Raw genomic sequence first — 56,103 nt, 5'->3', positions numbered from 1 at the left:
CGCGTTTGGCTACCAGGAGTTGATAAAGCGCGCACAATACCGGCGATTATTTCCTGATTAACCTGATTTTTTTGTGGAAAGAACGGCGCGATGGATACCCTCGTCAGCATGAAAGTGTTCCGGTACGTGGTGGAGGCGGGGAGCTTCGTCGCGGCGGCCGAGCGCATGGACATGTCCGCGGCCATGGCGAGCAAGCACGTGATGCATCTCGAGCAGCAACTCGGCGCGCGTCTCTTGAACCGCACGACGCGCCGCGTCGCCCCCACCGAGGCGGGCCGCGAATACTACGAGCGCGTGGCCCAGGCGCTCACCGAACTCGACGAGGCCGGCCAGGCGGTAGGCGCCGCGAGCGTGGTGCCGCAGGGGCGCTTGCGCGTGTCGTCGCTCACGGCGTTCGGCCTGCGCCACGTGATGGGCGCGGTGGCCGACTACGCGGCCGGCTTCCCGCAGGTCACCGTCGACATCACCCTCTCGGACCGCGTGGTCGAATTGATCGACGAAGGCTTCGATGTGGCGATCCGCGCGTCGCCTTCGGGGCTGAAGTCGTCGTCGCTGATCGCGCGGCCGCTCGCGACCGCGCATATCGTGCTGTGCGCCGCGCCCGAGTATCTGCGCCGTCACGGCGTGCCGCGCAGCGTGGCCGATCTCGCGCAGCACCGGTTCGTGCATTACGCGGGCGCCTCAGCGGCGGAGCTTGCGCCGTTCGCGGAGACCGGCGCGAGGCCGAAGCCGGGCGGCAATCTGATCGTCAACCACCTGGAGGCGCTGCGCGTGGTGCTGCTCCAGGGCGGCGGGCTTTCGATGCTCGGCACCGAAGTGATCGGCGACGACATCGCGGAAGGCCGCCTCGTGCCACTGCTCGTCGATGCGCTGCCGCCGCGCGAGCTGCCCATCTATGCCGTCTACGCGAGCCGGCGCCATCTTTCGGCAAAGGTGCGTTCGTTCGTCGATTTCCTCGCGGCGCGCTTTGGTGAGCGCGCGCTCTGGCCGGGCGTCGAGGCGATTCGCGAGGCGGCGGCGCGGGCCATACCCGACAAGAAGGCCTGAGCCGAACTCGCGTGCAGCGCCGGCAAGCGAAGCTGCCGCCGGCGCGCAAGCGATGAACGGAGTGTGTGTACAGGCAGGCGCCTGGCCGCGTGCCGAGCCGCGCCTGAGCCGTTAGCGCGGGATCTTCAGCGCGGGATCTTCAGCGCGCGATCCCCAGCCGCGCGCGGGTCTGGTCGTATTCGCTCTTCAGGCGCGCGACCAGCTCCGCCACCGACGGCACGTCGTCCATGAGCCCCACGCCCTGGCCCGCGCCCCAGATGTCCTTCCACGCTTTGGCCTTGTCGCCGCCGAAGTTCATCTTCGACTTGTCCGACTCGGGCAGCGCGTCCGGGTCGAGGCCCGCATTAACGATGCTTTCGCGGATGTAGTTGCCGTGCACGCCCGTAAACAGGTTCGTGTAGACGATGTCGGCGGCCTTGGCTTCGAGGATGGCGTGCTTGTAGCCCTCCACGGCATGCGCTTCGCGCGTGGCGATAAAGCGCGTGCCCATGTAAGCGAGATCGGCGCCCATGGCCTGGGCGGCGAGGATGGAGCCGCCGTTGGCGATCGCGCCCGAGAGCACGATGGGGCCGTCGAACAGGCGCCGCACTTCGCCCACGAGCGCGAACGGCGAAGTCGTGCCCGCGTGCCCGCCCGCGCCCGCCGCAACGAGAATGAGGCCGTCCACGCCAGCTTCGAGCGCCTTGCCGGCATGACGCAGGTTGATGACGTCGTGCAGCACGATGCCGCCATAGCTGTGCACGGCGTCGAGCAATTCTCTTGGCGGCGCGCGCAGGCTCGTGATGAAGATCGGCACCTTGTGCTCGACGCATACGCGCACGTCTTGCTCGAGCCGCGTATTGGACTGATGCACGATCTGGTTCACGGCGATCGGCCCGATCACGGCGTCCGGGTTCGCGGCCTTGTGCTCGGCGAGCTGTTGCTGGATCTGCGTGAGCCACGCGTCGAGCTGCTCGGCGGGGCGCGCGTTGAGCGCCGGAAACGAGCCGACGATGCCGGCCTTGCATTGCGCGAGCACGAGCTCGGGGTAGCTCACGATGAACATCGGCGAGCCGACGACAGGCAACGACAGGTTCTGCAGGACGGCGGGCAATGCCATGACGAGGTCTCCTTGCTGCGGAAGGACGGGTTCAGGCCGGGCTTAGACTAAAAATCGCCCTTCGGGTATCCACCAAAACGGTCGTTCGATTATAGGCGCGCGGCTTGCGCCTCATGGCTCCCACGCCGTTCGGGCGAATCGAGGGAGTGTTCGGTTTCTAGCTTTTCGCTCCCGAATTTGCGACGGCGCATCGCGCACCCCTCCTACAATATCCCGCAGACCAACAAAGATATGCGGGAGACGCGACTATGCCGTTCGAGGGATATACGCCTTTCACCGTTCGCACCGCGGATGGCGTCGAGATTCAGGGGCTCCGTGGCGGCGAAGGGCCACCGCTGTTGCTGCTGCATGGCCATCCGCAAACGCACATGATCTGGCATCGCTGCGCGGCAGATCTCGCGAAGCACTTCACCGTGATCGCCACCGACCTGCGCGGCTACGGCGCCTCCTCCAGGCCCGCGAGCGATGCGAGCCACGCCGCTTACTCGAAACGCGCGATGGCCGCCGATCAGGTCGAGGTCATGCGCCACTTCGGCTTCGAGCGTTTTCTCGTGTGCGCGCACGACCGCGGCGCGCGCGTCGCGCATCGCATGGCGCTCGACCATCCCGACGCCGTGGAGCGGCTGATGCTGCTCGACATCGCACCCACGCTCGCCATGTACGAGCAGACCAACCGCGAGTTCGCCACGCTGTATTTCCACTGGTTCTTTCTGATCCAGCCCGAGCCGCTGCCCGAGGATCTGATCGGCGCGAATCCCGACGCTTATATCGAGCGCGTGATGGGCAGCCGCCACGCGGGCCTCGCGCCCTTCGCGCCCAAGGCGCTCGGCGCGTACCGCGCGGCGCTGCGTCAGCCCGGCGCGGTGCACGCGATGTGCGAGGACTATCGCGCTTCCGCGACCATCGACCTCGAGCACGACCGCGCCGACATCGAGCGCGGCCACAAGGTGGGCTGCCCGCTGCGCGTGCTGTGGGGCGAGCACGGCGTGATCGAGCGCTGCTTCGATCCGCTCGCAGAGTGGCGCAAGGTGGCGCGCGACGTGAGCGGCCGGGCATTGCCGTGCGGCCACTACATTCCCGAGGAGGCGAGCGAGGCGCTCGTCGGCGAGATTCTTTCGTTCTTCGAGGCGATTGAGCGCCAGGAGTGATTGCGCGGCGGACTGCGCGGCGGACTGCGCGGCGGCCGGCCGGTGGTATCGCGACACCGCGCCGTCCGCACGCTGGCCGCATAATGTCGCGGTTCCCCAACCACGACAGTGCACGGCAGTGCACGAGCCGCGCATGACCCCAGCAGACGCCAGCCACGACGAAGCCGAACTCAAGCGGGCCAAGCGCCGCGCGCTCCTGCTGCTGGTGGGCGCGGCGCTGGTGTTCGTCGCCACGGCGCTTTCGCCGCCGGGCGCGCTGATCGACGGCATCAAGGCCGTGAGCGAAGCGGCCATGGTGGGCGCGCTCGCCGACTGGTTCGCTGTCGTCGCGCTGTTCCGGCGCGTGCCGATTCCGTTCATTGCGGCGCACACGGGCATCATCCCGCGCAACAAGGATCGCATCGCCGACGAGCTCGCCGTCTTCGTGCACGACAAGTTTCTCAACGTCGACTCGCTGGTCGCATTGATCCGCCGTCACGATCCGGTCGAGCGGTTCTCGTCCTGGCTCACGGCCCCGCACAACGCGCAGCATCTGGGCGACTACGCAGTGCGGCTGATGTCGGGCCTGCTCGGCCTCACCGACGACGCGCGCATCCAGGCCTTCATCCGCGACGGCCTGCACGCCGCGCTCGACAAGATCGATCTCTCGAAGTCGGCGGGCGCGCTGCTCGACACGCTCACGAAAGACGGCCGTCATCAGGAACTGCTCGACCAGATGCTCGACCAGCTCGGCCTCCTGCTCGCCGAGGAGAGCACGCGCGCGTTCGTGGCGGCGCGCATCGTCGAAGGCCTGAAGGGCGAGTTTCCGCTGACCGAAAAGATCCTGCCCACGGAATGGATCGGCGACAGCGGCGCGCGCGTGCTGGAAACCGCGGTGAACCGTCTGCTGCTGCAAGTGAGCGAAGACCGCGAGCACCACCTGCGCAAGAAGTTCGACGAGGTGGTGCAAAAGCTCGTGGTGCAGTTGAAGAGCGATCCCGCGTTCCTGCGCAAGGGCGAGGAGCTGAAAGCGGGCCTGCGCGAAGGCAGCGCGCTCAACGAGTACACGGGCGCGCTATGGAGCAGCCTGCGCGCGTGGCTGCGCGACGATCTGGAGCGCCCCGACTCGACGCTGCACGCGAAGGTGGCGGCAACCGGGCGCTGGCTCGGCGAGTCGCTTGCCGCCGATGCGGACCTGCGCGCGTCGCTCAACCGCCATCTCGAAGACGCCGCGCGCGCGATGGCTCCCGATTTCGCGTGCTACCTCACGCATCACATCCGCGATACGGTGCGCAACTGGGACACGCGCGAGACCGCGCGCCTGATCGAGCTGAAGATCGGCAAGGACTTGCAGGCGATACGCGTGAACGGCACCGTGATTGGCGGGACGATCGGGCTCGGGCTCTACCTGTGCTCGCACGTGTTCGAATGGTTGCGCCTGCAACTCGGCGGATGATGCGTTCCGTATGACATGTTCGTGAACCTGCGTTGTCTATCACCTGTCATCGATTCGGATTTCGAATCAATTGCTCCCGGTTTTAGGGAAATCACCGATGCGATGCGAATTCGCGCGCGAGTATGATCGGCTCGACAGTTTGATCACGTCAGAGCACGATACTCACGCTCGTCCTGGAAAGGGACGAGCGTTTTTTTTACCGTACCGCTTGTGCTTCTTGCGCCGTGCTGCCCCATGACACTCGGGCACGGGCGTCAGGCCATGCCGGCGGGCGCTTCGATGCCGTTTTCGCCCATCACGAGCGCGCCGCTTTTCGCCAGTTCCCCGGCAAGTTCGCGCAGCAGCGCGGGCCATGCGCTCTCGGGCGCGAGCTGTCTCGCCGCCGCACGCATGGCTACCGCCTGGGCGAGCATGACCTCCAGCGTCGCGAATGTCATCGTGCGCACTTCCAGCAGCTTGAACACGATCAGTACCTTGAGCGCGTTTTTGGCGTTGCGCGCGGGGTCGGCGCTGAGCCACGCGAGGCGCGCATACGCGCGTTCGAGCGCGGCTTCCACGTTCGCGAACGGCGCGCCGTGGCCCGGAATCACCACGGCCACGTCGAGTTGCGCAATGGCGTCTAGCACCGCGCGCTGCTCCGCGAAACCGCTTTCGCCTTCGAGTTCCGGAAAGATCACGCCGAAGCCGTGCTCCCAGAGCGCGTCGGCGCTGATCAGCACGCGCGGCTCGGCGGCGTAGAGCATCAGCGAGTCGGGGTCGTGACCGGGCGCGCCGATGACGTCCCACTCGAAGCCGCCGAGCGTCACGCGCGCGCCGGGCGCGAGCGTGCCCGTGAAGCCGAAGCGCTCGCAGGTCTGGCCGGTGGCGAGAAAGGAGAGCCGCGCTTCGTCCCAGGCGCCCACGGCGCTCGCGCTGGCGGCGGGAATGAGCGTCTCGCAGGGCCATTGCGCCTGGAGGCGCGCGTTGCCGCCGCAATGGTCCGAATGCAGATGCGTGTTGATGATCGTGTCGAGCGCGCGCCCCGCGAGTGCGTGCTGCACGAGCGAGACGGTTTGCGCGGCATGCGTGGCGTAGCCCGTGTCGACGAGCGCCGCGCGTGCCTCGTCGACGAGCAGCACGTTATTCGACGAGAGCCAGCCGCGCTCGAACACGCGGATCGACGGTGGCAACATGGCGGGCAACGTCGCGGGCAACGTGGCTGGCGGATTCGCTCCGGCCGGCGTGGCGTCGCTCATCGCGTGGCTTCTCCGCTCGTTTGCGCCTGCGGCTTCGGCATCACGAGAATCGTCGAGCGGCCCACCACGAGCGTCTCGCCGTTCTGGTTGACGGCCGTGCCTTCGAGCTTCACGAGGTCGCCGTTCAGGCTCGCTTTCCAGTGCGCATCCACGACGCGCCATTCGAAGGTGAGCACGTCATGCGCATGCGCGGCGCGCTTGAGCTTCATGTCGAATTCGAGGCCGAGCGGCTGCGCGTACTGCGAAAAATGCGTGGCGAGCAGCGCCATGAAATACGCGGTGGGCTGCGTGCCCGAGGCGATCAGACCGCCGAAGCGGCTCTGCGCGGCATAGGCGTCGTCGTGGTGCAGCGGGTTCAGGTCGTTTACGAGCGTGGCGAATGATTTCACCGTTTCGGGCGAGAGCGCGAGCGTCGAGCGAAACGTCTCGCCGATCTTCACCACACGGGCGGGCGTGTTCATCGGGCACCTCTCTCGGTGGGGGCATCGAAGCGCTGTGTCAGCCACTGCGCGTGGCGTGTCTCGATCGCGTCCCAGACGGCGCGCTTTGCGGCGTCGTCGAGCGTGGACCACGCGGCGATCTCGTCGATCGTGCGCAGACACCCTTCGCACAGGCCGCTCGCCTCGTGCATGCGGCATACGTTGATGCAGGGCGAGGGCGTTTGAACGGGCGCGCTCATCGGACTCGGGCTGGGACTCGGACTGTGACTCGGATTGGGACTTTGGCTGGGACCCGGATTGCGGCTCACGCTCACGCGTCGCGCAATGCGACGTCCACCACGGGCGCGCCGGTGAGCTCCTCCAGTTCCTGCGGCGAAAGATTGAAGACCGCATGCGGATGGCCTGCCGCGGCCCACAGGCTATCGAGCTCGAACAGGTCGGCGTCGATCAGCGTGACGGGCCGCGTGGCGTGGCCGATCGGGCACACGCCGCCAATCGCATAACCGGTCATCTCGCGCACGAACTTCGCGTCGGCACGGCCGACTTCGCCCACATGCGCCTCGACTTTCTTTTCGTCGACGCGATTGGCGCCGCTCGCGATCACGAGCACGGGCGCATCGTCCTTGCGGCGGCGAAACAGGATCGACTTGGCGATTTGCGCGACTTCGCAACCGAGTCCGGCTGCGGCTTCCGCCGAGGTCTTGCCGGTTTCGGGCAGGAGCACGACCGGCTTTGCGTGGCCGCGCTCGCGCAGGAGCAGCGCGACGCGGCGCGCGGAATCGGGCAGGGCTTCGAGACCGTCCTTGTCGGAGTTGATGAGCGTTTCCGTCATGTCGTTGTTTCCTTCGTACTGCAATGGTTGCAACTCAAGCGTTTCAGATCACGAGCAGGCCGACGCGTTCTGCTTCTTCGCGAGCAGCGCCTTGCCGGCGCGCGAGACATTGGCCCGGCCGATGGCCTTCGAAATGAAGTCGCCGGCTTCCACGACCTGATCGAGGTCGATGCCGGTATGAATGCCGAGGCCGTTCATCAGATACAGCACGTCTTCGGTCGCGACGTTGCCGGTCGCGCCCTTCGCGTAGGGGCAGCCGCCGAGCCCCGCCACGGAGGCGTGAAAGATCGCGATGCCTTCTTCGAGCGCGGCATAGATATTGGCGAGCGCCTGGCCGTAGGTGTCGTGGAAATGGCCCGAGAGGCGCTCGCGCGGGAACGCCTTCGTGACCGCGTCGAACACTTCGTGCACGCGCTTCGCGGTGCCCACGCCGATGGTGTCGGCGATGTCGATCTCGTCGCAGCCGAGCGCCGCGAAGCGCTGCACCACGTCGACGACCGACGCCACCGGCACCTCGCCCTGGTACGGACAGCCGAACGAGCACGAGACGCTGCCGCGAATGCACACGCCGGCGGCCTTGGCCGCTTCGGCCACGGGGGCGAAGCGATCGATGCTTTCCGCAATCGAGCAGTTGATGTTTTTCTGCGAGAACGCCTCGCTCGCGGCGCCGAAGATCACGATTTCATCGGCGTGCGCGGCGAGCGCGCCTTCGAAGCCGCGCATATTGGGCGTGAGCACCGAATAGATCGCGCCTTCGCGGCGTGCGACGCTGGCCATGACCTCGGCGCCGTCGGCCATCTGCGGGACCCATTTCGGCGAAACGAACGAAGCTGCTTCGATGTTCGGAAAGCCCGCCTTCGAGAGCCGGTCGATCAGCTCGATCTTCACGGCGGTGGGCACGAATTCCTTTTCGTTTTGCAGACCGTCGCGCGGTCCGACTTCAACGATCTTGACTGCGGTGGGGAGTGTTGCCATGTCTGTCTCCTGCTTGATTTCCGATATTCAGCTTGAGTTCCTGCGTGTCACCCGCGCGCCTCAATAGCCGCGCGTCGTATGCACGATCCCGCTCACGGACTCGCCGCGCGCGAGCGCCTCGATCTTGTCCGCGACCTGCGAGATTGCTTCGTCGCGCAGCGTGAGCGCGGCGCTATGCGGCGTGATCGTGATGCGCGGCTCGCGCCAGAACGGGTGCTCGGGCGCGAGCGGCTCGCGGCGGAACACGTCGAGCGTGGCGGCCGCGAGCGCGCCGCTCGCCAGTGCCTCGACGAGGTCCTCTTCCACCAGATGCGCGCCGCGCGCGACGTTCACGAGATACGCGCCGCGCGGGAGCTTGCCGAAGGTGCGCGCGTCGAGCACGTTCTCGGTGTCGGGCGTGGCGGGCAGCAGGTTCACGAGCACTTTCACGTCGCTCAGAAACGCGTCGAACTGCGGGCCGTGCAGCTCGCCCGAGAAGGTCTCGATGCCGTCGAGGGTCTTCGCGCTGCGCGAGAAGCCGCGCACCGGCACGCCCAGCGACGCCACCGCGCGCGCGACATGTGCGCCCAGCACGCCAAGGCCGAGCACGCCCACCGTGAAGGTTTCGAGCGGATGCGGCGCGAGCACGTGCCATTCGCGGCGCGCCTGCTGGAGCGCGTATTCGTCGAAGCGGCGCAGGTAGCGCAGCACCGCGTGCCGCACGTATTCGGCCATTTGCGGCGCCATGCCCGAGTCTTCGAGGCGCACGAGCAGCGCGTCCTTGGGCAAGGTGCCCGGATGATCGCGCTCGAGCGCGAGGATCGCATCGACGCCCGCGCCCAGATTGAAGACCGCGCGCAGGCCCTTGCGCGCGGCGAAAAGCTCGCGCGGCGGATGCCAGACGATCGCGTAATCGGCGGGGGCCGTGTCGCCGGGCTGCCATTCGCGCAGCTCGGCGCCGGGCAGGGCGCGCGAGAGACCGTGGAGCCAGGCGGAGGCGTCGGCTTGCGGGAGCCAGAACAGAATTTTCATCGTGGTTCTTTCCCTGCGGATGGTGGAGATCGTGAGATGAGCGGGGGAGTCGCCACATTCTACTTTTTCATGCCGCAGGCCGCCGGCTTTCTCCGCGCGGCCCGCGCCATGACGGCGTCTCATCGTGATCCGGCGCGGCCGGGGCGGGGGCGAGAAAAAGCTAAGCAAAAAAATTGGTTCGGCGCGCATGGGTGGCGGATCACAATCCGTTCACGATCCGTCGAAGCGAGGAAAAAATCATGCTTTCGTGCGCCGCTTCTTCAGGCACCGCTTCTTCGTGCACCTCGCGCTGGCCGCCCAGACTCGTCACCGTGCCGGGCCTGCACGGCAGCGAGGGCGCGCACTGGCAAAGCTGGCTCGAGCGCCAGTTCGCACGCTCGCTGCGTGTGGAGCAGGACGACTGGGACGCGCCTGATCTGTCGCTATGGAGCCGTGCGCTCGCACGGCTGCTGGCGCGCGAGCGCGGGCCGTTCGTGCTAGCGGCGCACAGCTTTGGCTGTCTGGTGACGGCGCATGCGCTGCAGCAAGGGTTCGTTGCCGCCGACGTGGCGGGCGTGCTGCTGGTCGCGCCCGCAAGCCCGGAAAAATTCCGCTTCGCGGGTGCGTTCGAGGCGCGCCGTCTTTCTGTGCCCTCGATCCTGATCGGCAGCGAGACCGATCCGTGGATGCCGCTCGATGGCGCTCAACGCCTCGCGCAGCAACTGGGCAGCGCGTTCGTGAATCTCGGCGACGCGGGACATGTCAACACGGCGGCGGGCTTCGGGCCGTGGCCGCGCGCGAAGTATTTCATCGATACGCTCGTGCATTGCGACGCGCCACGGCGTCTGCGCGACGGTGCGCAGCATGAGGTCCACGCGAAGAGCGAGGCGGCGGATGGCGCGCCGTTTAATGTGAGCGACCGGTTGAAGTTCGCCTGAAGCGCACCTGAAACTGCGGGCTCTGGTGCGCGCCAGAGCCGCCGCAAGGTCGATGCGGCGGCGCCGTATCGACTCATCAGAACGCATCAGAAACATCAGAACGCATCAGCGCGCCAACGCCCCGCGCAGCAGCCGCGCCGTATGCAGCGCGATCATCCCTTCTTCGTCGGTGCGGATGGCGAAGACCGGCACGCGGCTCTCGCGCGAGCTCACGCGCTCCTTGCCGGCGTCATTGGCCGCCGCGTCGAGCGCGATGCCGAACAGCGGCGCGAGCCGCTCGCACACCTGCGCGCGAATCGGCGCGGCGTGCTCGCCGATCCCGCCTGTCAGCACCAGCGCGTCGAGCCCGCCCAGCCCGACGGCGAGCTTGCCCACTTCCTGCGCGATGCGATACGTGTAGAAGTCGACGGCGAGCTTCGCCCGCTCGCTCTCGCTCGCGAGCAGCTCGCGCATGTCGCTGCTCACGCCCGAGAGGCCCTTGAGGCCGGACTCGTGGTACAGCAGCTTCTCGATCTCGTCGTGGCCCATGCCCTGCGCCATCATCCACAGCGCCGCGCCCGCGTCGAGCGCGCCGCAGCGCGTGCCCATGGGCAGGCCGTCGAGCGCGGTGAGGCCCATCGTCGTCTCCACGCTCTTGCCGTCTTTCATCGCGCACAGGCTCGCGCCGTTGCCCAGATGCGCGACCACCACGCGGCCGCGCGCGACGTCGGGTGCGGCGCTGTGCAGGTGCTGCGCGATGTACTCGTAGGAGAGGCCGTGAAAGCCGTAGCGGCGGATGCCTTCCTCGTAGTAGTGGTACGGCAGCGCGAAGAGCTGCGCCATGATGTCGTTGCCCGCATGAAAGGCCGTGTCGAAGCAGGCCACCTGCGGCAGATCGGGCGCGGCCGTGCGCACCGCGCGGATCGCCGCGAGATTGTGCGGCTGATGCAGCGGCGCGAGCGGCGTGAGCGCGTCGAGCGCCTCGATCACCTTGTCGTCGATGAGCACCGCGTCCTTGAATTGCGCGCCGCCGTGCACCACGCGGTGGCCGATCGCGGCGGGCGGCGTGTCGCGCAGGCCCACCGCGAGCACGAGGCGCAACAGGCGGAACGCGGCGTCGTGGTCGGCGACCTGCGCGAGCGGAAACTTCTCGTCGACGATGAGCCGGCCGTCGGCCATGCGCGCGACCACGCGCGGCGCCACGCCAATGCCTTCGATCTGGCCGCCCGCGCCGAAAATCGCGCGCTCGCCGCCTTCCACATGCGGATCGTCGACCACGCGATACACCGAGCACTTGATGCTCGACGAGCCCGCGTTCACGACGAGCACGATATGGCCTTCGTCCTTATGGCCTTCGTCTTGTGCATGAGCCGGGGAGGAGTGGAGCGTCGAAGCCATGGTCACAGGGCCTCCGCGGTCATGCGCGCGCGCCGCGCGTGGGCGAGGAGCACCGCGATCGCGCAACTGCCGATGCGTGCGCGCACGGTGTCGGCGCGGCTCGTGAGGACGACGGGCACGCGCGCGCCGAGCACGATGCCGGCCGATTCCGCGCCGGCGAGAAAGGTGAGCTGCTTGGCGAGCATGTTGCCCGCTTCGAGGTCGGGCACCAGCAGAATGTCCGGGTCGCCCGCGACCTGCGAGGTGATGCCCTTGATGCGCGCGGCCTCGGCGCTGATCGCGTTGTCGAAGGCGAGCGGGCCATCGAGCAAACCGCCCACGATCTGGCCGCGTTCGGCCATTTTGCACAGCGCGGCGGCTTCGATGGTCGAGGGCATTTTCTCGGAGACCGTCTCGACCGCCGCGAGGATCGCGACCTTCGGCGTGGAGATGCCGAGCGCCTGCACGAGATCGATGGCGTTGCGCACGATGTCGGCTTTATCCGCGAGCTTCGGGAAGATGTTGACGGCGGCGTCGGTGATGAAGAGCGGCTTGTGATACGCGGGCACGTCCATCGCGAACACGTGCGAGAGGCGGCGCTCCGTGCGCAGGCCGTTCGCGCCGCGCGCCACCTCATGCAGCAGCTCGTCGCTATGCAGGCTGCCCTTCATGAGCAGCTCGGCTTCGCCCTCGCGTACCGCTTGCACCGCGCGCTCGGCGGCGGCGTGGCTGTGCGGCGCATCCACGATCGTGATGTTTTCGAGCGAGAGCCTGGCTTCTATCGCCACCGAGCGGATTTTTGCCTCGGGGCCGACCAGGATCGGTTCGATGAGGCCGAGGTTGGCGGCGTCGAGCGCGCCCGTGAGCGACGATACATCGCAAGGGTGCGCAACCGCGGTGGGCACGGGCGCGAGGCCCGCGCAGCGGGCCAGCAGGGCGGAATACTTGTCGGGCGTTACAGTCATGTCGGTCTCTCATCCGATGCGAGAGCCTGTTACTGGCTCGAATGAGCGCGAACAGGCGCTGGGCAAGCTGAACCACGGTTGTGCGACGATGTGCGGCGACGCGCCTCGACGCTTTCATGCCTTCATGCTGCGGCGCGCAAAGCGCTAACAGTGTAGTCCAGCGCCTTTGGCGCCGGCCGCAAGGTGTGCAGCCGCTGTTGGCGGCCTGGCATCCTCGTTCGAAATGCATCGCCCATGCAGCTGCAGCGGCCTTGCAGCGGCCCGGGCGGGCGCACCGGCGTTCTCTGTCACGCCGTCTTCACGCCATCGCGCGATCATGGCGCGGCAATCCGGTCCGATCCGACCCGCCTTGACTTTGCGCGCAACCCTGCATAGATTGAAATATTGCGGTGCAGCATGACTGCCGTGTGCATTCGCCCATTCAACTGCGGGCGATGCGTGCCGTGGCTTCGTGCAGTGCTTTCGCCAATTTCATGTCGACTCCCGCCGTGGCTCATGACGGCGGGTATCGCAGCCGCGCGCCCCGTTAAAGGAGATTCGTCACGTGGCAGTACCCGTCTTCCCGCCTGCGCTCTCATCCGATTCTTCGCCTGCTTCCTCCGCCTCCCCACTCGGGTTCGTCTGGCCCCTTAGCTCCTTCGGCTCGGTGCCAGGGTCCGCGTTCAATTCCGCGTTGAGCGCGGCGTTCTCGTCGGCGGTGTCGCCATTCGCCGCGCTCAACGTGACGCGCGGGCCCTCGGTGGCGGCGTCCATGCCCGCCATGCCCACGCTGCCGGCAGTGGCGCCCGCCGCGATCCAGCCGCTGTTCGACTATCTGTTCGACGCCTGGCAGCGCAGTGTCCTGTTCCTCGACGTGCTGCGCGAGCGCGGCAACCAGACCTACCTGCACGAGAAGGCTGGCATGCCGCCGGTGCTCGCGTTCGACTACGAGGTGATCGTCGATGGCCGCGAGCTGAAGGATCCGTGCAACTACGCGCTGGTGCGCATCAAGCCCGAGGCGGGCGTGCAGACCGACGCGCGCATGCGCCCGTTCGTCGTGATCGATCCGCGCGCGGGGCACGGCCCCGGCATCGCGGGCTTCAAGATGGACAGCGAAGTGGGCATCGCGCTGCGCAAGGGGCATCCGTGCTACTTCGTGACCTTCTTCCCGGTGCCGACCGAAACGCAGACGATCCAGTCGGTGGGCGAGGCGGAAGCCGTGTTCCTGCACAAGGTGCGCGAGCTGCACCCGGACGCCGACGGCAAGCCCTTCGTGATCGGCAACTGCCAGGGCGGCTGGGCTGCGGCGCTGGTGGCGGCGTCCGCGCCCTCGCTGGTCGGGCCGCTCATGCTCGCGGGCTCGCCGCTCTCGTACTGGGCCGGCGTGCGCGGCAAGAACCCCATGCGCTACGCGGGCGGCATGCTGGGCGGCTCGTGGCTGTCGTCGCTCGCCGCCGATCTCGGCGATGGCCACTTCGACGGCGCGCATCTCGTGCAGAACTTCGAGAACCTCAATCCGGCGAACACGTTTTGGGGCAAGCTCTACAACCTCTACGCGAAGGTCGATACGGAGCGCGAGCGCTTTCTGGAATTCGAGCGCTGGTGGGGCGGCCACTACCAGTTGAACCGTGCCGAGATCGACTGGATCGTGCAGAACCTGTTCGTCGGCAATCACCTCACGCGCAACGAGGTCTACGCGAAGCACGCGCGCGCGCCCGTGGATCTGCGCAACATCCGCACGCCGATCATCGTGCTCGCTTCGTGGGGCGACAACATCACACCGCCACAGCAGGCGCTCAACTGGATTCCCGATCTCTACGCGAGCGTGGACGAGATCGTCGCGAACGAGCAGGTGATTGTCTATTGCCTGCACGGCAAGGTGGGGCACCTCGGCATCTTCGTTTCGGCGAGCGTGGCGAATAAGGAGCACACCGAACTATTTTCGGCGCTCGATCTGATCGACGTGCTGCCACCTGGTCTCTACGAAGCGAAGATCACCGACTCGACGCCGGAAGCCGGGCGGCTCGAAGCGCTCGAAGGGCGCTATCAGATCCGCTTCGAGCGTCGCGACATCGACGACATTCTCGCGCTCGACGACGGCCGCGACGACGAGCAGCCGTTCGAAGTGGTGCGCCGTTTCGCGGAGAACAATCAGCGGCTTTACGACCTGTATGTCTCGCCGTTCGTGCGCGCGTCGAGCAACGCGCTTTCGGCGCATCTGCTGCGCGAGGCGCATCCGTCGCGCGTGGAGCGCAGTTTGTTCAGCGATGCGAACCCGGCGCTCGGCGTGCTGCCTGCCATGGCCGAGGCGGTGCGTACACACCGCAAGCCCGCCGCGCCCGACAACCCGTTCACGCTGATCGAAAAGCAGGTCTCGGCGAGCATCGAAGCCGCATGGGACGCCTGGCGCGACGCGCGGGACGCGTGGATCGAAAACGCGTTCTACAGCGTCTACACGGCGCCCTGGGTGCAAGCGTGGGTGGGCATCGCGCCCAACACGCCGCTCGACCCGATCGCGCCGCCGCTCACGGCGCTGCGCAAGGAGCTCGCGCAGCAGCGTCTGCGCGCTGCGCACGAGCACGTGAACCAGGGCACGCTGGTCGACGCGTTCATGCGCATCATGGCCTATCTCGCCGACGAGATGCGCGTGGTGCAATACCGCCCGTTCCAACGCATGCGCGAACTCGCGCGCGAATACATGGGCGATCGCCAGCCGAGCATCGCCGAGCTCAAGGAGTCGGCGCGCCGCCAGGGCGCGATCGTGCAGCTCGACGCGAACGCCGCCATCGAGGCGCTGCCCGAGCTGGTGCCGGACATGCGCACGCGCCGCTTGCTGCTTGGAGGGGTGTATCAGGTAGCGACGGCCGACGCGCCGCTCGAAGGCGAGCGCGCGGAACGTTTTGCCGAGGTCCAGCGCGTGCTGGGCGTGGAGCCGGGCAGCGAGAAGGAGCCGTTGCCGCCGCCGGGCGGCAGGGGTAACGCGGGTGGCAAGGGCAATGCAGGTGGTGAGCCGGAAGCGGGCCCGGTTGCGGGTGGAGCAAGTGCAGCGGGCGAGGTGGCCGGTGGTGTGCGTAGCGCGGTTACGGCGAGCACAGCGGATGGGGCGGCCGCGTCCGATCCTGTGGCTTCACCTGTGCAGCAGCCGGCGGTTGAAGCCGCGCCGGCGCGCAGCCGCATGAAGGCAACTAAGCCGACGAAGACAACGGAAACGAAAACAACGTCGGCGAAGCCAACGGCGGCGAAGGCAACGGCGGCGAAAACAACGTCGGCCAAGGCAACGGCGGCCAAGGCAACGGAAACGAAGCCAACGGTGGCGAAGGTAGCACCGGCAACCAAGCCGACTGCGGCAAAGAAAGCTGCGAAGACAACGAAGCCTGCCGCGACGCGCAGCGAGAGCCCGACGGCGGCCCGCCGCCGCTCATCGTCAGCGAAGGCCAAGTAACGTCGGGATTCAAGCCGCTGTCCGCGTGCTTGTTTCGCACGGAGGCAGCGGTCTAGCGCACATCAGCAAAAGAACCTGAGAGAAGGCGCCGCGCGTGCGCGAAGCCGAAAACGCCTCGCCGCTTGTTGCTTGCCGTGTTGCTTGCCGGCGAGGCGTTTTCATATTCCGCGCATTTCACGCGTCCAGTACGCGCGGTCCGTCCGCTTACCAGCGGCGGTAGCCGTAGTCGCCGTCACGGTCACCCCAGCGGCGGTCGTGGCCCCAGTGATACTCGTTCCAGCGGTGTTCTTGCCAACGGCGGTAGCCCCAGCGGCGATCGTCCCAACGGTGGTCGTCGTCGCGCCAGCCCACGTAGGCCGGCGCCACGTAGGCCGGCGCGGGTGCGACATAAACCGGCTCGGGTGCCGCATAGACCGGCGCCGGTGCGCCCACGGCGAATCCCACGGAAACACCGGCCATCGCGGTCTGCGAGACGGCAAGAATCGTTGCGCCTGCGCCCAGTGCGGCAATGAGTTTCGCGTTCATTCGAGTCTCCTTTTGGCTCGTTGAATGGACGCTTCCAATCTAGTGCGAACCGACGCGCGGCGAATTACAAAACTGCAACAATCGTCTCGGTATCGCGAGGCCGCGCGTGTTCGCGAAGTGCTTGAAAACGAGGGCGCATGAGCGAAAAGCCCGTAAAACAGGGCTAACCGGAGCATCATGCCACTTCGTGAAAAGAATGAAAGGCCCGGAACGGAAGCAAGATGTTGCGCATTTTCGGGACGCGTAACGCCCCGAGCGCGCTGAAGGCCTGCTTGAAACGCAAAAAACCGGGGACATGCCCCCGGCTGTTTCGTACACGGCGCAACGCTCGCGTGCTACTGCACCGCAACGCCGCCGAAGTTCTGCCGTCCGAACGGGCTCACCTGATAGCCGCTCACGTTCGTGCGCGTGATGGCCGCGGCCGTGGGATAGCCGAGCGGAATCCACAGCGCCTGGTCGTGGATGATCTTCTGCGCGGCCTCGTAGTCCTTCGTGCGTTTTGCCTGATCGGCGGTCTCCTTGCCGTCGGCGATCAGCTTGTCGAGCTGCGGGTCGCAAAAGCGCGCGAAGTTGATGCCCGACTTCACCGCATTGCAGCTAAAGAGCGGCGAGAGGTAATTGTCGGGATCGCCGTTGTCGCCGGCCCAGCCCATGAACAGCGTGTCGTGCTGCCCCTGCTTCGCTTCCTTGATGAGCTCGCCCCACTCGATCACCTTGATCTCCGCCTTCACGCCGATCTTCGCGAAATCGGCCTGCAGCATCTCGGCGCCCGCGCGCGGGTTCGGGTTCAGAACGCTGCCGTTCGGGCGCACCCAGATCGTCGTCGCAAAGCCGTTGGGCACACCCGCTTCGGCCAGCAATTGCTTCGCCTTCGCGATGTCGTGCGGATACGCCTGGACCGATTTGTCGTAGCCCCAGGTGATGGGTGGCCACGGGTTCGTCGCGGGCGTGGCCGTGTTGTCGAAGATCGCCTTGAGATACGTCGTGCGGTCGAACGCCATGTTCAGCGCCTGGCGCACCTTCGGGTTATCGAGCGGCTTCTTCTGCGTGTTGAGCGCGAGGAAGGCGGTCATGAACGCGGGCGTCTGCACCACCTTGAGCGCCTTGTCGGTCTTCGCGTCGGCCACGTCCTGGGGCTTGGGCGAGAGCGCGATCTGGCATTCGCCGGCCTTCACCTTTTGCGCGCGCACGGCGGCGTCGGGCGTGATCGCGTAGATCAGGCGCTCCACCTTCGGCTTGGGCCCCCAGTACGTGGGGTTCGCGTCGTAGCGGATCACAGCGTCCTTCGTGTAGCTCTTGAGCACGAACGGGCCGGTGCCCACGGGCTTCGCGTTCAGGTCGAGCTGCTTGCCGGCCTTGAGCAACTGGTCGGCGTACTCGGACGAGTAGATCGACGCGAAGCCCATCGTGAGGATCGGCAGAAAGGTGGCGTTCGGCTCGTTGAGCTCGAACTTCACCGTGTTCGCGTCGACCTTCGTGATCGACTTGATGAGCTTCGGCAGCCCCATCGATTGCGCGTGCGGGAAGCCGCTCGCGCCCGCCACCTTGTGCCACGGGTTGTTGGGGTCGAGCATGCGCTCGAAGGTGAAGACCACATCGTCGGCGCTCAGCGTGCGCGTGGGCTTGAACCATTCGGTGGTCTGGAACGGCACGTTCGGACGCAGATGGAACGTGTAGGTGAGGCCATCGGCGCTCACGTCCCACGACTGCGCGAGCGCGGGCACGACCTTCTTCTGCGCTTCGTCGTAGGCGACGAGCGAGTTGAAGATCACGTCGGCGGACGCGTTGGTGGTCACGAGCGAGTTGAACTGCACGACATCGAAGCCGTCCGGGCTCGATTCCGTGCAGACCGTGAGCGGTTTCGCGAGCGCGGGCAGGGCCGCGCAGGCGAGCGCGGCGGCGAGCACGGAAGCGGGCGAGAGGAAGCGCATGGGGTCTCCTGGGGTCTCCGTTGGGCCGGGTTGGAACCTGGTTCGGACCTGGTTCGGACCTGGTTGGGGCTTATAGCCTATAGCCGGCCAAGCTTATCGAAGGGAGATTGCGCAGACAACAACATAATCGGCATACCCATATGGGGTGCGATCAAGAGAGCCAACCGCGGCCGATCAATGCTGGGCAGCGCGCGGCTTGCGCGGGGCGCGCTCGAACGCGAGGTCGTAGAGCCAGCGCGGCAGGGCGCCGAGCAACGTGGCGACCACGCGCATCGGCCAGGGGAACACCGCGAAGGCCGTGCCGCGTGCAATCGCATCGGCGGCTTTGGCGGCGAAGCGGTCGGCGTCCATGAGGAACGGCATGCGGTACGGGTTCTTCGCCGTCATGGGCGTGCGGATGTAGCCGGGCGCGATCGTCACCACCGGCACCTTGAACGGCCGCATTTCCACGCGCAGCGACTCCAGATACGCGAGCGCCGCCGCCTTCGAGGCGCTGTAGGCGCCCGAGCCCGGCAACCCGCGCACGCCGGCCACGCTCGCGATGCCCACGAGCGTGCCGCGCCGCGCTTGCGCCATCGCCTCGGCGAACGGCTCGAAAGTGGCGACCATGCCGAAGTAGTTGGTGTCCATCACGTCGCGGAACGTGGCGAGGTCGCCTTGACCGGTGAGCGCGCCACGGCTCACGCCCGCGTTGGCGATCACCACGTCGGGCAGGCCGTGCTCGGCGATGAAGGCGCGCGCGGCGGCCGCGAGCGCATCGGCGTCGCGCACGTCGGCGCAATAGAGGGAAACGGGGTGTTGCGGGTGGGATTGGTGAAGGGCACCAACCAAAGTTTCGAGGACCTCGGCGCGGCGCGCGACGAGCCCGAGGATGGCGCCGCGCCGCGCGTACTCGGCGGCGAGTGCGGCGCCGATGCCGCTCGATGCGCCGGTAATGAAGACCTTCAACGGCTGTGTCATACCGGCGCGCGGGCTCACATCTTCTTGGCGCGGATTTGCGAGACGATGAAGTCCATCACCTGGAGCGTGCCTTGCAGGCTGTTGGTCGCGGCCGGGCCCGTCTCGTACTTGCCCTGGATGGCGATGGTCGGCACGCCGTCGATCTTGTACGCGCTCTCCATGGCCTTGCCGCGCTGGAGCGAGCTTTGCGTCGAGAACGAGTTGTACGCTTCCATGTACTTCTTCGAATCGACGCCTTGCGTGGCGAGGAACTTCGCCTGGTCTTCCGGCGTGAGCAGGTAGTTCTTGTTCACGTGGATCTCATGGAAGATGACCGGTGTGAGCTTCTGCGTGAGGCCGAGCGCGTCGAGCGCGTAGAGCATCTTCGAATGCGGGATGTATTCGTCGCGGAACGCCACCGGCACGCGCTTGAACACGACGTCCGGGCCTTGCTTCTTGATCCAGTCTTCGAGGTACGGGTCGAACTCGTTGCAGTGCGGGCAGCCATACCACATGAACTCGATGACCTCGATCTTGCCCGCGGGCACGTCGAGCGGCTGGACGGCCTTGAGGACCGTGTAGTCCTTGCCGGCGACGGGCGCGGCGTGAGCCGCGCCGGCCAGCATCGAGAGCGAGACCAAAAGCGTTCCGAGAAGTCGTTTCATAGCGTGTTATTCCAATGAACAAGGCCGGCGGCGTGCGGCCTGGCGGTGCGCGAGCGCGTCAGGTGCGCTCGCGCGGGTGTTGCGTCCTGGTGCTTCTTCTGGTGTTGCGTGTGCGCTCGCGGCGCGAACGACGGTTACTGCTTCGTGAAACGGATGACAGCGGTGTCGATCCCTGCGTCAGACAGACGCTGACGGGTCGAGTTCATGTCGTCGAATTTCGAGAACGGCCCGATGCGCACGCGGTAGTACGTGATGCCGCCTGCGTCGCGCTGCGTCACCTTCGACTCGAACCCCTGGAACGCGAGACGTGCGCGCTGCTGCTCGGCGTCCGCCGTGGTCTTGTACGCGCCCACTTGCAGGAAATAGCCGGTGTTGGCTTCGGAGGCCGTTGGGGCGCCTGGCTGCGCGGGCTTGATGTTGCTCGCGTTGGGTGCCGGGACGGCGTTGGGGGCCTTCTGCGGCTGATTGTTGGCGAGTTGCTGCGCAGGTGCGCTCGACGTTTGCGGCTTTTGCGGCTTTTGTGCGACGGCTGCGCCGCTGTTGCCTGCCGAGGGCTTCGGCGCGACCGCGATGCCGTTGTCGGCCGTGTTGCCGTTATTGGCCGCGCTGCCGAGGTTGCCATTGTTTTCGCCAGCGGAGCCCGAAGGCGGCACTTCGACGATCTGCGGCTCTTCGAGCATGCCCGAGGACTGCGACTGGTTGGTGGTCTGGCCCGGCGCGGTGTTCGGCGGCGTGCTTTGCGCGGCCTGCGGCGGCACGGGCTGGCCCGGCGTCTTGCCCTGCAATACGCGGTTCGGATCGTATTGTCCGCTCTGGGCGGCGTCGGAGGCGGCGGGCGGTGCGACCTTCGAGACGAACGGCGTGGGCGAGCGCGTGATATAGAGCGCCACGACCACCGCGATCGCGAGGCCGACAATCAGGCCCAGCACGACGCCGAGAAAGGTGCCCCCGGACTGTTTCGACTGCTGCTTTGTAGTGCGGCGCGGTTTTGCCATCGTCTGAATCACCTGCAAACAAGAGAATTCTGGAACGGCGCGTGTCCGCGTGCGGACGCGCGCCCAACATGTCGCTTCGCGCGTTGCTTCATGCGCTCCCGAGTCGTGTTACATGCGCTCGGGCGCCGAGACGCCGATCACGGCAAGACCGTTCGCGAGCACCTGGCGCGTGGCCGCGAGCAGCGCGACGCGCGCGTCGCGCACGGCGGCATCGTCGACGAGAACGCGTTCGGCATTGTAGAACGAGTGAAACTCAGCCGCGAGTTCGCGCAGATAGAACGCCACCGCGTGCGGTGCGAGCTCCGTGGCGGCATGCGTGAGCATGTCGGGGAACTCGCCGAGTTTCGCGATGAGCGCGAGCGCGCGCTCGCTGTCGAGCGGTTTGAGGTCCACCTTGGGCAGCGCGGCCAGCTTGCCGCCGTGCTTGCCCTGCCAGTCGCCGAGAATCGACGAGATGCGCGCATGCGCGTACTGCACGTAATAGACCGGGTTTTCGTCGTTTTCCTTCAGCGCGAGGTCGATGTCGAACACGAACTCGGTGTCGGCCTTGCGCGAGATGAGGAAGAAGCGCACGGCGTCGCGCCCGCGCCGGATGGTGGCTTCGTCGAGCAGGTCGGGTGCGACTTCGCTGCCCGGGTTCGCGCCGCCCGACCATTCGATCAGGTCGCGCACAGTCACGTAGCTGCCCGCACGCTTGGAGATCTTCACTTCCTGGCCGTCGCGCATCACGGTGACCATCTTGTGCAGCACGTAGTCGGGGTAGCCCTTCGGAATGCCCACGCCGAGCGCCTGCAAGCCCGCGCGCACGCGCGCGATGGTGCCGTGGTGGTCCGAGCCCTGGATGTTGATGACCTTGGTGAAGCCGCGCTCCCACTTGGTCACGTGATAGGCGACGTCGGGCAGGAAGTACGTGTACGTGCCGTCGGACTTGCGCATCACGCGGTCCTTGTCGTCGCCGTAGTCGGTGGTCTTGAGCCACAGCGCGCCGTCCTGCTCGTAGGTCTGGCCCGAGGCGACGAGCGCCTCGACGGTCTTCTCGACGCGGCCTTCCGTGTACAGCGACGACTCGAGGTAGTAGCGGTCGAACTTCACGCCGAACGCCTGGAGGTCGAGATCCTGCTCGTGGCGCAGGTATGCCACGGCGAAGCGGCGGATCGCTTCGAGGTTCTCGGGGTCTTGCGCGCCATTCACGGGCTCGCCGTCCTTCGCGGCGACGGTCTCGCCCGCGAGGTAGTCGCGCGCGATGTCGGCGATGTATTCGCCGTTATAGGCGGCTTCGGGCCAGCCCGCGTCGCCGGGCTTCAGGCCGCGTGCGCGCGCCTGGGTGGAGACGGCGAGGTTGCCGATCTGCACGCCCGCGTCGTTGTAGTAGAACTCGCGATGCACGTCGTAGCCCTGCGAGGCGAGCACGTTCGAGATGGCATCGCCGAGCGCGGCCTGGCGGCCGTGGCCGACGTGCAGCGGGCCGGTGGGGTTGGCCGAGACGAACTCGACCAGCACGTGCTTGCCGGCTTCGCGCTGCGAGCAGCCGAACGTGGCGCCTTCGGCGAACACGGCGCCAAGCACGGCGCGCTTGGCGTCGGCGGTGAGGCGCAGGTTGATGAAGCCGGGGCCGGCTACTTCGGCGTCGGCAACGAGGCCCGCTGCGTCGGGCAGCGCTTTCACGGCTTCGACGATCTGCTGGGCGAGCGCGCGCGGATTGGTGCGCAGCGGCTTGGCGAGCTGCATCGCCACGTTGCAGGCGACGTCGCCGTGCGCGGCAACCTTCGGGCGCTCGAGCGCGATGGCGGGAACGACGAATGCGGCTTCGGCGGCGCCTTCGGTGGCTTTGGCGACCTCGGCGACGGCGTCGGCGAGCAAGGTCTCCAGGGTCAGTTTCTGTGCGGGCAGCATGCTTGTTGCAGGTCCTGTGCGGGTAGTGGGGTGCAGGGCTGGCAGCCGTGGCGGTATGGCCGGCGTGCGCGCCATCGAGCGTTGCGCCGTTTTGGCGGCGGAGCAGGCGAGAGCGTTGCCGGGCAGCTCGGCGCGCAAGGCGGACAAAGGCCGGTGGCGAGGTTTCGGCATCGCGCCTCGCGCCGCTTCTGGCAGACCTTGCGCACGGTCGCGCCCTGCGGGTAATTCCGTCCAGACGGATTTTAGCAGGTGCTAATATGTGTTTTGAGAAGCCCGGCAAGGGGTCGCCACGGTGTGCCGCCAGCGCGGCGCCCGACGCCTTGCCGGGTTGGGCTTCTCCGGCCGCGCTTTGCCGCTCGCGCCTGGTCAATTGCAGTCAACGCTGCAATGGCGCGCAGCGGGTTCGGAGAGTCAAAGCGGACCTCGAAAAACATAAAGGGAAACAGACATGCTGGTTACATTCAAATGTCATGCGTCGCCCGACGTGACGATGCTGGAAAACCTGGCTCAGTACCTTCTCGGCATCATCGGCAAGCGGCTCGGTCCGCGCGGCGTCATTACGCACGATGAGCTCGATACGGCCATCAGCAAGCTCGAAGCGGCCATCGCCACCGACAAAAAGGAACGTGCCGAGCACGAGGGGCATTTCCACGAAGGCGAGGAAGGCTACGAGCATCACGAACTGCCCCCGGGCCTCGCGCAACGCGCGTTTCCGTTTCTCGACATGCTGCGCCTCGCGAAGCAGGAAGATAACGACGTTCTCTGGGGCGTCTGAGTCGCCCCAGAGCCGCGGCGGCCAGGCCCACCGGGATCCGCATCGCGAAAGCAAAGAGCCCGCACAGCGAACTGTGCGGGCTCTTTGCTTTGGTACTGACCAGTACCGGCGGCACGCACGCCTCGCGGCGCGCAGGGTCGCGCAACTTACTGGCTGGCGGCTGCCGGCTCGGCTGCCGATGCCGCGGCTTCACCCTTCTTCGCCTTCTTTTTCTTCGGCTTCTTCACGTGCTTCTGGGTGGGAGCCGAATACGACGATACGTCGCTTGCCTCCTGATGCACGGCCGCCGGTTGCTGGGCGAACGACGGCTGCGCGAGCGCCGCGACGCCGAAGGCGGTCAACATCAACATCAGCTTCTTCATACGATTTTTCTCCGGGATTATTAAGGACTTGCTGATGATCGAGCCGGCGCGGCGCCGGATGATGCGTGCCGCGTTGGGCCTTGGGTGCTGCGCGGTCATCTTACAAAGCCGAAAAAAAGCCGAGAATTCGCGTGCCCGAAATACTCGGGCTATCGGTTTCCGTATGTTCCGTATTTAGAGCAGCGGCGCGAGCGCGCGGCGCGCGTCCTGATCGGAGAGGGCCATGCGGCGCGCAAAGTCGGCGACCTGATCCTGGCCGATCTTGCCCACCGAGAAGTAGCGGCTGTCCGGATGCGCGAGATAGAAGCCCGAGACGCTTGCCGCCGGCAGCATCGCGAGCGATTCGGTCACGGTCATGCCAACCTCGTCGGCCTGCAGGAAGTCGAACATGTCGCGCTTCACGAGATGGTCCGGGCACGCCGGGTAGCCCGGCGCCGGGCGAATGCCCGCGTACTTCTCCGCGATCAGCGCGTCGTTGTCGAGCGTCTCGTTGGCTGCATAGCCCCACAGGTCGCGGCGCACGCGCGCGTGCATCGCCTCGGCGAACGCCTCCGCGAAGCGGTCAGCGAGCGCCTTGAGCGTGATCGCGCTGTAGTCGTCGAGATCCTTCTGGAACTGCGCTTCTTTCTCGCTGACGCCGATGCCCGCCGTCACCGCGAACATGCCGATGTAGTCGGCCATGCCCGAATCCTTCGGCGCGATGAAGTCGGCGAGCGAGCGGTTCGGGCGCATCACGCCGTCCACCACCGGGCGCACCGACTGCTGGCGCAGATTGCGCCACGTGAGCGCGACTTCGCTGCGCGACTCGTCGGTGTAGATCTCGATGTCGTCGTCGTTGACGGTGTTCGCGGGCAAGAGCGCGATCACGCCGTTCGCTTGCAGCCAGCGGCCTTGAATCAAACGCGCAAGCATCGACTTGGCGTCGGAGAACACCTTGCGCGCCGACTCGCCCACGATCTCGTCGTTGAGAATCTGCGGATACGGACCCGCGAGATCCCAGGTCTGGAAGAACGGACCCCAGTCGATGTAGTTCACGAGTTCGTTCAGGTCGAAGTTCTTGAACACGCGGCGGCCGAGGAACTTCGGCTTCACGGGCTTGAAGTTCGCCCAGTCGATCTTCGTCTTGTTCGCGCGCGCTTCTTCGAGCGTCACGAGCGGCGTGGCCTTCTTGTTGGCGTGCTGGTGGCGAATGCGGTCGTAGTCGCTCTTGAGCTCGTCGAGATACTTCGCCGCGCCTTCGTCGGAGAGCAGGCTCGAGGCCACCGAGACCGAGCGCGACGCATCGGGCACGTACACCACCGGGCCTTCGTAGTTCGGCGCGATCTTCACGGCCGTGTGCACGCGCGAGGTGGTCGCGCCGCCGATCAACAGCGGAATTTTCTTCACGCGGAAATAGTCGTCGCGCTGCATCTCGCTCGCGACGTAGGCCATCTCTTCGAGCGACGGCGTAATGAGGCCCGAGAGGCCGATGATGTCCGCGCCTTCGACCTTCGCCTTCGCGAGGATCTCGTTGCACGGGACCATCACGCCCATGTTGACCACTTCGAAGTTGTTGCACTGGAGCACGACCGACACGATGTTCTTGCCGATGTCGTGCACGTCGCCCTTGACCGTGGCGATCACGATCTTGCCCTTCGCGCGCACGTCGCCGCCCGCTTCGGCGAGCAGGCGCTTTTCTTCCTCGATGAATGGAATCAGGTGCGCCACGGCCTGCTTCATCACGCGCGCCGACTTCACCACTTGCGGCAGGAACATCTTGCCCTGACCGAACAGGTCGCCGACGATGTTCATGCCGTCCATGAGCGGACCTTCGATCACGTTGATCGGCCGGCCGCCGCCGCCCATGATTTTCTGGCGCGCTTCTTCGGTGTCCTCGACAATGAAGTTCGTGATGCCGTGCACGAGCGCATGCGCGAGACGCTTCTCGACTGCCTGGTTGCGCCACTCGAGGTTCTCTTCCTTCTTCGCCGCACCCGTCTTGAACTTGTCGGCGATTTCGAGCAGACGGTCGGTGGCGTCGGAACGGCGGTTGAGCACCACGTCTTCCACGCGATCGCGCAGCTCGGCGTCGAGATCGGCATAAACGCCCAACTGGCCCGCGTTCACGATGCCCATGTCCATACCCGCCTGAATGGCGTAGTAGAGGAACACCGTGTGGATGGCTTCGCGTACCGGGTCGTTGCCGCGGAACGAGAACGATACGTTCGAGACGCCGCCGCTCACTTTCGCGTGCGGGAGGTTCTGCTTGATCCAGCGCGTGGCTTCGATGAAGTCCACCGCGTAGTTGTTGTGCTCCTCGATGCCCGTGGCCACCGCGAAGATGTTCGGATCGAAGATGATGTCCTCGGGCGCGAAGCCCGCTTCGTTCACGAGCACTTCGTAGGAGCGCTTGCAGATCTGCGTCTTGCGCTCGAAGGTGTCGGCCTGGCCCTGCTCGTCGAAGGCCATCACGACCGCCGCCGCGCCGTAGCGGCGGATCAGCTTCGCGTGATGAACGAACGGCTCCTTGCCTTCCTTCAGCGAGATCGAGTTGACGATCGCCTTGCCTTGCACGCACTGCAGGCCCGCCTCGATCACTTCCCACTTCGACGAGTCGATCATGATCGGCACGCGCGCGATGTCGGGCTCGGAGGCGATCAGGTTCATGAAGCGCACCATCGCCGCCTTCGAGTCGAGCATGGCCTCGTCCATGTTGACGTCGATGATCTGCGCGCCGTTCTCGACCTGCTGGCGCGCGACCGCGAGCGCCTCGTCGAACTGGCCGTTGAGGATCATGCGCGCGAAGGCCTTCGAGCCGGTCACGTTGGTGCGCTCGCCCACGTTGATGAAGAGCGCGCCTTCGTTCACGTTGAAGGGCTCGAGGCCGGAGAGTCGCAGGGTATGGTCAGTCATGGCGTGGGACCGGATCGTCAGGGTGTCTTGGAGAGCGGGCGCTGGGGCGTTGCGTTATGCGGCGTCGTTATGCAGCGTCGCGATACTGGCCGGGCCAGCGGCGCGGCTTGATCTCGGCGAGCGCCTTCGCGATCGCGGCGATGTGCTCGGGCGTCGTGCCGCAGCAGCCGCCCGCGACGTTCACGAGGCCGGCCGAGGCGAATTCCTTCAGGAGCGCCGAGGTATCCGCCGGCGTCTCGTCGAAGCCTGTGTCGCTCATCGGATTGGGCAGGCCCGCGTTCGGATAGCACGAGACGTAGGTGTCGCACAGCTTCGAGAGCTCGGCGATGTACGGGCGCATGAGCGCGGCGCCGAGCGCACAGTTCAGGCCGAACGTGAGCGGCTTCGCGTGACGCAGCGAATTCCAGAACGCCTCGACGGTTTGCCCCGAGAGAATGCGGCCCGAAGCGTCGGTCACGGTGCCCGAGATCATGATGGGCAGATTCTCGCCCGTGTCTTCGAACAACTGGTCGAGCGCGAAGAGCGCGGCCTTGGCGTTGAGCGTATCGAAGATCGTCTCGACGAGGAACAGGTCGCAGCCGCCGTCCATGAGCGCCTTGGCCTGCTCGTAGTACGCGGCGCGCAGTGCTTCGAAGGTGATGTTGCGCGCGCCCGGGTCGTTGACGTCGGGCGAGATGCTCGCGGTCTTCGGCGTCGGTCCGACGGCGCCCGCGACGAAGCGCGGCTTTTCCGGCGTCGAATACTTGTCGCACGCGGCGCGCGCGAGCTTCGCCGATTCGAGATTCATCTCCACGGCGAGCTCGCCCATGCCGTAGTCGTCCTGCGCCACCGTGGTCGCGCCGAACGTGTTGGTCTCGATGATGTCCGCGCCCGCAGCGAGATACTGCTCGTGAATTTCGCTGATGACCTGCGGCTGCGTGATCGAGAGCAGTTCGTTATTGCCCTTGATGTCGCGCGGATAGTCCCTGAAGCGCTCGCCCCGGTAAGCGGCTTCGTCGAGCTTGTAGCGCTGGATCATCGTGCCCATCGCGCCATCGAGGATCAGGATGCGCGAAGCGAGCAGCGCGGGCAGCGCGGCGCCGCGCGTGTACGGGGTAGCACCCGGGGCGGCCCCGGTGGGGCGCGAAGCGTGTTCGGCAGGCTGGTTCATGGATGGCGGGCGGGCAAAAGCGCCGAGTGGACTGGGAAACCTGTCATTGTAACGGTAGCCGGGGGGCTTCGCTGGCGCGCCGCTTCGGTGTCGCTTCGGTGTCGCCTGGCTGTTGCCTGGCTGTTATTGGGGCGTCGCTTGGGTCGCAATGACCGGGTGCGCCAAGGTGGCTGGCCCCCGGAAAAAGAAAACCCCGCGCGGCTTGCGGCCGGACGGGGTTCCCTGAGTGGGGTGCTGCCTGTATTGCGGTGAGGGCGCCAGGTGTTGCCTGGGTGTTACCTGGATGTTGCGTGATATTGCGTGATATTGCGTGAGCGTGGGCGCCGCCTGTTTGACTGCTTGCGTGACCACTTCAACTGCAACGTGAGCCGGGCAGCGTCAGTGGAGCACGACAGGTTGCTGCATGAGGCTGTCGAACTGTCCGAGGAATTCGTCCACCTCGTCGAGCGACTGCTCCTCGTCCATCAGCTTTTGCACGTCTTCGCGAAAACGTGCTGCCATCGCGCCGTCAATGAAGATTTCGCGCCGCGCATTTTTGTCGACGATTTCATAGCCTCCCGAGCACATGGCAACGTGGCCATCCTGCGGGGGAAACTCGACGACACAATAGTTGGGACTGTTGTAGATCATTTGCATGGCGACACTCCTTTTTCCTGTGCTCCCTCACTGCGTGATCGATACATGGAGCGTTCGTTCTGGAATTCAAGGGGTGGGTCCCACATCACCTCTTTATCCGATTGCCTTCCCTATCTCCGCTTTTCTCCTTTTTTCAGGGTGCAACAAACCGGGCGCATCAATTAGACATGCTGCCCAAGAAACGTTTCAAGCAGGGCTGCGAAACTGTGACATTCCTCTACAGGGGCCAGATGTGCGGCATCGAGCAATTCGAAGCGTGCGCCAGGAATTGCTTGCGCCAGTGCTTCTGTGAGCGCAGGCGGCGTGCCGGTGTCGTGGCGTCCAGCCACGACAAGCGCAGGCACGCGCAACTGCGCGAGTCGTTCGTGAACATCGAAATCGCGCAGCGCTTCGCACACGCGCGCATAACCTTCCGAAGGCGTCCGTAATAAAACGTCACATATTTGCGCTGCTGTATCACGATGCGTAAGACGGAAGCCGGCGGTCAACCAGCGCGCCATGGTCGTATCGGCGGACGCGGCCAGACCTTCGCGGCGCACCAGTTCGGCGCGTTCGTTCCATGCCGCGCGTGCTTCGGGCGCGGTGTGGCTCGCGGTATCGCACAGCGTGAGCGTGCGCGCGCGCGAATTCACGCCCATCATTGCGGTGGACTCCGTGCCGGACGCTGCGTTGGACGTTGAGCCGGATTTTGCGTCGGGTGCCGTATGGTCGAGCGCGAACTGTTGCGCGATCATGCCGCCCATCGACATGCCGACGAGATGCGTCGTCTCGATACCCTGTGCGTCGAGCAGCGCCGCGAGGTCGGCGGCGAGTTCGCGAAAGCCGAACGCCTCGCGCGAGACGGCGCTCGCACCATGGCCGCGCACGTCGTAGCGCAGCACGCTATAGCGATGCCGGAAATGGCCCGCGAGTGTGTCCCACACGGTGAGGTCGCCACCGAGCTGATGAATAAACGTCAACACAGGGCCGCCGCTGCGGTCTTCGAAGACGTAGCGCGTATCGATGCCGTTGACAGTCGCTTGCATGCGTTCCTCCTTGACCTTGGGGTCGGGAGTCCTGGCGATTGCGAGTCCCTGCGTGAACGTCGTTCCTGCACCGCAAACGGCGCGCCCGAAAAGCGCATACGGGCGTGACGACGTTCATGGCGCTATCCGTGTTGCATCGTCATGTGCTGCTGTCCGGCTGTCCGGCTGTGCGCGGTGCCTCGTGTTGGGCGCGTCAGCGGATGGGTTCGAAGCTTTTCCTCAGTGGATTCGTATAGTTGTTTTTTGCTGTCCGCGGCGAGTCGCCGTGGGCGATGCGTCACGCTTCGAAGCGTGACGCATCGCCGCCTTCGTGTGCTTCGTGTGTATTCGATGCGGGCGCCGGTGCGGAGCGCTTCGATGATTTTCAGTATGCGCCATTTCGCGCAAACGTGTAGGCAGAAGGGCCGGCATCGTCGCGCGCGAGCGACTTTGTTGCGTGCTTGTGTGTGTCAGGGCGCTCAGGGGTGCATGGGCGCGTCGGCGGCGCGCGCGGGCGGCGTGAGGCCGTTCGCATCGGCTGGCGCCGCGTTCGGGGGGGCCGGTGCCGTTTCATTCGGCGCCGGCGAGGAAGTCGTGGCGCTGGCCGGCGTGCCATGCGCTGCGTCGCTCGTTGCATCGCTCGCACCGTTCGCTGCGCCGTTCGTCGGACCATTCGCCGATTCATTCGTTGCGCTGCCTCCCGCACCATTCGCGGGGGGAGCCGCATCGCTCATATCGTTCGATCCCGCGGGCGGCACGCTGAGCGCGCCGCGCCACAGCAGTTCGATCTGGGTGCCGTTCGGTTCGGTCTGCACGAGCCGTACCGGCAGCCAGCCGAGCGACGGCGCGAGCCACACGTCGATACGGCGCTTATCGCCTTCGTGGCGCGGCAGTCGCATGAAGTGGCGCGCCGTGACATAGCCGTGATCCGTATTCACCGTTTCGTCGCCGATGGTGGCGATGGGCCAGGTTTCGCCGCTGTCGTTGTCGGCGACATAGAACTCGCGCGTGACGCCCGGCTTGTAGGCATCGGAGTCGCCGCGCACAAGACTCGCGAGTTGCATCACCATGCTGAAGCGGTCCTGGGCGCCATCGGGCAGCGCGAGTGAGTTTGGCGTGCGTGTAAAAACGATCTGCTTTTCCTGACGATTGAAGATCGTGAAGTTCTCGGGGCGGCGGCCGCGCTTTTCGATGTACTGCTCGGGCGCGAGGCCGAAGGCATCCACATGGCCGCGGCTCGTCCAGCTAAATGTGCCGACGAAGGGCAGCGGCACCGACACCACCATCTCGTAGCGCTTGCCGTCGCTCTTCCAATGGATCGTGCCCGGCTGATTGCGTGCGCCGTTAAAAAACGTGTCGTACTGAAGCTCGCCCGACGGCGGGACCGAGAACTTCACACCGTGCGAGGCCTGCTCCGCCTGCGCGGACGGGTTGCTGCCGTTGCCGGGCGCGGCGGCGGCCGTGCCGCTTGCGCCGTTCGCGCCGCTCGCGGTGCTCGCAGATGCGCTTTCCGTGGAGGGACTCGATGCGGCCTGCGGTGCTTCAGGCGCGGCGGGGGCCTTCGGATGCGGCGCGGGCGGCGCGATGGCCTGCAGCGTGTGCGGCGCGGGCGTCGTGTGCTTCGGTCGCGCGGGTGCCGCGGGCTTCGGTTTTGCCGGTGCAGGCGCGGCGGGCCGCGCCTGCTGCTCGATGCGCTCGGGCTTGAGCAGCGCCACCTGCACGGGCACGCGTGCCGGAGCGAGCGGCGGCGGCGCGCCGTGATGGCGCTCGAACCATTGCGCCGCGAACCAGTGCACCACGGTCACCGCGACGAACACGGCCGCCCAGCGCGACGCGCGCCCCCGGCGCGGCGACGCGGGGCGGTCGGCTTGGCGGTTGGCGGTGGAAGTGGGCATCGGGATCAAATCGGACGAAAGGCGCTAGCGCGCAGAGAAGGGTTACTGCGGAGTGATGCTGCGGGCTTGCGAGTCGTGGCATCGAGACCGTTACTGTGACACGGCACGCGCGTGGGCTGCAGAAAGCCTCGACCGCTTCAGACCATCAGCGTTCAACGGGGCTGTACCCCAATTCGTATGAGAGCTTCTGCGCGCACGTGCGCAGCGCGGTATCGATGCTTCCATTCCATGCAATATCGAACGCACCTTCGTGGCCGAGCGCGATGAGTCCGAGCGCGAGGTCGCCCGTCGCGTCGAAGACGGGCGTGCAGAACGCGTGAATGGTCGGCAGCAGCATGCCTTCCACGCGCGCCGCGCCGTGTTCGCGTACCTCGGCTAGCGCGCGCTCGAGCTCCTCGGCCGAGCGCGGCGTCGAGCCCGAGGCGTAGTGCTGCGCGTTGCCGAGTTCGCGCTCGATCATCGGCCCGGTCTTGCTGCGCGGCAAGTAGGCGGCAAACAGCAGGCCCGTGGCGGAGCTGAGCATGGGCATGACGTCGCCGAGCTTGAGCGAGGCCTTGGCCGGATGGCTCGATTCCATCCAGTGCACGACCGTCGGCCCCTGATTGCCCCATACGGCGATGCCCACGGTGATGTCGAGCGCATCGCGCAGCTCGGCGAGCGCGATGCGTGCGAGCTTCACGCCATCCACGCGGGCAAGGCGCGCCAGGCCAAGTTGCAGCGCGAAGCCGCCCAGTTCATAACGGCCCGAGAGCGGATCCTGCGCGACCATGCCGAGGCGCATGAAGCTCACGAGATAGCGGTGCGCCTTCGCCGGGCTCATGCCCGCGCGCTGCGCGAGGTCGCGCAGCATCATCGCGCGCGGCTCGTTCGTCAGCACTTCGAGCAGCCGGAAACCCACTTCGATCGACTGGATGCCCGAGCGCAGTTTCTCCTCGCCGGCTTCGGCGCTGTCCGGGCCATCGTGCGCGTCATGTGCGTCGTCGAAGTCGATGGCGTCGTCGGCAGGCGCGGCCGGTGTGCCAGTGGAGCGGGCGGAGCGGACGGATCGGGAGGACGGCGGCATGAAGTCGTTCTGGTCGTGGTGTATGGAGTCTGGAGTCTGGCGTGCGGGGCTCGGCGTTCGCACGGCTCCCTTGGGTCGCGTCGATTCACCATCGTAGAATACATTTCCTCTATCGTCATCCACGTCCCACTCCATGAAACTCGCCACGCTGAAGGACGGCACCCGCGACGGTCAGTTGATCGTCGTTTCCCGCGACTTGCGCAGCGCCGCCATCGCCGACGCGATCGCCCCCACGCTGCAGCGCGTGCTCGACGACTGGCGCTTCTACGCGCCGCAACTGCTCGATCTCTACGACACGCTCAACCATGGCCGCGCGCGTAACGCCTTCAGCTTCGACGCCAGCACATGCATGGCGCCGTTGCCGCGCGCCTATCAGTGGGCGGACGGCTCGTCGTATGTGAATCACGTCGAGCTCGTGCGGCGCGCGCGCGGCGCGCAAATGCCGCCCGAGTTCTGGACCGACCCGCTCATGTACCAGGGCGGCAGCGACGACTTCATCGGCCCGACCGATGACATCGTGTGCGCATCGGAGGCCTGGGGCATCGACTTCGAAGCCGAAGTCGCTGTCATCACTGGCGACGTGTCGATGGGCGCGAGCGCCGAGGATGCGCTCAAGGCGGTGCGGCTCGTCACGCTCGTGAACGACGTCTCGCTGCGCAACCTCATTCCCGCCGAACTGGCGAAGGGTTTTGGTTTTTTCCAGAGCAAGCCGGCCACGTCGTTCGCACCCGTCGTCGTCACGCCCGACGAACTCGGCGAGCACTGGCGCGAAGGGCGCGTGCATTTGCCGATGCTCGTGTACTGGAACGGCAAGAAGGTCGGCCAGCCCGACGCGGGCACCGACATGGTGTTCCACTTCGGCCAGTTGATCGCGCACGCAGCGAAGACGCGCAACCTGCGCGCCGGGGCGATCGTCGGCTCGGGCACGGTCTCGAACAAGGATGCGAAGCGCGGCTACTGCTGCATCGCCGAGAAGCGCTGCCTCGAGACCATCGAGCACGGCGAGGCCCGCACCGAATTCATGAAGTTCGGCGATAGCGTGAAGATCGAGATGCTCGACGAAGCGGGCCATTCGATTTTCGGTGCGATCGATCAGGCTGTGGCGCCGGGGCCGAATGCGTAGAAGAGCGCACAGCAAAGCACGCAGTACCGAGAGGGTTTAGCCGGATGCCGCATGCGTCGCGTGCGGCTACACTGGCGAACGCGCGTGCGCTGCCGTCTCGAGCGCTCACGCCTCGCGCAAAGCGGCCCGCGCTTCATGGACGTTACATGGTCGTTACCCGGGCCGCATTCGAAGCCGTACGCAGAATACGCTCGACATACCAATCGATTGGAGACACCGTGAAGCACTTTCGCCCGCGTCGTTTCGCTTGCTCGCTCGCATCCAGGATTGTCGCTCCCTGTGCGGCGCTTTCTGGCCTGCTGGCACCCACGCTCGCCCTCGCGCAAATCAAGATCGGCCTCGTGCTCTCGCTCACCGGCCCAGCCGCTTCGCTCGGCATTCCGGAGCGCGACACCGTCGCCATGCTGCCCACGCAGATCGCGGGCCAGCAGGTGCAGTACATCGTGCTCGACGACGCCTCCGACACCACCCAGGCCGTGCAGGACACCAGAAAGCTGATCGACGAGCAGCACGTGGACGCCATCGTCGGCTCGTCGATCACGCCCAACACGCTCGCGATGCTCGACGTGATCGCACAATCCGAGACGCCCACGATCTCGCTGGCGTCGTCGGCGAAGATCATCGAGCCGGTAGACGACAAGCGCCACTGGATGTTCAAGACGCCGCAGACCGACGCGATGATGGCCGGCGCGATCGCCGAGCACGCGGCCGCGCACAACGTGAAGACCATCGCCTATATCGGCCAGGCCGACGCGCTAGGCGAGGCCTTCTACGCCGAAGTCGCGAAGGCCATGCAGGCGCGCGGCCTCAAGATCGTCGCGAACGAGCGCTTCAATCGCACCGACCCGAGCGTGACGGGGCAGGCGCTGAAGATCGTCGCCGCGAAACCCGACGCTGTCGTGGTGGGCGCGGCCGGCACGCCTGCCGCGCTGCCGCCCAAGGCGCTCAAGGAGCGCGGCTACAAGGGCGTCATCTATCACAACCACGGCGTGGGCAACCGCGACTTCCTGCGCGTGTGCGGCGCCGACTGCAACGGCACCTTCCTGCCCGCGAGCCCTGTGCTCGTGGCCTCGCAACTGCCCGAGGGGGAGCCTGAGCGGCGCCTCGCGCTCGACTATATTTCGCGCTACGAAGCACGTCACGGCGCGGGGGCGGTGTCGGCATTCGGCGCCTATGCGTGGGACGCGGGCCTCTTGCTCGGCAGCGCGGTTCCAGTTGCGCTCAAGTCGGCGGCACCGGGCACGAAGGCGTTTCGTCACGCATTGCGCGACGCCATCGAGTCGACGCGCGGGCTGCACACCACCAACGGCGTCGTCAACATGAGCGCCACGGACCACCTGGGGCTCGACGCACGTGCGCGCGTGATGGTCGAGATCCAGGACGGCAAATGGGTCTACCAGCCGCGCTGACGTTTCTTTGATATCCAGGTAAATGATTTTGCAATCCGAAGCAATGGAGGAGCCGCTCATGAACGATCCTTTTTACGCCCGCTATCACGCTCTGCGCGTGCGGCGGCACGAGCACGGCATCGTCGAGATCGTGATGAGCGGCGAAGGCGCAAACAAGAGCGGCCTCGCCACCGCCGACGCCAACATGCACCGCGAGCTCGCCGAAATCTGGCGCGACGTGGACCGCGACCCCGACGCGCGCGTCGCCGTGATTCGTGGCGAGGGCAAGGGCTTTTCGGCGGGCGGCGATCTTGCGCTCGTCGAGGACATGGCCACGCACTTCGACGTGCGTGCACGCGTCTGGCGCGAGGCGCGCGACCTCGTCTACAACGTGATCAACTGCAGCAAGCCCATCGTTTCGGCGATGCACGGCCCGGCGGTGGGCGCGGGACTCGTGGCGGGCCTGCTCGCCGATATTTCGATCGCGACGAAGACGGCGCGCATCATCGACGGACACACGCGCCTCGGCGTCGCGGCGGGCGATCACGCGGCCATCGTCTGGCCGCTCTTGTGCGGCATGGCGAAGGCGAAGTACTACCTGCTGCTGTGCGAACCGGTGAGCGGCGAAGAGGCCGAGCGCATCGGCCTCGTCTCGCTCGCAGTGGACGAGAACGACTTGCTGCCCAAGGCGTTCGAAGTCGCGAAGCGTCTCGCGAACGGCTCGCAGACCGCGCTGCGCTGGACCAAGTACGCGCTCAACAACTGGCTGCGCCAGGCGGGGCCGAATTTCGATACCTCGCTGGCGCTCGAATTCATGGGCTTTGCGGGGCCCGACGTGCACGAGGGCGTGAAGTCGCTGCGCGAGCGGCGCGCGCCGGAATTTCCGGGCGGCGATCCGTTCTAAGAGTGTGTTGGCTTGAACCGCCGCGCGCCCGAAGGTGCACCCTGCGCGGTATGATCGAAACGTAGCCATCAGCGCTTGCACGCACGGCTTCCGGCGAGACACGACGTTTCGCCACGAGCCGCAAGCCACCCATTCTGGGGTTCGCCCAAACTGGCCGCCTATCCTGGCCGTCCGGCCCGCATGGCCGGCCAATAGCCAGCCAATAGCCAGCCAATAATTACGAGGGAGAATTCGCATGACCGACTCAGCAGGCACCGTGCCGCCGTTCCCGGGCTTTCCCGGCTTTCCGCCCGCCGAAATGCTCGACCGCATGTGGGGGATGATGCGCCTCACGCCGTTCGGCAGCGCCTTCCCCGGCAGCGAGCCGGGCATGGGGCAGGGACTTGGACAGGGACTCGGACCGTCGCTTTCGATGATGTCCGACATGATGACGCCGCTTACCAATATCGAGGAGCTCGACAAACGCATCACCGATCTGCGTGCCGTCGAGCAGTGGCTCAAGCTCAATCTGAGCATGCTGCAGTCCGCGATCCAGGCGCTCGAAGTGCAGCGCGCGACGCTTTCCACGCTGCGTGCGTTCGGCACGTTTGCGCAGTCGCAGATGAATCCGTCGAACGCACAGAGCGCACCGGAGCCCGAGCCGCGCGCGGCGCGCGCGCATGCGGGTGCCGCGTCCGCCGGGGCGGAGCAGGCGGCTGGGGCCGATGGGGTAGATGGGTCCGAAGCTCCGCCGCCCGGCTTCGACGCCTCGACGTGGTGGAACCTGCTGCAATCGCAGTTCAATCAACTCGCGCAGTTCGCGATGGCGCAGCCGGCGGCGGCGGCCGAGGCGGCGCAGGCCGCAGCTGAAGCGGCCGCGCCGCGTGCTGCGAAGCCGGCGGCCAAGCGCAGCGGCGGCAGCGCCAGCAGTGGCGCGGGCAAGACGGCCGCGCGCGGCGCGAAGCGCTCGCCGGCGCGGCCCGAGTAGGGCGAGGCGAGGCGCGGGGGCGCCTCGTTCAGCAGGAAGCGGCTAAAAAGAGTAAAGGGCAGTCAGGGCAGTCAACGGCAATTTCGTCCTCCGGGACGAAGCATACGGGGAGCGTCGGCGACATGCGGCTTGCGCTCGTGATGATGGGCGGCGGCGCGCGCGCGGCCTACCAGGCTGGCGCGCTGCGCGCGCTTGCGGAACTCGCCGCGCAGGCCGATCCGGCGCGGCGTGCGATGCCGTTCACGGTGATCTGCGGCACCTCGGCGGGCGCGATCAATGCCACTTCCATTGCCAGTCATGCCGACCACTTCCTGCATGGCGCTCAGCACCTCGTCGAGATCTGGTCCAATCTGAGCGCGGGCCAGGTCTATCGCGCCGACTTGCCCGGCGTCGCGGCGTCGGGCGCGCGCTGGCTCGCCGCACTTGCGTTCGGCTGGGCCACGTTCGGTTTCGCGGCGCGGCGCACGCCGCGCACGCTATTCGACAACACGCCGCTCGCGCATTTTCTGGCCGAGACGCTCAACTTCCACCGCATCGAGCAGATGCTCGACGAGCGCCTCCTGCACGCGCTCGCTGTAACGGCGCTCAGCTATTCGTCGGGACGGCATCTCACGTTCTATCAGGCGAGCGAGCCGATCCACGCATGGCGCCGCGCGCAGCGCACGGCGCGCATGGTCGCGCTCACGCCCGCGCATCTGCTGGCTTCGGCGGCGATTCCCTATGTGTTTCCCGCCGTGCGCCTCGAACTCGACGGCCATCACGAATATTTCGGCGACGGCTCGATCCGGCAGATCGCGCCGCTTTCGCCGGCCATCCACTTCGGCGCGGAGCGCATCGTCGTGATCGGCGCCAACGCAAGCGCGCCCGAGGTGCCGGCCGCGCGCCCCGACATCGACGTCTATCCGACGCTCGCGCAGGTCGGCCAGCAGGTGCTCGCGAGCGTGTTCCTCGATGCGCTTGGCGCCGACATCGAGCGCATCGAGCACGTGAACCGCATGGTGCTGCACCTGCCGCACACGGTCGAGCCGGAAAGCGGCTGGCGGCACATCGACGTGCTTGCGATCGGGCCGAGCGAGCGCATCGAGCTGATTGCGGCACGTCACTTGCATGATTTGCCGCTTTCGGTGCGCATGCTGCTGGGGGCGGTGGGCGGCAATCGCGCGTCGGGTGCGGCGTTCGCGAGCTACCTGCTGTTCGAGAGCGCTTTTACCCAGGAACTGATCGAACTCGGTTATCGCGACACGCTCGCCCAACGCGAGATTCTTTTGGGATGGCTCGAGCAGCCGTCGGACTTGCCCGCCGGCGTGGCGGATGGACACCCCCAGGCGCGCCGGAACTGAAAGATCGGCGTGCTATCATCGTGTAAGGTTTTTCTGACCGTCGTTGGGCGCAGGGATTGGCGTCGTCGTGGCGCCATTGGGTAGGGTAGAGGCGGCGAAACCGCGGATACGGCGAGACTGCGGCAATCTGTCGCGGTTCGATGAGCCGCTCCCCGGGCGGTCCATCGGGACCGCCGCGCTTCGCGTGAACGGGGCAGACGGGCGGTCACTCGACGCGGGTGGCATCCCGCGAATATTCCGGCAGCCGGATTCAAGGCATGGTGCAACTACCCGGAATCCATCAGGCGCCTTCCAATCCGGCATTGCAGATTGCCGCTCGACAGGAAGCAATCTGTTTAGCGGGTGTAATTGCGTCCGGGCGGTCGGTTACCGCGTAAAATTAAATGTTTTCGCCTGTGGGCACGCGTGACTACGCAAAAGCGGACGTAAAAACGACGCGCGCCACAGGCAGCAGATACAAGTAAGTCGTCATGCGCAGAACAGGGGCGGGACTATGAACACGATGCTTTATCCGGAACTTTACAAATCGCTCGAATCGGTCCGTTGGGATATGGAAAAAGATATCCCGTGGGACCAGTTCGATGCGTCGCTCCTCACCGACGAGCAGGCCAGGACCATCAAGATGAACGCGATCACCGAGTGGTCCGCGTTGCCGGCCACGGAGATGTTCCTGCGCGACAACCATCACGACAGCGATTTCTCCGCATTCATGAGCGTGTGGTTCTTCGAGGAGCAGAAGCACTCGCTCGTGCTCATGGAGTACCTGCGCCGCTTCAAGCCGGAAATGGTGCCGACCGAAGAGGAACTGCACGCCGTGCGCTTCGAGTTCGATCCGGCGCCGCCGCTCGAGACGCTCATGCTGCACTTCTGCGGCGAGATCCGCCTGAACCACTGGTATCGCCGCGCAGCCGAATGGCACACGGAGCCGGTCATCAAGGCCATCTACGAAACCATCTCGCGCGACGAAGCCCGCCACGGCGGCGCGTATCTGCGCTACATGAAGAAGGCGCTCAACAATTGCGGCGACGTCGCGCGTGCGGCATTCGCGAAGATCGGCGTGCTGATGGCCTCGGCGCGTCGCACCGAGAAGCCGCTGCACCCCACCAACCTGCACGTGAACCAGGCGCTCTTCCCGCGCGACACCGTGCAGTCGCGCCTGCCCGATCCGGAATGGCTCGAGCGCTGGCTCGACGAGCAAATCCGCTTCGACGACGGCTGGGAAAAGAAGGTCGTCGAGCGTATCCTGCACAACCTGTCGATCCTGTTCGAGCGCACGTTCACCACGGCGCAGGAGCTCAACCGCTACCGCAAGGAAGTGGTGCAGCGCCTGCAGGGCGAACAGGGCACGCAGCAGCCGGCCTGACTGATAGTCTGATTGTTAGTCTGCTAGCCCGTGCACCGCTGAACACTGTTCGTCTCGCGCCGGTCGCGGCGCGGCACGACGAACCCGACGGCCCGGAACGCTTGCGCGTGACGGGCTGTTTTTTCATCGGCGGCTTTTTTGTTTCGTTTTCTGTTTCGTTCTCAATCGCGCGGCGCTTCTGACGGCACTGTCCGCCGCGATCCATTCGGACCCCATTCGAGCCCCATTTCATGCCCGCTTCCTTCGAACGCAAGATCACGACCCGCGAAGCGCTCGCGCAACGGCGCGCCTCGCTGACCGGCCCGGTGGTGTTCACCAATGGCGTTTTCGACATCCTGCATCGCGGGCACGTCACCTATCTCGCCGACGCGAAGGCGCTGGGCGCGACGCTGATCGTCGGCGTGAACAGCGATGCTTCGGTGAGGATGCTGGGCAAGGGCGACGACCGTCCGATCAACAACGAGAGCGACCGCATGGCGCTGCTGGCTGCGCTGGAGAGCGTGGACTGGGTGGTGCGATTCGAGGAGCGCACGCCGGTCGAACTGATCGAGGCCGTGCACCCTGACATTCTCGTGAAGGGCGGCGATTACGACATGGATGCGCTGCCCGAGTCGGTGCTCGTGCGCAGTTGGGGCGGGCGGGCGCTGGCAATCGCCTTCGAGCACGATCGCTCGACTACAAAGCTGTTGCAGAAGGTGCGCGCTCAGCAAGGCTGAGTGGTTTCATCGACCCGGCGCGCAATGCTCGCGCGCCGCGCCGGGATCACTGCGTGAGTGTGGAGGCCTGAACGTCCGGAGGGGCCACCGGGCCGCCCACCACCGGCACGTCCACGGACTCCGAGGCCTTGATGGGCCGCACCGTGAGGCCTTCCGGATGGATCTGCCGGTTCAGTTGCTTGTTCCCGGACGTGCTCGTCAAAGGGGCGGGGCCGAACAGGCCGCGGACCGCTCCGAAGGCGAGCACGTTGGCAAGAATCAGGATGGCGATCAGCCAGCGCAGCATCGTGTGAGACTCCGTCGATATCGTTCGTGAAGATGGCCGCCGCGCCGTGCGGCGGCACGCGCTCAGGATTGCTTCGCGATCAGCGCGAGGCCCGCGAGCACCAATGCGTCGTGGCGAGTATGCGGCACCTTCAGCGCCGCTGTCACTTCGGCGGCCGCGCCACCGCTCACCACCAGCCGCACCGGCATTTTCCACGCGTCTTGCAAATCGGCCCAGGCGCGCTCGATGAGGCCCGCCTGGGCGAGCGCGCAACCCGCCGAGATCGAGCGTTTCGTGTCGATCGCGAAGAACGGGCCTGATGCGGGCGATCCTGCTGATGACGCTGTTGCCCCTCCCGCTGCTAGCACTGCCTCCGCGCCTGCTCCGGCGTTCTGCTCGTCGCGCGTCGTGCCGATCAGGCCGCGCGCGTTGTGCGCGTCGAGCACCGGCAACTGCGCGGTGTGCTCGCCGAGCGAGCGCATCATGAGCGTCCAGCCCGGCGCGATCAGGCCGCCCACGAAGGTGCCGTCGGCGCGTAGCGCTTCCAGCGTCGTGGCGGTGCCGAAGGTGGCGATGAGGAGCGGCTCGTCCGGAAACGCCGCGCGCGCGCCGATCATGCCGGCCCAGCGGTCGCTGCCAAGCGCGTCGGGTGTCGTATAGCCGTTGGTCACGCCGCATTGTTGTCGGGCCGAGCGGATCACCGTGCGGGACAGGCCCGGCCAGTGGGCGTCGAGCGCGGCGTCGATGCGCTGCGCCACCGCCACGCCCGCCACGTTCGAGATCCATGCGCTGCCGGGCGTGGGCAGCGCCGACCAGTCGGCAAAGTCGCGCGCGGTGGCTGCGTTGGCGGCGGGAGCGCTGGCCGGATCAGCAGGGGATGCCGCGTTGCCCGAAGCCGAGTCGTGGTTCGATGCGCCGGCGTGCAGGCGCGAGCCGTCGGCGGCGACTAGCGCCCACTTGATCCGGCTATTGCCAGCGTCGATCAGGAGATACGGGGGCGGGCAAGCGCGCGGGGCGCTGCTCGTGCCGCTCATGCGCCGTTGCCCGCGAGCCGCAGCGAGATATCGCCGGTCGTGACGGCCTCGCGGCCGCGCGCGGTATCGACGAGCAACTGGCCGCGCTCGTCCACGCCCACCGCCACGCCGCGCAGCAGCTCGGCGCCTTGCTCGTAGAGCGCGACCTCGCGGCCCGCATAGGCGTGGCACGCATTCCAGCGCGCCTGAAACAGCGCGAAGCCCGCCGTGCCGAAGCGTTGCAGTGCGCTTTCCAGTGCGTTGAGCTCGGCGGCGAGCACGTCGGTGAGATTGGCGGCGGGCCACACGCGCGAAAGCGCGGTGGGTGCCGCGCCCGGCACCGGCGCGGCCTGCTGCGTAGCCGGGTCGGCGTTGAGCGCCTCGACTTTCGCGGCGAGCGCCTCCGGGTGACGCACGTTCGTGCCGATGCCGATCACCACCGCCGTGGCGTCAGCCGTGCTCCACGCGGTCTCGACGAGGATCCCCACCAGCTTGTCGCCTTCGAGCAGCACGTCGTTGGGCCACTTGAGCGCGATCTGGCCGGGCGCGGCCACGGGTAGCGCGCGCAGGCCGTCCACGAGCGCCGAGCCGACGGCGAGGCTCAACCCCGCAAGTCCCTCGATCGGGCGCGGCAGCACGCAGGCGATGGAGAACAGCAGCGCGTCGCCGGGCTGGGCAATCCAGCTACGCCCACGCCGGCCGCGGCCCGCAGTCTGTAGATAAGCGACCCGCACGATCGGGCGCGCGAGGGCGTTGGCGCGATGCGGCAGTGCTTTCAGGCGCGCCATCAAATCGGCGTTGGTCGAGCCGGTTTCCTCGACGATCTCGATGGGCCAGTCGTGCGCGGCTGGGCCGAACAACGTCACCGCGCGGTCGCGGTCGATGCGCCAGTCACCGGCGCTCGGAGTATCTGGGGTAGGGGTCTTCATGTCTCATATTGTAGTGGCTGCCGTCGTGGTTGCCGCAGCGGTTGCCGCAGCGGCAACCACGCCGACCGCCGCCCACAATGCGCGTGCAAATTCCGCCCGATTTTTGCGTGCAATTCAGGCAATCCACAAGCCGCCCACAGCTGGCCCACAGGTTATCCACCGAATCATCCACAGGCGCCGCCATAATGAGTGGTGCCGAATCGCGCCGATTCGTGCTCGAGATTTGAGCATTCCACAGCCCGCCCACAGGGTGCCAACAGGTCATCCACAGAATTGTCCACAGCGGGCCGTGGGGCGCGGCGTGCGCCTTGCGTCAGCGGTGAAATCGGTGCGCGTCCGGACCGACGAAACGGGGCGCGTTCGCTACAATGACTGCTCACTTCTCCTGCCCGAGCGCCCCGCCTTGACTCAAGAGATGCCGCCCGGCCTCGAAATCGCGGCCGGCACCCACGGAAAAATCGTGCGCCTGTCCGGTCAATGGACCGCGCTGGCGCTCGCGCGCGACCGCGACAATGGCGGCGCGGCGCGGCGCCTGCGCGCGCTCGTCGGCGAGCGCATCGGGCAATGGGATCTCTCGCGCGTCGAGCGCATGGATCACGTGGGGGGGCAGGCGCTCTGGCGCGTCTGGGGCCACAAGCTGCCCGCCGACCTCGTGGCGCTGTCCGACACGCAGCGCGACATCTTCGAGCGCATCGCGCTGCTCGACTCGGTGCGCGAGCCGGCGGAGCATGTGGTGCGCATCGGCCCCATCACGCAGCTCGGCCTCGCGATCTTTTCGTTCGGCGATCACCTGTACGGCGGGCTTTCCATGCTCGGCCGCGTGGTGCTCGATCTGCTTCTCATTCTGCGCAGGCCGAAGATCACGCCCTGGGTCGAGATTTCCTCGAACGTCTATAACGCAGGTACGCGCGCATTGCCGATCACGGCGCTGGTCGCGTTCCTGATCGGCATCGTGCTGTCGTATCTGTCCGCGCAGCAGTTGCGGCTCTTCGGCGCGAATCAGTTCATCGTGAACATTCTCGGTCTCGCGGTGATCCGCGAGCTCGGGCCGGTGCTCTCGGCCATTCTGGTCGCGGGGCGCTCGGGCTCGGCCATCACCGCGCAGATCGGCGTGATGCGCGTGACCGAGGAGCTCGACGCCATGCGCGTGATGGGCATCTCGCACGGCCTGCGCCTGATCCTGCCGCGCGTGATCGCGCTGGGCGTGGCCATGCCGCTGCTCGTGATGTGGACCGACATGATCGCGCTCCTTGGCGGCGCGCTCGCGGCCAAGGCGGTGCTCGGCATCGACATTTCGTACTTCATCCGCTCGCTGCCGAGCGTGGTGCCGATCGCGAACCTGTGGATCGGGCTTGGCAAGGGCGTGGCGTTCGGCATGCTGGTGGCTATCGTCGGCTGCCACTTCGGCTTTCGCATCAAGGCGAACTCGCAGAGCCTCGGCGAAGGCACGACCACCTCGGTCGTGACTTCCATCACCATCGTGATCATCGCCGACGCCGTGTTCGCCATCCTGTTTCAGAACGTGGGGCTGTCATGAGCACGATCGGCACAATCGGCACAATCGGCAAGCCAGGCGAGATGACCACGACCGGCACCTTGACCACGCCGCTCAAGGAAGTGGCCGAGGACTTGCCGCTGCCGGTCATCGGCGAGCCCATTATCGAGGTGCGCAATCTCACCAAGCGCTATGGGCGCAACATCGTTCATCAGCATCTGAGTCTGGACATCCGCCGCGGCGAGATCGTGACGATCGTGGGCGGCTCGGGCGCGGGCAAGACCACGCTCGTGCGCCAGATTCTCGGGCTGGAGCGGCCCACCTCGGGCACGATCAAGTTGTTCGGCGAAGACATCTCGACGATCGAGCCCGAGCGCGCGCGCCTCATGCGCACGCGCACGGGCATGCTGTTTCAGCACGGCGCGCTGTTCTCGTCGCTCTCGGTGTTCGACAACGTGGCGCAGCCGGTGCGCGAGCTCGGCAAGGTGCCGACGGACCTGTTGCGCGACATCGTGATGCTCAAGCTCGAGATGGTCGGCTTGCCGTGCAAGCACGCCTCGAAGATGCCGTCCGCGCTTTCGGGCGGCATGGTCAAGCGCGTGGGCCTTGCGCGCGCGATCGTGCTGGAGCCGGAGCTGCTGTTTCTCGACGAGCCGACGGCCGGGCTCGACCCGCGCTCGTCCGATGAAGTGGTGGAGCTCATCAGCACGCTGCACCGCGCGCTCGGCCTCACGGTCGTGTTGATCACGCACGATCTCGACGCCATGGTCGCGCTTTCCACGCGCGTGGCCGTGATCGCCGAGCGCAAGGTGCTGGTGGCCGCTCCCGTGGAGGAGGCGGCCTGCGTGGACGATCCGTTCATCCGCGAATATTTTTTGGGCATGCGCGGCCGGCGCGCGCTGCAGGCGCTGCCGCCCGAGCGGCGCGCGAAGCTGCCGGCGGCGGCGCTCGCGTCGGCTTCGGTGGGCGCGGTTGGCGTCGCCAACAAGGGAAATTGACGATGGAAAACAAAGCGCATGCGTTCTGGGCGGGTGCCTTCACGCTTGGTCTGCTGGCCGTGATCGCGTTCGCGGTCGTCTTCTTCAGCGCCGACCATACCGTGCGCGTGCCATACGACCTCATCTCGCGCAGCAATGTCACGGGTCTCTACCCCGACGCCGCCGTGCGCTATCGCGGGCTCGACGTCGGCAAGGTGCAATCGATCAAGTTCGATCCGAGCCACCCGGGGCAGATTCGTATCCGCGTGCTGGTCGACCAGAAGGCGCCGATGACCCGCTCCACCTTCGGCACGCTCGCGCTGCAGGGCGTGACGGGCATCGCGTTCGTGCAGCTCGACGACAACGGCCTCGATCTTTCGCCGCTGCCCTCGTCGGCGAAGCATGTGGCGCAGATTCCGCTGCGCCCGGGCCTGCTCGACCAGTTGCAGCGGCGCGGCGACGCGCTCCTGCGCAAGCTCGACAGCATCGCGGGCGACCTCGACGAGATGCTGAACGAGGATAACCGCAAGCAGATCATGGCGGCCGTCTCGAGCGTGCAGCAGGCCGCGAGCAGCGTGAACGCGGTCGCGCTGCAACTGGGGCCGGCCACCCAGCACCTGCCCGCCGCGGTCGACGACCTGCGCAAGACGCTGCAATCGACCAATCAGCTGGTCACGAACCTGAATCGCCCGGATGGCCCGTTCCAGACCAACCTCAACAAGGCGGGCACGGCGGCGGCCCAGGCGGGGCAGTCGTTGAGCTCGATCGATGCGTCGATCCAGCAGCTCTCGGCGCGCGTGGGCTACGACACGCTGCCGCGCGTCGACTCGCTGACCGACGATGTGCGCTCGGCGATGCGCTCGGTGGACAAGGCGGCGGGCACCTTCAGCAGGAGCCCGAACAGCCTGCTGTTCGGCGGCGCGCCGCGGCCCGCGCCGGGGCCGGGCGAGCCGGGCTTTGCCTGGCCCGCTGGCGCTGGCGCTGGCGCCAGTGCCGGTGCGGGCGGGAAGTAGGGCGCCGCATGAATCGCATCGACTGGACGTAATCTCAAGAAGTACGCCCAGGAAGCAAGCCCGGCAAGCAACCTCAGGAAGCAATCTCAGGAAGCAATCTCAGGAAGGAACCGCAATGTCACGCCAAGCCACTTCGTCACGCTCGCTCCCGAGGCTCTGCCGCGCTGCGCTCGCGGCGCTCGCCATCGGCATGCTGGCGGCGTGCGCCGGCAACTCCGCCACGCTCTCCGAGATCCGCTACGACCTCGGGCCGCAGCAGGAGTCGGTGCCCACATCGCAGTCGCTGCCATCGCTGCCGCCGCTCAAGGTGCTCGAAGTGAGCGCGCCGCCGACGCTCGACCACGACGGCATCCTCTACCGCCTGAACGGCGATTTGCAGCGCTCGGGGCGCTACGCGGACAGCCGCTGGACGATGTCGCCCGCGCATCTGCTCACGCAGCGCCTGCGCACCGCGCTCGCCTCGCGCGCCACGGTGCTCTCGGGCGCCGACGCCGTGCCGGCGCCCATGCTGAAGGTCGAGCTCACCGAGTTCGAACAGGTCTTCGACACGTCGACGCAAAGCGCCGGCGTGCTCGCCGCGCGCGCAACCCTCATGCGGGGCGGCAAGGTGATCGCGCAGCGGGCCTTCGTGGCGCGCGCACCCGCGAGCACACCCGACGCCGCAGGCGGCGTGGCGGCGTTGCGCGCGGCGAGCGACGATTTCACGGGCCAGATCGGCGCGTGGCTGAGCGCGCAGGCGTTCGCCGGCACGCCTTGAGAAACGCGGTGTCCGGGCGCGTCGGCGTGCTGGACGCACCAGAGGCGGGACTGGCGGCATGAGCGGCGCAGGTACGGGAGATTCGGAAGACGCGGAGCGCGGCGGCAGCAATGGCGCCGCCGGCACATCGACGCCCGAAACCCGGCCGCGCCAGGCGTCCACGCTTTCGCGCCAGGCGTTCGCGCTCTTCACCGCGCTGATCGTCTACGCCTCGTGGTATCCGTTCTCGGGCTGGCGCTCGCTCGGGATCGGCCCGCTCGACTATCTCGGCGATCCTTTCCCGAAGTACTGGACCGTCTTCGACGTCGTCGCCAATGTGCTCGGCTACATGCCGTTCGGCGCGCTTGCCGTGCTCGCCGCGTGGCCGCGCTGCCGCGGCCTGCTGGCGGTCGTGCTCGCCACGCTGGGCGGCACGCTGCTGTCGGGCGTCATGGAGGCGGTGCAGACCTGGCTGCCCACACGCGTCGCCTCGAATCTCGACCTCGCCACCAACGCGCTGGGCGCGCTGCTGGGCGCGGTGATCGCGGCGCCGGCCACGGGCGCGCTGCTCGAACGCGGCTTCCTCCGACGGCTGCGCTTTCGCTGGTTCGAGCGCGATGCCGGCGCGCTGATGGTGCTTGCCGCGCTCTGGCCGTTCGCGACGATGTTTCCCGTGCCGCGTCTCTTTGGCATGGGCGACTGGCCGCGTGCGGTCTGGGAGCGCTTCGACGTGTCGATGCAGAGCGCCGTGCTCGACTGGGCGCCCGCTGCCTGGCATCTGGGCGCGTGGTCCGATGCGCTGGCCGCGCGCCTGCCGGAAACCGGCTGGGAGGCGCTCATCACCGCGCTCAACCTGTTCGGCGCGGCGGCGTTCGCCTCGCTGCCGATGCGCGCTCGCGCGCCGCGCGTGCGGCTCATCGTGCTGCTGATCGCGACGACGCTCGTCGTGAAAGCGGGCGCGACTTTTTTGCAATCGCAAAGCGGCCTCTTGTTCGACTGGGCGACGCCTGGCGCGCTCGAGGGGCTCGTATGGGGCACGCTCGCGGCCTTGCTCGCGTTGCGCCTGCCGCGCACGGCGCGCGCTGCCGCCGCGACCATGGCGCTGGCCGTCTCGCTCGTGCTCGTGAACGTGCTGCCGGTGAGTCCCTATTTCGACGTCCTGCTCGCCGACTGGCGGCAAGGCCGCTATCTGCACTTCAATGGGCTGGCGCGCTGGCTCGCGTGGACGTGGCCTTGGGCTGCGCTCGGCTGGACGGCGTTCTCGCTCGAGCGCGCGTGGCTTGCGCGGCGTGCCCGGCGTGCTGGGAGACGGGAGCGATCCGGCCGCTGAGGCAATCGGTGCATGATGCTGCGCGGTGGCGTGGCGGCCCGGCCGGACGCGACGCGAACCCAACGCGTTCTGGCCCGGCGCGTTCCGGCGCAGCCCGCCCTGGCATCCTGGCCGCCCCGATCGTGGGAGAAGCGTTCGCGCGGCGCTCGCTATAATCGACCGCATTCCACCAGGCGCATTGCATCGACCAATCGACTCATCGACTCATCGACCGGGTAGCGCGCGAATTCGAACAGAGCGCGACCCGAACGCGAGCCGAACGGCACGCATGCCGCGCCCGACACTTCACCGGTATCCCCGCCATGACCGATTCGTTCTACCAACACCACGTCTTTTTCTGCCTGAACCAGCGCGATCCCGGCGCCGATCGTCCGAGCTGCGCGAACTGCAACGCCCAGGCGATGCAGGAATACGCGAAAAAGCGCGTGAAGGAGCTGGGCCTCGCGGGCCCGGGCAAGGTGCGCATCAACAAGGCCGGTTGTCTCGACCGCTGCGAGGAAGGTCCCACCGTCGTCGTGTACCCCGAGGGCACCTGGTACACCTATGTCGATGAGAGCGATATCGAGGAGATCGTCGTCTCGCATCTGCAGAACGGCCAGGTGGTCGAGCGCCTGAAAATCGACCGCTAGATCGACAGCCAAATCGATCGCCAAATCGATCGCCGAAGCCACCACGCCCGCACCACGCCCCCATCACGGAAACCACGGAACTACGCAAGGACCGCAGCACGATGAACGCACAAACCGAAAAATTCCATATCGACGGTCCCGTCGGCCAGATCGAGTGCGCGCTAGACAAGCCCGACGCAGGTACGCCGGTGCGCGGCATCGCGCTCGTCGCGCATCCGCATCCGCTCTTTGGCGGCACCATGGACAACAAGGTCGCGCAGACCCTCGCGCGCACCCTCGTGCAACTCGGCTACGTGACTTACCGGTCGAACTTCCGCGGCGTGGGCACGACGGCCGGCACGCATGACAACGGCATCGGCGAACAGGACGATCTGCTCGAACTCATTGGCTATATGCGCGCGCAGCCGGGCCAGGCCGACGTGCCGCTCGTGCTCGCGGGCTTCTCGTTCGGCACCTTCGTACTCTCGCATGTGGCAAAGCGCTATCAGGAAGCGGGTGGCGAGATCGAGCGCATGGTGTTCGTCGGCACTGCGGCGAGCCGCTGGGAAGTCGCGCCCGTGCGCGAGGACACGCTCGTGATCCACGGCGAGCTCGACGAAACCGTGCCGATTCTCTCGGTGTACGAATGGGCGCGTCCGCAGGAGCTGCCCGTTGTCGTGATTCCGGGGGCGGAACACTTTCTGCATCGCAAGCTGCACATTCTCAAGCGCATCGTCGTCGACGCCTGGCGCTGAACGATGCGCGTGGCGATGCGCGCGGCGGAACACGCGGCGATGCACATCGCGATGCACGGGCATGAGGCGAGGCAAAAACCACGCACCCTACGATCGCCATACGTGAGAAATGCGCGACAGGTATGCGCAAACGTGTGACTAGTTCGAAAAACGCCATCACGTGGCGCGTATAATGAGCCGTCTTTTTTTGCGCATCGCCGCGCCCGTTTTCCTTGTGTTCCGGCGTGTGAGCGAGGCGCCGCAGTCCGGCCGCTGACTTTGGCCTCCGTATTCGGCCTCTTGTATCAGGCCTCTTTATTCGGCCCTTATATCTGGCCCCTGAATGCGGCTTCCGACTTCGGCCCCCGACGTGTGCGCCGCATGGCGCGCAACGTTCATCCCGACCCCAATCCGTTCGACCTGAACCTATGCGTTTTCTCTCCTCCGGCCAGCAATCCTCCTTCGTTTCTCCCTCCATCGTTCGTAACATCACGCTCGGCGCCACGCTCCTCGCGAGTGCGAGCGCATTCGCGCAGGTGCCCCCGCCCGTGGTGAACGCCGGCTCGTGGGTGCTCGTGGACGCCACCGCGAACCAGGTGCTCGCCTCGGGCAACGCCGACGAGCGCGTCGAGCCGGCATCGCTCACGAAGCTGATGACCGCCTATCTCGTATTCGAGGCGCTGCAGTCGAAGAAGATCTCGATGGAGCAGATCGTCACGCCGAGCGAAGCCGTGCGCCGCGTGAGGAACGATGAGTCGCGCATGTTCATCGAGGCGAACAAGCCGGTGTCGGTGCACGATCTCGTGTACGGCATGATCATCCAGTCGGGCAACGACGCGGCGATCGCGCTGGCGGAACTCGTGGGCGGCAGCGAGGCGAACTTCGTCAACATGATGAACGCCGAGGCGCAAAAGCTCGGCATGACGCACACGCATTTCGCCGACGTGAACGGCATGCCCGACCCGAATCACTACACGACGGCCGGCGACCTTGCCAAGGTTTCGACGCACCTGATCCGCGACTATCCCGAGTACTACAACATCTTCTCGGTGAAGGAGTTCACGTATAACAAGATCAAGCAGCCGAACCGCAACCGCCTGCTGTGGATCGATCCGACCGTCGACGGTCTGAAGACCGGCCACACCAAGGCTGCGGGCTACTGCCTGATCGCCTCGGCCAAGCGTCCGCTCGCGAGCGGCGGCAACCGCCGTCTCGTTTCCGTGGTGATGGGCGAGCAGAAAGAGCGCGATCGCGTTCAGGACAGCATGAAATTGCTGAGCTACGGCTATAGCGCCTACGACAGCACGCGCATCTACGCGGCCAACCAGGCCGTTGCCACGCCGCGCGTCTACAAGGGTGCGCTGGACGCCGTGAAGGTGGGCGTGAAGAAGGATCAATACGTCACGCTGCCCAAGGGCGCGGCCGACAAGGCCAAGCCGCAGATCGAGATCACCAGCCCGCTGATCGCGCCGCTCGCGGACGGCCAGCAGGTGGGCACGGCGAAGTTTGTCGGCGCGGACGGCAAGGTGCTCACGCAATTCCCGCTCGTCGCGCTCGAGCCGGTGCCGCAGGCCGGCATCGCGGGCCGCGTGTGGGATTCGCTCATGCTCATGTTCAACAAGAAGAAGTAAATGAGCGCGCCGACCACCACTTCGAATCCGGCTTCGCAGTCGATGCAGGCCGAACCCATCGTCTGGCTCAACGGCGAGCTCACGCCGCTTTCCGAAGCGCGCGTGCCGGTGCTCGACCGCGGTTTCATCTTCGGCGATGGCATCTACGAAGTGGTGCCGGCTTATGCGCTCGAAGCCGAGGGCGCGGCGCCCGGCGCCGGCAAGCTGCGCGTGCCGTTTCGTATCGCGCAGCACCTCGCGCGGCTCGCGCGTTCGCTGGACAAGGTGGGCATTGCGAATCCGTTCGACGAAGCCGGCTGGCGCGCGCTCATCGCGCGCGTGATCGAGACAAACGAAACCGCTGGCGCGCTCGCGCGCGATGCGCACGCGAACGTCTACCTGCAGGTGACGCGCGGCGTGGCGAAGCGCGGCCACGCGTTCCCGGCGGGCGCGACGCCCACCGTGTTCGTGATGGTCAGTCCGCTCGTGCTGCCCGGCGCCGCGCAGCGTGCGAGCGGCGTGGCCTGCGTCACGGCCGAGGACCGCCGCTGGCTCAATTGCGACATCAAGTCGACGTCGCTGCTCGGCAACGTGCTGATGGCGCAAAACGCGGTGGAGCATGGCGTGTTCGAGACGATCCAGCTACGCGACGGGTGGGTGACCGAAGCGTCGTCGTCGAACGTATGGATCGTGAAGGACGGCGCGCTTTACGCGCCGCCGCGCAGCAACAAGATTCTCGAAGGCATCCGTTACGGGCTCGTCGAGGAACTGGCGCAGGAGTGCGGAATTCGCTTCGAGGCGCGCGAGATCGACGAAGCGGCGCTGCGTGCCGCCGACGAACTGCTCGTGACTTCGGCGACCAAGGAGCTTCTGCCGGTGGTCGCGCTCGACGGCCAGGATGTGGGCAACGGCAAGCCGGGTCCGGTCTACGCCGCGCTTTACGCGGGTTATCAGCGCGCGAAAGCGCGCGAGGCGCGTGCGGTTCTCGCGGCGCGCGAGCTTCACGCGGCGGCTTGCAAGTAAGCCCGGGCCGCGTTACGGGTTACGGGACGCAACAGGAAGTGGAACTATGACTGCATCTGAATTGAACGGCGGCGCTCAGGCGCCTGCGAAAGAATCCCTGATTGAATTCCCCTGCGATTTCCCCATCAAGGTGATGGGCAAGACGCATCCGGAGTTTCAGGACACCATCGTCGCGGTGCTGCGCGAATTCGACGGCAGCTTCGACACGGCGACCATCGAATCGCGTCCGTCCAGCGGCGGCAACTACACGGGCCTCACGGTGACCGTGCGCACGACCAGCCAGGCGCATCTCGACGATATCTATCGCGCGCTCACCGGGCATCCGATGGTGAAGATCGTGCTGTAAAAAACGCTGGCGGCGTCGCGCTCGCCAGGGGTTTTGTCGCAAGGGCTGCTTTCGGGCGGCCCTTGTTGCGTTTACGGGTTTGCAGATTCGCGCATGCGTGAATTCGCGCAGAGGCCACTCAGAGCACGTCGTCTTCGCGTGCGCGCAGTGCGGCGGCGGCGGCCGTCATGAGCGGACCCGCTTCGCAGGCGTTCTCATAGAGCCGCCGAAAGCGCGCGACCTCGTCGAACACCCAGTCGCGAAATGCCTGCACGCGCTCGGTCTGCATGCGCTGCTGCGTGCAGATGAAGTAGTAGCGCCACGGGCTTGGCCCGTCGATGTCCTTGAAGAGCCGCACGAGCCGCCCGCGCGTGATCTCGTGCATCGCGAGCGAGCGCCGCACGAGCGCGATGCCCTGGCCGTCCATGGCGGCCTGTAGCAGATTCGACGAATCCTGATAGAGCACGCCGCGCTTGGGCTCGGGGACATCGTGCATGCCGGCGGCGTCGAACCATGGGCGCCAGAGCTCGTCGTCGGAGCGCAAAAGCGGCAGCTTCGTGAGCTCGCGCGGATCCTCGGGCAACTGGCCGCCGTTGAAGTCGGGCGCGCATGCGGGGAAAAAAATCTCGTCGAGCAGAAGCTCGGCATGCAGCCCGGGATAGTGTCCATAGCCGAAGCGCACGGCCACGTCGACGTCGTCGCGCGCGAAGTCGACGAGCGAGTTCGTCGATTGCAGTTCGACGTCCCATTGCGGATGGGCCTCGATGAAGCGGCCGATGCGCGGCGTGACCCAGCGCGCGGCGAACGACGAGAGCATCGACACCACGAGGCGCCGGTCGCGGTCGCCCGCGCGGATCTCCTGGGTGGCGAGCACCAGTTGCGTGAGCGCGTCGCGCACCTGGCCCGCGTAGCGGCGGCCCGTGTCGGTGAGGCGCACGCGCTTGCCGTCGCGCGCGAAGAGCGCAATGCCGAGTTCGCCTTCGAGCGCGCGAATCTGGTGGCTGACCGCGCCGTGCGTGACGAACAGTTCGTCGGCGGCGCGCGAAAAGCTTTCGTGGCGGGCGGCGGCCTCGAACGCCTTGAGGGCGTTGAGCGCCGGAAGCTGGCGCAGATCCATCGCAATTTTTCTCACATAGCCGTGAAAATTGATCGTTTTGCCCGATCCCTTGCTGCGCCTACGATTGTAGCCATTGGTGCAGCATCTTCGGAGGCGAAAATGAGAGAAATTTCTTCGGATATCACGTTCGAAGTGGCGGCGGATCAAGTCGCTTCGGTACGCGTCGCGCGCAGCACGCGGCTGACGGTGCGCTGCGGCGCGGTGTGGGTCACGCGCAGCGACGACACCGCCGACTACTGGCTCGAGCCTGGCCACACGTTGCGGCTGCGGCGCGGCGAGCGGCTGTGGATTGGCGCGGAGCAGGGCGGCGCGGCCTGGGTGCAGTTCGCGACACCCGCGCGCGTGAGCGAGCGCGTGGTCGATTGGGCCGCGCGTCTCGCGGCGCGCTTGGGTGTCCACGCCGGCGACGGGTGGCGCACGGTTTAATGGGGCTCGGCGCGCTTGTCCTGAATTAGGTAAACTCCGGGGATCATGTGCGCCACCCCGGTTTCAGTCTCCCCCATTTCATCCGACCCCAGCAACCCTGCTCTGCCGGGCGAGCGCTTCGCGCCGCCCATCGTGCGCTGGCGCGGCAACGAGGCCTATCAGGCGAGCTTCGACGCCATGCGCGAATTCACCGCGCAGCGCGACGCGCAAACGCCTGACGAACTCTGGCTCGTCGAACATCCCCCGGTCTTCACGCTCGGCCAGGCCGGCAAGCCCGAGCACCTGCTCATCGCCAACAGCGGCATCCCGCTCGTGCAGATCGACCGGGGCGGCCAGATCACGTATCACGGGCCGGGCCAGGTCGTGGCGTATCTGCTGCTCGATCTGCGACGACACAAGCTGATGGTGCGCGAGCTCGTCACGCTCATCGAGCAGGCCGTGATTGAAACATTGGCGGCGTATAATCTCGCGGGCGAGCGCAAAGCCGGCGCGCCCGGGATTTACGTGCCAGAAGGCGCATCCGGGCTCAGCGCGACTCATACTGGCGCCAAGGTCGCGGCATTGGGCCTCAAGATCAGCCACGGCTGCAGCTACCACGGCGTGAGCCTGAACGTCTCGATGGACCTGAGCCCGTTCCTCGCGATCAATCCGTGCGGTTATGCAGGCCTCGAAACCGTCGACATGGCCACGCTGGGCGTAGAAGCGTCCTGGCAAGACGTGGCCGCCACACTGGCGGCCCGGCTCGAGGCGAATCTCGCCATGCATTGGGATTCGACTCTGGCAGCAGCGCTTTCGGTGGCCGAAGCGGCTGCCTCAGACCCTTCAGCCTAAGCGGCTGCAGTGGGAACCGGCCACATCGGCCACCATCGGCGGACAACCGCCGCAACCGCAGGCCGGCGTTACCCGGCGGCCTGACTGGATCGAAACGAATGACTGACGTAACCGCTAATCCTGCAACCCACGCTGCAGGCACTCCCGCCGATGCCGTTCCCTACGACGCCACCGCGAAGCAGAAGGCGCAGGCCAAGACCTCGCGCATTCCGATCAAGGTCATCCCCATCGAGAAGCTCAAGAAGCCCGAGTGGATTCGCGTGAAGGCGGCCACCGGCAACTCGCGCTTCTACGAGATCAAGAACATCCTGCGCGAGCACAACCTGCATACGGTGTGCGAGGAAGCGAGCTGCCCGAACATCGGCGAATGCTTCGGCAAAGGCACCGCCACGTTCATGATCATGGGCGACAAGTGCACGCGCCGCTGCCCGTTCTGCGACGTCGGCCACGGCCGTCCCGATCCGCTCGACCCGGACGAGCCGGCGAACCTTGCGCGCACCATCGGCGCGCTCAAGCTCAAGTACGTCGTGATCACGAGCGTGGACCGCGACGATCTGCGTGACGGCGGCGCCGGCCATTTCGTCGAATGTATCCGCCAGGTGCGCGAGCAGTCGCCGGAAACCCGCATCGAAATTCTCACGCCGGATTTCCGCGGCCGTCTGGATCGCGCGATCTCGATCCTTAACGCCGCGCCGCCCGACGTCATGAACCACAACCTCGAAACGGTGCCGCGCCTCTACAAGGAAGCGCGCCCCGGTTCGGACTACGCGCACTCGCTCAAGCTCCTGAAGGACTTCAAGGCGCTGCATCCCGATGTCGCGACCAAGTCGGGCCTGATGGTGGGCCTTGGCGAAACGCCGGAAGAGATCCTTCAGGTCATGCGCGACCTGCGCGAGCACGACGTCGACATGCTGACGATCGGCCAGTATCTCCAGCCTTCCGAGCATCACCTGCCGGTGCGCGAGTACGTGCATCCGGACACGTTCAAGATGTACGAGGAAGAGGCGTACAAGATGGGCTTCACGCACGCGGCCGTCGGCGCGATGGTGCGTTCGAGCTATCACGCCGATGTGCAGGCGCATGGGGCGGGCGTGGTCTGACAGGACGCCGCTGTATTGTCTGAAGAGAAGCCCGCGTAAGCGGGCTTTTTTTGTGCGCCGAGCATGCGCAACAGCTTGGGGGTGAGAGTCCCCTGCCCAGCCAGATGGGGCGAAGGGCTAGTGAAACGCAAGGGCGTCGTCGCGAGGCGGGGTCTGAAGGAAGC

General features: G+C 66.5%; 52 protein-coding genes. 26 read left to right on the top strand and 26 right to left on the bottom strand.

The features are described 5' to 3' along the window. Positions 1–90 precede the first annotated feature (90 nt). A complete protein-coding gene (locus L5014_RS29050; RefSeq protein WP_238467250.1) occupies positions 91–1,047 on the top strand; it encodes a LysR family transcriptional regulator in 957 nt (318 codons plus the stop codon). Between the two features lie 139 nt (positions 1,048–1,186). On the opposite strand, the gene L5014_RS29045 is transcribed toward L5014_RS29050, so the two are convergent. Continuing rightward, positions 1,187–2,146, bottom strand: coding sequence for an NAD(P)H-dependent flavin oxidoreductase (locus tag L5014_RS29045; protein WP_238467249.1), 960 nt, complete (start codon positions 2,144–2,146; stop codon positions 1,187–1,189). Positions 2,147–2,394: 248 nt separating this feature from the next. On the opposite strand from L5014_RS29045, the gene L5014_RS29040 reads away from it, so the two are divergent. After that, positions 2,395–3,294, top strand: coding sequence for an alpha/beta fold hydrolase (locus tag L5014_RS29040; RefSeq protein ID WP_238467248.1), 900 nt, complete (start codon positions 2,395–2,397; stop codon positions 3,292–3,294). A gap of 133 nt (positions 3,295–3,427) precedes the next feature. After that, on the top strand, positions 3,428–4,729 hold the full coding sequence (locus L5014_RS29035; protein WP_238467247.1) for a DUF445 domain-containing protein: 1,302 nt from the start codon (positions 3,428–3,430) through the stop codon (positions 4,727–4,729). Between the two features lie 254 nt (positions 4,730–4,983). Here L5014_RS29035 and L5014_RS29030 read toward each other — a convergent pair whose 3' ends face one another. From L5014_RS29030 to L5014_RS29005, 6 genes are all read right to left on the bottom strand, one after another. After that, the gene (locus tag L5014_RS29030) at positions 4,984–5,901 is read right to left on the bottom strand and encodes an MBL fold metallo-hydrolase (protein ID WP_238467266.1); all 918 of its coding nucleotides are present in this window, start codon (positions 5,899–5,901) and stop codon (positions 4,984–4,986) included. A gap of 59 nt (positions 5,902–5,960) precedes the next feature. Continuing rightward, positions 5,961–6,425 carry a MaoC family dehydratase gene (locus L5014_RS29025; protein ID WP_238467246.1) on the bottom strand — a complete coding sequence of 155 codons (465 nt, stop codon included), beginning with the start codon at positions 6,423–6,425 and terminating at the stop codon, positions 5,961–5,963. Beyond that, positions 6,422–6,643: a DUF1289 domain-containing protein gene (locus tag L5014_RS29020; RefSeq protein ID WP_238467245.1), complete on the bottom strand. Its 222-nt coding sequence runs from the start codon at positions 6,641–6,643 to the stop codon at positions 6,422–6,424. Before L5014_RS29020 ends, L5014_RS29025 begins: the two co-directional genes overlap by 4 nt. A gap of 71 nt (positions 6,644–6,714) precedes the next feature. After that, a complete protein-coding gene (locus L5014_RS29015) occupies positions 6,715–7,236 on the bottom strand; it encodes a YbaK/EbsC family protein (RefSeq protein WP_238467244.1) in 522 nt (173 codons plus the stop codon). Positions 7,237–7,284: 48 nt separating this feature from the next. After that, positions 7,285–8,211, bottom strand: coding sequence for a hydroxymethylglutaryl-CoA lyase (locus tag L5014_RS29010; protein WP_238467243.1), 927 nt, complete (start codon positions 8,209–8,211; stop codon positions 7,285–7,287). A 60-nt stretch (positions 8,212–8,271) separates the two neighbouring features. Further along, a complete protein-coding gene (locus L5014_RS29005) occupies positions 8,272–9,222 on the bottom strand; it encodes a 2-hydroxyacid dehydrogenase (protein ID WP_238467242.1) in 951 nt (316 codons plus the stop codon). Positions 9,223–9,461: 239 nt separating this feature from the next. Here L5014_RS29005 and L5014_RS29000 point away from each other — a divergent pair, with 239 nt between their 5' ends. After that, complete coding sequence (locus tag L5014_RS29000) at positions 9,462–10,139, top strand: RBBP9/YdeN family alpha/beta hydrolase (RefSeq protein ID WP_238467241.1); 678 nt, start codon at positions 9,462–9,464, stop codon at positions 10,137–10,139. 105 nt (positions 10,140–10,244) lie between these two features. On the opposite strand, the gene L5014_RS28995 is transcribed toward L5014_RS29000, so the two are convergent. Further along, positions 10,245–11,516: an acetate/propionate family kinase gene (locus L5014_RS28995; protein WP_238467240.1), complete on the bottom strand. Its 1,272-nt coding sequence runs from the start codon at positions 11,514–11,516 to the stop codon at positions 10,245–10,247. Between the two features lie 2 nt (positions 11,517–11,518). Then, entirely contained in the window at positions 11,519–12,460 is a 942-nt protein-coding gene (locus L5014_RS28990; protein WP_238467239.1) for a bifunctional enoyl-CoA hydratase/phosphate acetyltransferase, read from the bottom strand. Positions 12,461–13,004: 544 nt separating this feature from the next. On the opposite strand from L5014_RS28990, the gene L5014_RS28985 reads away from it, so the two are divergent. Further along, complete coding sequence (locus L5014_RS28985) at positions 13,005–15,881, top strand: DUF3141 domain-containing protein (protein WP_338019347.1); 2,877 nt, start codon at positions 13,005–13,007, stop codon at positions 15,879–15,881. 204 nt (positions 15,882–16,085) lie between these two features. Here the strand turns inward: L5014_RS28985 and L5014_RS28980 are convergent, their stop codons facing one another. The 6 genes from L5014_RS28980 to argS all read right to left on the bottom strand — a co-directional run bounded on the left by L5014_RS28980 (position 16,086) and on the right by argS (position 22,829). Continuing rightward, on the bottom strand, positions 16,086–16,406 hold the full coding sequence (locus tag L5014_RS28980; RefSeq protein WP_420800157.1) for a hypothetical protein: 321 nt from the start codon (positions 16,404–16,406) through the stop codon (positions 16,086–16,088). Positions 16,407–16,741: 335 nt separating this feature from the next. Continuing rightward, positions 16,742–18,337, bottom strand: a complete 1,596-nt coding sequence (locus tag L5014_RS28975; protein WP_238467238.1) for an ABC transporter substrate-binding protein — start codon at positions 18,335–18,337, stop codon at positions 16,742–16,744. 174 nt (positions 18,338–18,511) lie between these two features. Beyond that, positions 18,512–19,297, bottom strand: a complete 786-nt coding sequence (locus L5014_RS28970) for an SDR family oxidoreductase (RefSeq protein ID WP_238467237.1) — start codon at positions 19,295–19,297, stop codon at positions 18,512–18,514. Positions 19,298–19,311: 14 nt separating this feature from the next. Then, complete coding sequence (locus L5014_RS28965) at positions 19,312–19,941, bottom strand: thiol:disulfide interchange protein DsbA/DsbL (RefSeq protein WP_238467236.1); 630 nt, start codon at positions 19,939–19,941, stop codon at positions 19,312–19,314. A 134-nt stretch (positions 19,942–20,075) separates the two neighbouring features. Then, positions 20,076–20,954, bottom strand: a complete 879-nt coding sequence (locus L5014_RS28960; RefSeq protein WP_238467235.1) for an SPOR domain-containing protein — start codon at positions 20,952–20,954, stop codon at positions 20,076–20,078. 90 nt (positions 20,955–21,044) lie between these two features. Then, positions 21,045–22,829 (bottom strand): arginine--tRNA ligase, encoded by a 1,785-nt coding sequence (gene argS, locus L5014_RS28955; RefSeq protein ID WP_238467234.1) that lies wholly within the window; start codon positions 22,827–22,829, stop codon positions 21,045–21,047. 448 nt (positions 22,830–23,277) lie between these two features. Here argS and L5014_RS28950 point away from each other — a divergent pair, with 448 nt between their 5' ends. Then, positions 23,278–23,604 (top strand): DUF1840 domain-containing protein, encoded by a 327-nt coding sequence (locus tag L5014_RS28950; RefSeq protein ID WP_238467233.1) that lies wholly within the window; start codon positions 23,278–23,280, stop codon positions 23,602–23,604. 146 nt (positions 23,605–23,750) lie between these two features. Here L5014_RS28950 and L5014_RS28945 read toward each other — a convergent pair whose 3' ends face one another. The 7 genes from L5014_RS28945 to L5014_RS28915 form a co-directional block, all read right to left on the bottom strand. Further along, positions 23,751–24,065, bottom strand: a complete 315-nt coding sequence (locus L5014_RS28945) for a hypothetical protein (RefSeq protein WP_420800156.1) — start codon at positions 24,063–24,065, stop codon at positions 23,751–23,753. A gap of 75 nt (positions 24,066–24,140) precedes the next feature. Continuing rightward, on the bottom strand, positions 24,141–26,873 hold the full coding sequence (gene metH / locus L5014_RS28940; RefSeq protein ID WP_338019349.1) for a methionine synthase: 2,733 nt from the start codon (positions 26,871–26,873) through the stop codon (positions 24,141–24,143). A gap of 52 nt (positions 26,874–26,925) precedes the next feature. Then, positions 26,926–28,008: a homocysteine S-methyltransferase family protein gene (locus L5014_RS28935; protein WP_238467231.1), complete on the bottom strand. Its 1,083-nt coding sequence runs from the start codon at positions 28,006–28,008 to the stop codon at positions 26,926–26,928. A gap of 378 nt (positions 28,009–28,386) precedes the next feature. Continuing rightward, positions 28,387–28,644, bottom strand: coding sequence for a BTH_I0359 family protein (locus tag L5014_RS28930; protein WP_238467230.1), 258 nt, complete (start codon positions 28,642–28,644; stop codon positions 28,387–28,389). A gap of 161 nt (positions 28,645–28,805) precedes the next feature. After that, on the bottom strand, positions 28,806–29,669 hold the full coding sequence (locus L5014_RS28925) for an alpha/beta fold hydrolase (RefSeq protein ID WP_238467229.1): 864 nt from the start codon (positions 29,667–29,669) through the stop codon (positions 28,806–28,808). Positions 29,670–30,127: 458 nt separating this feature from the next. Further along, positions 30,128–31,543, bottom strand: coding sequence for a DUF3108 domain-containing protein (locus L5014_RS28920; RefSeq protein ID WP_238467228.1), 1,416 nt, complete (start codon positions 31,541–31,543; stop codon positions 30,128–30,130). A gap of 145 nt (positions 31,544–31,688) precedes the next feature. Beyond that, positions 31,689–32,606: an IclR family transcriptional regulator gene (locus L5014_RS28915; RefSeq protein ID WP_238467227.1), complete on the bottom strand. Its 918-nt coding sequence runs from the start codon at positions 32,604–32,606 to the stop codon at positions 31,689–31,691. 133 nt (positions 32,607–32,739) lie between these two features. On the opposite strand from L5014_RS28915, the gene L5014_RS28910 reads away from it, so the two are divergent. The 7 genes from L5014_RS28910 (at position 32,740) to rfaE2 (ending at position 40,407) form a co-directional block, all read left to right on the top strand. Further along, entirely contained in the window at positions 32,740–33,729 is a 990-nt protein-coding gene (locus tag L5014_RS28910; protein ID WP_238467226.1) for a fumarylacetoacetate hydrolase family protein, read from the top strand. Positions 33,730–33,995: 266 nt separating this feature from the next. Further along, positions 33,996–35,138 carry an ABC transporter substrate-binding protein gene (locus tag L5014_RS28905; RefSeq protein ID WP_420800160.1) on the top strand — a complete coding sequence of 381 codons (1,143 nt, stop codon included), beginning with the start codon at positions 33,996–33,998 and terminating at the stop codon, positions 35,136–35,138. Positions 35,139–35,196: 58 nt separating this feature from the next. Continuing rightward, positions 35,197–36,021: an enoyl-CoA hydratase/isomerase family protein gene (locus L5014_RS28900; RefSeq protein ID WP_238467224.1), complete on the top strand. Its 825-nt coding sequence runs from the start codon at positions 35,197–35,199 to the stop codon at positions 36,019–36,021. A gap of 235 nt (positions 36,022–36,256) precedes the next feature. Further along, positions 36,257–36,988: a PhaM family polyhydroxyalkanoate granule multifunctional regulatory protein gene (locus L5014_RS28895; protein WP_238467223.1), complete on the top strand. Its 732-nt coding sequence runs from the start codon at positions 36,257–36,259 to the stop codon at positions 36,986–36,988. Between the two features lie 122 nt (positions 36,989–37,110). After that, the gene (locus tag L5014_RS28890; RefSeq protein WP_238467222.1) at positions 37,111–38,328 is read left to right on the top strand and encodes a patatin-like phospholipase family protein; all 1,218 of its coding nucleotides are present in this window, start codon (positions 37,111–37,113) and stop codon (positions 38,326–38,328) included. A 493-nt stretch (positions 38,329–38,821) separates the two neighbouring features. Further along, positions 38,822–39,691 carry a ferritin family protein gene (locus L5014_RS28885; RefSeq protein ID WP_238467221.1) on the top strand — a complete coding sequence of 290 codons (870 nt, stop codon included), beginning with the start codon at positions 38,822–38,824 and terminating at the stop codon, positions 39,689–39,691. Positions 39,692–39,921: 230 nt separating this feature from the next. Continuing rightward, complete coding sequence (gene rfaE2, locus L5014_RS28880) at positions 39,922–40,407, top strand: D-glycero-beta-D-manno-heptose 1-phosphate adenylyltransferase (protein ID WP_238467220.1); 486 nt, start codon at positions 39,922–39,924, stop codon at positions 40,405–40,407. 46 nt (positions 40,408–40,453) lie between these two features. Here rfaE2 and L5014_RS28875 read toward each other — a convergent pair whose 3' ends face one another. From L5014_RS28875 to L5014_RS28865, 3 genes are all read right to left on the bottom strand, one after another. Beyond that, the gene (locus L5014_RS28875) at positions 40,454–40,693 is read right to left on the bottom strand and encodes a hypothetical protein (RefSeq protein ID WP_238467219.1); all 240 of its coding nucleotides are present in this window, start codon (positions 40,691–40,693) and stop codon (positions 40,454–40,456) included. Positions 40,694–40,755: 62 nt separating this feature from the next. Next, complete coding sequence (locus L5014_RS28870; RefSeq protein ID WP_238467218.1) at positions 40,756–41,706, bottom strand: type III pantothenate kinase; 951 nt, start codon at positions 41,704–41,706, stop codon at positions 40,756–40,758. After that, positions 41,703–42,614 (bottom strand): biotin--[acetyl-CoA-carboxylase] ligase, encoded by a 912-nt coding sequence (locus L5014_RS28865; protein ID WP_238467217.1) that lies wholly within the window; start codon positions 42,612–42,614, stop codon positions 41,703–41,705. Before L5014_RS28865 ends, L5014_RS28870 begins: the two co-directional genes overlap by 4 nt. 415 nt (positions 42,615–43,029) lie before the next feature. Between L5014_RS28865 and L5014_RS28860 the strand changes: the two genes are divergently transcribed. From L5014_RS28860 to L5014_RS28815, 10 genes are all read left to right on the top strand, one after another. Beyond that, positions 43,030–44,151: an MlaE family ABC transporter permease gene (locus L5014_RS28860; protein WP_420800159.1), complete on the top strand. Its 1,122-nt coding sequence runs from the start codon at positions 43,030–43,032 to the stop codon at positions 44,149–44,151. A gap of 59 nt (positions 44,152–44,210) precedes the next feature. After that, complete coding sequence (locus L5014_RS28855; RefSeq protein ID WP_420800158.1) at positions 44,211–45,107, top strand: ABC transporter ATP-binding protein; 897 nt, start codon at positions 44,211–44,213, stop codon at positions 45,105–45,107. Positions 45,108–45,109: 2 nt separating this feature from the next. Continuing rightward, positions 45,110–46,099 (top strand): MlaD family protein, encoded by a 990-nt coding sequence (locus L5014_RS28850; RefSeq protein ID WP_238467215.1) that lies wholly within the window; start codon positions 45,110–45,112, stop codon positions 46,097–46,099. A 115-nt stretch (positions 46,100–46,214) separates the two neighbouring features. Beyond that, positions 46,215–46,856 carry an ABC-type transport auxiliary lipoprotein family protein gene (locus tag L5014_RS28845; protein ID WP_238467214.1) on the top strand — a complete coding sequence of 214 codons (642 nt, stop codon included), beginning with the start codon at positions 46,215–46,217 and terminating at the stop codon, positions 46,854–46,856. Between the two features lie 58 nt (positions 46,857–46,914). After that, the gene (locus tag L5014_RS28840) at positions 46,915–48,165 is read left to right on the top strand and encodes a VanZ family protein (RefSeq protein ID WP_238467213.1); all 1,251 of its coding nucleotides are present in this window, start codon (positions 46,915–46,917) and stop codon (positions 48,163–48,165) included. Positions 48,166–48,467: 302 nt separating this feature from the next. Further along, complete coding sequence (locus L5014_RS28835) at positions 48,468–48,794, top strand: (2Fe-2S) ferredoxin domain-containing protein (protein ID WP_035524047.1); 327 nt, start codon at positions 48,468–48,470, stop codon at positions 48,792–48,794. A gap of 101 nt (positions 48,795–48,895) precedes the next feature. Continuing rightward, positions 48,896–49,528 carry an alpha/beta hydrolase gene (locus L5014_RS28830; RefSeq protein WP_238467212.1) on the top strand — a complete coding sequence of 211 codons (633 nt, stop codon included), beginning with the start codon at positions 48,896–48,898 and terminating at the stop codon, positions 49,526–49,528. A gap of 407 nt (positions 49,529–49,935) precedes the next feature. Continuing rightward, positions 49,936–51,138, top strand: coding sequence for a D-alanyl-D-alanine carboxypeptidase family protein (locus tag L5014_RS28825; protein WP_238467211.1), 1,203 nt, complete (start codon positions 49,936–49,938; stop codon positions 51,136–51,138). Further along, a complete protein-coding gene (locus L5014_RS28820; protein ID WP_238467210.1) occupies positions 51,139–52,140 on the top strand; it encodes a D-amino acid aminotransferase in 1,002 nt (333 codons plus the stop codon). Positions 52,141–52,186: 46 nt separating this feature from the next. Beyond that, complete coding sequence (locus tag L5014_RS28815) at positions 52,187–52,486, top strand: DUF493 family protein (RefSeq protein ID WP_238467209.1); 300 nt, start codon at positions 52,187–52,189, stop codon at positions 52,484–52,486. Positions 52,487–52,604: 118 nt separating this feature from the next. Here the strand turns inward: L5014_RS28815 and L5014_RS28810 are convergent, their stop codons facing one another. Beyond that, complete coding sequence (locus L5014_RS28810; protein ID WP_238467208.1) at positions 52,605–53,582, bottom strand: transcriptional regulator GcvA; 978 nt, start codon at positions 53,580–53,582, stop codon at positions 52,605–52,607. A gap of 99 nt (positions 53,583–53,681) precedes the next feature. On the opposite strand from L5014_RS28810, the gene L5014_RS28805 reads away from it, so the two are divergent. From L5014_RS28805 to lipA, 3 genes are all read left to right on the top strand, one after another. Continuing rightward, positions 53,682–54,008, top strand: a complete 327-nt coding sequence (locus L5014_RS28805) for a DUF2917 domain-containing protein (RefSeq protein ID WP_238467207.1) — start codon at positions 53,682–53,684, stop codon at positions 54,006–54,008. 45 nt (positions 54,009–54,053) lie between these two features. Then, on the top strand, positions 54,054–54,839 hold the full coding sequence (gene lipB / locus L5014_RS28800; RefSeq protein ID WP_238467206.1) for a lipoyl(octanoyl) transferase LipB: 786 nt from the start codon (positions 54,054–54,056) through the stop codon (positions 54,837–54,839). A gap of 98 nt (positions 54,840–54,937) precedes the next feature. After that, positions 54,938–55,939: a lipoyl synthase gene (gene lipA, locus L5014_RS28795; RefSeq protein ID WP_238467205.1), complete on the top strand. Its 1,002-nt coding sequence runs from the start codon at positions 54,938–54,940 to the stop codon at positions 55,937–55,939. The last annotated feature ends 164 nt before the right edge of the window (positions 55,940–56,103 follow it).

Origin of the sequence: Paraburkholderia tagetis, assembly GCF_022213065.1 — a bacterium.
GTDB classification, from domain to species: domain Bacteria; phylum Pseudomonadota; class Gammaproteobacteria; order Burkholderiales; family Burkholderiaceae; genus Paraburkholderia; species Paraburkholderia tagetis.
Note: the sequence above shows the minus strand (reverse complement) of the source record. Positions and strands in the feature narration are given on the sequence as shown.

What these genes read in the sequence shown, in the direction of transcription:
- L5014_RS29050 (WP_238467250.1), top strand. Translation starts at nt 91, where the DNA reads ATGGATACCCTCGTCAGCATGAAAGTGTTCCGGTACGTGGTGGAGGCG.
- L5014_RS28900 (WP_238467224.1), top strand. Translation starts at nt 35,197, where the DNA reads ATGAACGATCCTTTTTACGCCCGCTATCACGCTCTGCGCGTGCGGCGG.
- L5014_RS29005 (WP_238467242.1), bottom strand. Translation starts at nt 9,222, where the DNA reads ATGAAAATTCTGTTCTGGCTCCCGCAAGCCGACGCCTCCGCCTGGCTC.
- L5014_RS28965 (WP_238467236.1), bottom strand. Translation starts at nt 19,941, where the DNA reads ATGAAACGACTTCTCGGAACGCTTTTGGTCTCGCTCTCGATGCTGGCC.
- rfaE2 (WP_238467220.1), top strand. Translation starts at nt 39,922, where the DNA reads ATGCCCGCTTCCTTCGAACGCAAGATCACGACCCGCGAAGCGCTCGCG.
- L5014_RS28825 (WP_238467211.1), top strand. Translation starts at nt 49,936, where the DNA reads ATGCGTTTTCTCTCCTCCGGCCAGCAATCCTCCTTCGTTTCTCCCTCC.
- L5014_RS28930 (WP_238467230.1), bottom strand. Translation starts at nt 28,644, where the DNA reads ATGCAAATGATCTACAACAGTCCCAACTATTGTGTCGTCGAGTTTCCC.
- L5014_RS29015 (WP_238467244.1), bottom strand. Translation starts at nt 7,236, where the DNA reads ATGACGGAAACGCTCATCAACTCCGACAAGGACGGTCTCGAAGCCCTG.
- L5014_RS29010 (WP_238467243.1), bottom strand. Translation starts at nt 8,211, where the DNA reads ATGGCAACACTCCCCACCGCAGTCAAGATCGTTGAAGTCGGACCGCGC.
- L5014_RS28840 (WP_238467213.1), top strand. Translation starts at nt 46,915, where the DNA reads ATGAGCGGCGCAGGTACGGGAGATTCGGAAGACGCGGAGCGCGGCGGC.
- L5014_RS29045 (WP_238467249.1), bottom strand. Translation starts at nt 2,146, where the DNA reads ATGGCATTGCCCGCCGTCCTGCAGAACCTGTCGTTGCCTGTCGTCGGC.
- L5014_RS28845 (WP_238467214.1), top strand. Translation starts at nt 46,215, where the DNA reads ATGTCACGCCAAGCCACTTCGTCACGCTCGCTCCCGAGGCTCTGCCGC.
- L5014_RS29020 (WP_238467245.1), bottom strand. Translation starts at nt 6,643, where the DNA reads ATGAGCGCGCCCGTTCAAACGCCCTCGCCCTGCATCAACGTATGCCGC.
- L5014_RS28970 (WP_238467237.1), bottom strand. Translation starts at nt 19,297, where the DNA reads ATGACACAGCCGTTGAAGGTCTTCATTACCGGCGCATCGAGCGGCATC.
- L5014_RS28865 (WP_238467217.1), bottom strand. Translation starts at nt 42,614, where the DNA reads ATGAAGACCCCTACCCCAGATACTCCGAGCGCCGGTGACTGGCGCATC.
- L5014_RS28945 (WP_420800156.1), bottom strand. Translation starts at nt 24,065, where the DNA reads ATGACCGCGCAGCACCCAAGGCCCAACGCGGCACGCATCATCCGGCGC.
- L5014_RS28885 (WP_238467221.1), top strand. Translation starts at nt 38,822, where the DNA reads ATGAACACGATGCTTTATCCGGAACTTTACAAATCGCTCGAATCGGTC.
- L5014_RS28875 (WP_238467219.1), bottom strand. Translation starts at nt 40,693, where the DNA reads ATGCTGCGCTGGCTGATCGCCATCCTGATTCTTGCCAACGTGCTCGCC.
- L5014_RS28870 (WP_238467218.1), bottom strand. Translation starts at nt 41,706, where the DNA reads ATGAGCGGCACGAGCAGCGCCCCGCGCGCTTGCCCGCCCCCGTATCTC.
- L5014_RS28980 (WP_420800157.1), bottom strand. Translation starts at nt 16,406, where the DNA reads ATGAACGCGAAACTCATTGCCGCACTGGGCGCAGGCGCAACGATTCTT.
- L5014_RS28830 (WP_238467212.1), top strand. Translation starts at nt 48,896, where the DNA reads ATGAACGCACAAACCGAAAAATTCCATATCGACGGTCCCGTCGGCCAG.
- lipA (WP_238467205.1), top strand. Translation starts at nt 54,938, where the DNA reads ATGACTGACGTAACCGCTAATCCTGCAACCCACGCTGCAGGCACTCCC.
- L5014_RS28910 (WP_238467226.1), top strand. Translation starts at nt 32,740, where the DNA reads ATGAAACTCGCCACGCTGAAGGACGGCACCCGCGACGGTCAGTTGATC.
- L5014_RS28810 (WP_238467208.1), bottom strand. Translation starts at nt 53,582, where the DNA reads ATGGATCTGCGCCAGCTTCCGGCGCTCAACGCCCTCAAGGCGTTCGAG.
- L5014_RS28860 (WP_420800159.1), top strand. Translation starts at nt 43,030, where the DNA reads ATGCCGCCCGGCCTCGAAATCGCGGCCGGCACCCACGGAAAAATCGTG.
- L5014_RS28990 (WP_238467239.1), bottom strand. Translation starts at nt 12,460, where the DNA reads ATGACTGTAACGCCCGACAAGTATTCCGCCCTGCTGGCCCGCTGCGCG.
- L5014_RS29040 (WP_238467248.1), top strand. Translation starts at nt 2,395, where the DNA reads ATGCCGTTCGAGGGATATACGCCTTTCACCGTTCGCACCGCGGATGGC.
- L5014_RS29025 (WP_238467246.1), bottom strand. Translation starts at nt 6,425, where the DNA reads ATGAACACGCCCGCCCGTGTGGTGAAGATCGGCGAGACGTTTCGCTCG.
- L5014_RS28805 (WP_238467207.1), top strand. Translation starts at nt 53,682, where the DNA reads ATGAGAGAAATTTCTTCGGATATCACGTTCGAAGTGGCGGCGGATCAA.
- L5014_RS28925 (WP_238467229.1), bottom strand. Translation starts at nt 29,669, where the DNA reads ATGCAAGCGACTGTCAACGGCATCGATACGCGCTACGTCTTCGAAGAC.
- L5014_RS28890 (WP_238467222.1), top strand. Translation starts at nt 37,111, where the DNA reads ATGCGGCTTGCGCTCGTGATGATGGGCGGCGGCGCGCGCGCGGCCTAC.
- argS (WP_238467234.1), bottom strand. Translation starts at nt 22,829, where the DNA reads ATGCTGCCCGCACAGAAACTGACCCTGGAGACCTTGCTCGCCGACGCC.
- L5014_RS29035 (WP_238467247.1), top strand. Translation starts at nt 3,428, where the DNA reads ATGACCCCAGCAGACGCCAGCCACGACGAAGCCGAACTCAAGCGGGCC.
- L5014_RS28915 (WP_238467227.1), bottom strand. Translation starts at nt 32,606, where the DNA reads ATGCCGCCGTCCTCCCGATCCGTCCGCTCCGCCCGCTCCACTGGCACA.
- L5014_RS28850 (WP_238467215.1), top strand. Translation starts at nt 45,110, where the DNA reads ATGGAAAACAAAGCGCATGCGTTCTGGGCGGGTGCCTTCACGCTTGGT.
- L5014_RS29030 (WP_238467266.1), bottom strand. Translation starts at nt 5,901, where the DNA reads ATGTTGCCACCGTCGATCCGCGTGTTCGAGCGCGGCTGGCTCTCGTCG.
- L5014_RS28920 (WP_238467228.1), bottom strand. Translation starts at nt 31,543, where the DNA reads ATGCCCACTTCCACCGCCAACCGCCAAGCCGACCGCCCCGCGTCGCCG.
- L5014_RS28895 (WP_238467223.1), top strand. Translation starts at nt 36,257, where the DNA reads ATGACCGACTCAGCAGGCACCGTGCCGCCGTTCCCGGGCTTTCCCGGC.
- L5014_RS28835 (WP_035524047.1), top strand. Translation starts at nt 48,468, where the DNA reads ATGACCGATTCGTTCTACCAACACCACGTCTTTTTCTGCCTGAACCAG.
- L5014_RS28815 (WP_238467209.1), top strand. Translation starts at nt 52,187, where the DNA reads ATGACTGCATCTGAATTGAACGGCGGCGCTCAGGCGCCTGCGAAAGAA.
- L5014_RS29000 (WP_238467241.1), top strand. Translation starts at nt 9,462, where the DNA reads ATGCTTTCGTGCGCCGCTTCTTCAGGCACCGCTTCTTCGTGCACCTCG.
- L5014_RS28995 (WP_238467240.1), bottom strand. Translation starts at nt 11,516, where the DNA reads ATGGCTTCGACGCTCCACTCCTCCCCGGCTCATGCACAAGACGAAGGC.
- L5014_RS28820 (WP_238467210.1), top strand. Translation starts at nt 51,139, where the DNA reads ATGAGCGCGCCGACCACCACTTCGAATCCGGCTTCGCAGTCGATGCAG.
- lipB (WP_238467206.1), top strand. Translation starts at nt 54,054, where the DNA reads ATGTGCGCCACCCCGGTTTCAGTCTCCCCCATTTCATCCGACCCCAGC.
- L5014_RS28935 (WP_238467231.1), bottom strand. Translation starts at nt 28,008, where the DNA reads ATGAACCAGCCTGCCGAACACGCTTCGCGCCCCACCGGGGCCGCCCCG.
- L5014_RS28950 (WP_238467233.1), top strand. Translation starts at nt 23,278, where the DNA reads ATGCTGGTTACATTCAAATGTCATGCGTCGCCCGACGTGACGATGCTG.
- L5014_RS28975 (WP_238467238.1), bottom strand. Translation starts at nt 18,337, where the DNA reads ATGCGCTTCCTCTCGCCCGCTTCCGTGCTCGCCGCCGCGCTCGCCTGC.